At 46.5% G+C, this 57,671-nt stretch carries 45 protein-coding genes (1 of these 45 only partly in view); 7 read left to right on the top strand and 38 right to left on the bottom strand.

The genetic code is table 11. The features are described from left to right. Window positions 1–481, bottom strand: partial view of an AIPR family protein gene (locus tag M3661_RS02215; protein WP_251481967.1) — the 5' portion only. 1,322 nt of this gene lie to the left of the window's left edge; 481 of the gene's 1,803 nt are visible here — the first part of the coding sequence; it begins with the start codon at window positions 479–481; its stop codon lies off the left edge, out of view. A 220-nt stretch (window positions 482–701) separates the two neighbouring features. After that, window positions 702–1,868 (bottom strand): GMC oxidoreductase, encoded by a 1,167-nt coding sequence (locus M3661_RS02220; RefSeq protein ID WP_251481971.1) that lies wholly within the window; start codon window positions 1,866–1,868, stop codon window positions 702–704. Between M3661_RS02220 and M3661_RS02225 the strand changes: the two genes are divergently transcribed. Continuing rightward, window positions 1,839–2,756 carry a methyl-accepting chemotaxis protein gene (locus M3661_RS02225; RefSeq protein WP_251481975.1) on the top strand — a complete coding sequence of 306 codons (918 nt, stop codon included), beginning with the start codon at window positions 1,839–1,841 and terminating at the stop codon, window positions 2,754–2,756. The genes M3661_RS02220 and M3661_RS02225 overlap by 30 nt on opposite strands. Before the next feature lie 199 nt (window positions 2,757–2,955). Here M3661_RS02225 and M3661_RS02230 read toward each other — a convergent pair whose 3' ends face one another. The 3 genes from M3661_RS02230 to M3661_RS02240 all read right to left on the bottom strand — a co-directional run bounded on the left by M3661_RS02230 (window position 2,956) and on the right by M3661_RS02240 (window position 5,413). Then, window positions 2,956–4,161: a hypothetical protein gene (locus M3661_RS02230; protein ID WP_251482129.1), complete on the bottom strand. Its 1,206-nt coding sequence runs from the start codon at window positions 4,159–4,161 to the stop codon at window positions 2,956–2,958. Window positions 4,162–4,436: 275 nt separating this feature from the next. After that, complete coding sequence (locus tag M3661_RS02235; protein WP_021257498.1) at window positions 4,437–4,880, bottom strand: cell wall hydrolase; 444 nt, start codon at window positions 4,878–4,880, stop codon at window positions 4,437–4,439. 86 nt (window positions 4,881–4,966) lie between these two features. Further along, window positions 4,967–5,413 (bottom strand): methyl-accepting chemotaxis protein, encoded by a 447-nt coding sequence (locus tag M3661_RS02240; RefSeq protein ID WP_251481978.1) that lies wholly within the window; start codon window positions 5,411–5,413, stop codon window positions 4,967–4,969. A gap of 206 nt (window positions 5,414–5,619) precedes the next feature. On the opposite strand from M3661_RS02240, the gene M3661_RS02245 reads away from it, so the two are divergent. Next, the gene (locus tag M3661_RS02245) at window positions 5,620–7,065 is read left to right on the top strand and encodes an alpha/beta hydrolase family protein (protein ID WP_251481982.1); all 1,446 of its coding nucleotides are present in this window, start codon (window positions 5,620–5,622) and stop codon (window positions 7,063–7,065) included. A gap of 143 nt (window positions 7,066–7,208) precedes the next feature. On the opposite strand, the gene M3661_RS02250 is transcribed toward M3661_RS02245, so the two are convergent. The 8 genes from M3661_RS02250 to M3661_RS02285 all read right to left on the bottom strand — a co-directional run bounded on the left by M3661_RS02250 (window position 7,209) and on the right by M3661_RS02285 (window position 18,360). Beyond that, window positions 7,209–7,565: a nucleotide excision repair endonuclease gene (locus M3661_RS02250; RefSeq protein ID WP_028533249.1), complete on the bottom strand. Its 357-nt coding sequence runs from the start codon at window positions 7,563–7,565 to the stop codon at window positions 7,209–7,211. A 388-nt stretch (window positions 7,566–7,953) separates the two neighbouring features. Continuing rightward, entirely contained in the window at window positions 7,954–9,693 is a 1,740-nt protein-coding gene (locus M3661_RS02255; protein WP_251481985.1) for an ABC-F family ATP-binding cassette domain-containing protein, read from the bottom strand. Window positions 9,694–9,784: 91 nt separating this feature from the next. Next, entirely contained in the window at window positions 9,785–9,958 is a 174-nt protein-coding gene (locus tag M3661_RS02260) for a hypothetical protein (protein ID WP_251481988.1), read from the bottom strand. Window positions 9,959–9,986: 28 nt separating this feature from the next. Then, window positions 9,987–13,133 (bottom strand): hybrid sensor histidine kinase/response regulator, encoded by a 3,147-nt coding sequence (locus M3661_RS02265; protein ID WP_397376484.1) that lies wholly within the window; start codon window positions 13,131–13,133, stop codon window positions 9,987–9,989. Window positions 13,134–13,741: 608 nt separating this feature from the next. Next, complete coding sequence (locus M3661_RS02270) at window positions 13,742–14,230, bottom strand: hypothetical protein (RefSeq protein ID WP_251481993.1); 489 nt, start codon at window positions 14,228–14,230, stop codon at window positions 13,742–13,744. A gap of 365 nt (window positions 14,231–14,595) precedes the next feature. After that, on the bottom strand, window positions 14,596–15,075 hold the full coding sequence (gene rlmH / locus M3661_RS02275) for a 23S rRNA (pseudouridine(1915)-N(3))-methyltransferase RlmH (protein WP_065291065.1): 480 nt from the start codon (window positions 15,073–15,075) through the stop codon (window positions 14,596–14,598). A 192-nt stretch (window positions 15,076–15,267) separates the two neighbouring features. Then, window positions 15,268–17,628, bottom strand: coding sequence for a PEP/pyruvate-binding domain-containing protein (locus tag M3661_RS02280; protein ID WP_251481996.1), 2,361 nt, complete (start codon window positions 17,626–17,628; stop codon window positions 15,268–15,270). A 108-nt stretch (window positions 17,629–17,736) separates the two neighbouring features. Beyond that, window positions 17,737–18,360 (bottom strand): TetR/AcrR family transcriptional regulator, encoded by a 624-nt coding sequence (locus tag M3661_RS02285; RefSeq protein WP_251482000.1) that lies wholly within the window; start codon window positions 18,358–18,360, stop codon window positions 17,737–17,739. Between the two features lie 217 nt (window positions 18,361–18,577). Here M3661_RS02285 and M3661_RS02290 point away from each other — a divergent pair, with 217 nt between their 5' ends. Continuing rightward, entirely contained in the window at window positions 18,578–18,745 is a 168-nt protein-coding gene (locus M3661_RS02290; RefSeq protein WP_155987339.1) for a hypothetical protein, read from the top strand. 77 nt (window positions 18,746–18,822) lie between these two features. Here the strand turns inward: M3661_RS02290 and M3661_RS02295 are convergent, their stop codons facing one another. Together M3661_RS02295 and M3661_RS02300 are read right to left on the bottom strand one after the other, a co-directional pair. Further along, window positions 18,823–25,023, bottom strand: a complete 6,201-nt coding sequence (locus M3661_RS02295) for a phosphodiester glycosidase family protein (protein ID WP_251482005.1) — start codon at window positions 25,021–25,023, stop codon at window positions 18,823–18,825. 149 nt (window positions 25,024–25,172) lie between these two features. Next, a complete protein-coding gene (locus M3661_RS02300; RefSeq protein WP_251482132.1) occupies window positions 25,173–26,174 on the bottom strand; it encodes a helix-turn-helix domain-containing protein in 1,002 nt (333 codons plus the stop codon). 375 nt (window positions 26,175–26,549) lie between these two features. Between M3661_RS02300 and M3661_RS02305 the strand changes: the two genes are divergently transcribed. Both M3661_RS02305 and M3661_RS02310 read left to right on the top strand, forming a co-directional pair. Next, complete coding sequence (locus M3661_RS02305) at window positions 26,550–28,700, top strand: YhgE/Pip domain-containing protein (RefSeq protein WP_251482008.1); 2,151 nt, start codon at window positions 26,550–26,552, stop codon at window positions 28,698–28,700. 187 nt (window positions 28,701–28,887) lie between these two features. Then, window positions 28,888–30,213, top strand: a complete 1,326-nt coding sequence (locus tag M3661_RS02310) for an MFS transporter (protein WP_251482011.1) — start codon at window positions 28,888–28,890, stop codon at window positions 30,211–30,213. Between the two features lie 186 nt (window positions 30,214–30,399). Here M3661_RS02310 and M3661_RS02315 read toward each other — a convergent pair whose 3' ends face one another. The 3 genes from M3661_RS02315 to M3661_RS02325 all read right to left on the bottom strand — a co-directional run bounded on the left by M3661_RS02315 (window position 30,400) and on the right by M3661_RS02325 (window position 35,078). Next, entirely contained in the window at window positions 30,400–33,399 is a 3,000-nt protein-coding gene (locus M3661_RS02315) for a YhgE/Pip domain-containing protein (RefSeq protein ID WP_251482016.1), read from the bottom strand. 39 nt (window positions 33,400–33,438) lie between these two features. After that, window positions 33,439–34,032 (bottom strand): TetR/AcrR family transcriptional regulator, encoded by a 594-nt coding sequence (locus M3661_RS02320; protein ID WP_251482019.1) that lies wholly within the window; start codon window positions 34,030–34,032, stop codon window positions 33,439–33,441. A 302-nt stretch (window positions 34,033–34,334) separates the two neighbouring features. Continuing rightward, window positions 34,335–35,078: an MBL fold metallo-hydrolase gene (locus M3661_RS02325; protein WP_251482022.1), complete on the bottom strand. Its 744-nt coding sequence runs from the start codon at window positions 35,076–35,078 to the stop codon at window positions 34,335–34,337. Between the two features lie 421 nt (window positions 35,079–35,499). On the opposite strand from M3661_RS02325, the gene M3661_RS02330 reads away from it, so the two are divergent. Beyond that, window positions 35,500–35,826 carry a YxeA family protein gene (locus tag M3661_RS02330; RefSeq protein WP_251482025.1) on the top strand — a complete coding sequence of 109 codons (327 nt, stop codon included), beginning with the start codon at window positions 35,500–35,502 and terminating at the stop codon, window positions 35,824–35,826. 159 nt (window positions 35,827–35,985) lie between these two features. Here the strand turns inward: M3661_RS02330 and M3661_RS02335 are convergent, their stop codons facing one another. Both M3661_RS02335 and M3661_RS02340 read right to left on the bottom strand, forming a co-directional pair. Continuing rightward, window positions 35,986–36,156, bottom strand: coding sequence for a CxxH/CxxC protein (locus M3661_RS02335; protein ID WP_005545397.1), 171 nt, complete (start codon window positions 36,154–36,156; stop codon window positions 35,986–35,988). A gap of 111 nt (window positions 36,157–36,267) precedes the next feature. Next, window positions 36,268–37,512: a S1C family serine protease gene (locus M3661_RS02340; RefSeq protein WP_065291075.1), complete on the bottom strand. Its 1,245-nt coding sequence runs from the start codon at window positions 37,510–37,512 to the stop codon at window positions 36,268–36,270. Between the two features lie 243 nt (window positions 37,513–37,755). On the opposite strand from M3661_RS02340, the gene M3661_RS02345 reads away from it, so the two are divergent. Continuing rightward, window positions 37,756–37,980 (top strand): hypothetical protein, encoded by a 225-nt coding sequence (locus M3661_RS02345; RefSeq protein ID WP_065291076.1) that lies wholly within the window; start codon window positions 37,756–37,758, stop codon window positions 37,978–37,980. On the opposite strand, the gene M3661_RS02350 is transcribed toward M3661_RS02345, so the two are convergent. The 18 genes from M3661_RS02350 to rpsF form a co-directional block, all read right to left on the bottom strand. Next, on the bottom strand, window positions 37,934–38,755 hold the full coding sequence (locus M3661_RS02350; RefSeq protein WP_251482028.1) for an MBL fold metallo-hydrolase: 822 nt from the start codon (window positions 38,753–38,755) through the stop codon (window positions 37,934–37,936). The genes M3661_RS02345 and M3661_RS02350 overlap by 47 nt on opposite strands. Next, window positions 38,752–39,501, bottom strand: a complete 750-nt coding sequence (gene yycI / locus M3661_RS02355) for a two-component system regulatory protein YycI (RefSeq protein WP_028533239.1) — start codon at window positions 39,499–39,501, stop codon at window positions 38,752–38,754. The genes M3661_RS02350 and yycI overlap by 4 nt, the downstream gene beginning before the upstream one ends. Before the next feature lie 33 nt (window positions 39,502–39,534). Further along, window positions 39,535–40,854 carry a YycH family regulatory protein gene (locus M3661_RS02360; protein ID WP_251482031.1) on the bottom strand — a complete coding sequence of 440 codons (1,320 nt, stop codon included), beginning with the start codon at window positions 40,852–40,854 and terminating at the stop codon, window positions 39,535–39,537. Then, window positions 40,848–42,638, bottom strand: coding sequence for a cell wall metabolism sensor histidine kinase WalK (gene walK, locus M3661_RS02365; protein ID WP_397376485.1), 1,791 nt, complete (start codon window positions 42,636–42,638; stop codon window positions 40,848–40,850). The genes M3661_RS02360 and walK overlap by 7 nt, the downstream gene beginning before the upstream one ends. A gap of 80 nt (window positions 42,639–42,718) precedes the next feature. Next, on the bottom strand, window positions 42,719–43,453 hold the full coding sequence (gene yycF / locus M3661_RS02370) for a response regulator YycF (RefSeq protein ID WP_065291080.1): 735 nt from the start codon (window positions 43,451–43,453) through the stop codon (window positions 42,719–42,721). A gap of 209 nt (window positions 43,454–43,662) precedes the next feature. Then, the gene (locus M3661_RS02375; protein WP_065291081.1) at window positions 43,663–45,198 is read right to left on the bottom strand and encodes a peptidoglycan DD-metalloendopeptidase family protein; all 1,536 of its coding nucleotides are present in this window, start codon (window positions 45,196–45,198) and stop codon (window positions 43,663–43,665) included. Between the two features lie 314 nt (window positions 45,199–45,512). Next, window positions 45,513–46,307, bottom strand: a complete 795-nt coding sequence (locus tag M3661_RS02380) for a spore coat protein (protein WP_065291082.1) — start codon at window positions 46,305–46,307, stop codon at window positions 45,513–45,515. 233 nt (window positions 46,308–46,540) lie between these two features. After that, window positions 46,541–47,824 carry an adenylosuccinate synthase gene (locus tag M3661_RS02385; RefSeq protein ID WP_028533236.1) on the bottom strand — a complete coding sequence of 428 codons (1,284 nt, stop codon included), beginning with the start codon at window positions 47,822–47,824 and terminating at the stop codon, window positions 46,541–46,543. Window positions 47,825–47,998: 174 nt separating this feature from the next. Next, on the bottom strand, window positions 47,999–49,357 hold the full coding sequence (gene dnaB / locus M3661_RS02390; RefSeq protein ID WP_251482037.1) for a replicative DNA helicase: 1,359 nt from the start codon (window positions 49,355–49,357) through the stop codon (window positions 47,999–48,001). A gap of 1 nt (window position 49,358) precedes the next feature. Next, entirely contained in the window at window positions 49,359–49,802 is a 444-nt protein-coding gene (gene rplI / locus M3661_RS02395; RefSeq protein ID WP_021257532.1) for a 50S ribosomal protein L9, read from the bottom strand. Next, a complete protein-coding gene (locus M3661_RS02400) occupies window positions 49,799–51,757 on the bottom strand; it encodes a DHH family phosphoesterase (protein WP_065291083.1) in 1,959 nt (652 codons plus the stop codon). Before M3661_RS02400 ends, rplI begins: the two co-directional genes overlap by 4 nt. Window positions 51,758–51,768: 11 nt before the next feature. Then, on the bottom strand, window positions 51,769–52,722 hold the full coding sequence (locus M3661_RS02405) for a YybS family protein (protein WP_227775004.1): 954 nt from the start codon (window positions 52,720–52,722) through the stop codon (window positions 51,769–51,771). Between the two features lie 101 nt (window positions 52,723–52,823). Then, window positions 52,824–53,246 (bottom strand): CBS domain-containing protein, encoded by a 423-nt coding sequence (locus M3661_RS02410; RefSeq protein ID WP_021257535.1) that lies wholly within the window; start codon window positions 53,244–53,246, stop codon window positions 52,824–52,826. A 138-nt stretch (window positions 53,247–53,384) separates the two neighbouring features. After that, window positions 53,385–54,368, bottom strand: a complete 984-nt coding sequence (locus M3661_RS02415) for an LCP family protein (RefSeq protein ID WP_065291084.1) — start codon at window positions 54,366–54,368, stop codon at window positions 53,385–53,387. A gap of 849 nt (window positions 54,369–55,217) precedes the next feature. Then, window positions 55,218–55,709, bottom strand: coding sequence for a hypothetical protein (locus M3661_RS02420; protein ID WP_065291085.1), 492 nt, complete (start codon window positions 55,707–55,709; stop codon window positions 55,218–55,220). A gap of 622 nt (window positions 55,710–56,331) precedes the next feature. Then, window positions 56,332–56,607, bottom strand: coding sequence for a 30S ribosomal protein S18 (gene rpsR / locus M3661_RS02425; RefSeq protein ID WP_021257538.1), 276 nt, complete (start codon window positions 56,605–56,607; stop codon window positions 56,332–56,334). A gap of 20 nt (window positions 56,608–56,627) precedes the next feature. Beyond that, the gene (ssb, locus tag M3661_RS02430; protein WP_021257539.1) at window positions 56,628–57,125 is read right to left on the bottom strand and encodes a single-stranded DNA-binding protein; all 498 of its coding nucleotides are present in this window, start codon (window positions 57,123–57,125) and stop codon (window positions 56,628–56,630) included. 51 nt (window positions 57,126–57,176) lie between these two features. Further along, window positions 57,177–57,464, bottom strand: coding sequence for a 30S ribosomal protein S6 (gene rpsF / locus M3661_RS02435; RefSeq protein ID WP_021257540.1), 288 nt, complete (start codon window positions 57,462–57,464; stop codon window positions 57,177–57,179). Window positions 57,465–57,671 lie beyond the last annotated feature (207 nt).

The raw sequence follows: 57,671 nt of genomic DNA on the forward strand, positions 1-57,671 counted from the left end.
ATAATTTAGGATGCTTTTTAAATTTACCACTCATGCTATAGAGAAATTTTGTGTTTTCCCAAGCTGTCCGTAATTCCTTAATTTCACAGGCTTCTAAATTAAAAAATCTATTTACTCCCTGTAAAAAATCAGATATCTCCTGTCTATCAAATTTCTGGGACACTTTAGTCTGTGTGAAAATAAATTCTACTTCTATTTTTTTTGTACTTTGACATGCATAGTTAATATCATCTATATTAGTAACCATTTTATCGTTAACGAAAATTGCAACTCCATCAATACCGAATGCTGTACCTGTTTCCATATCTTCATAATCTGCATTTGTATCATTACCATAGATTTTTAAAATAATATCATTTGTGAATTTCTCAAAAAGATTATGTTCATCTCTAGCTAAATTATCAGAAATTTCATTTGATTTTGCGAAAGCTTTCAAATATCCAGATATGATCGGATTACTAACCTTTTTCATTTCGCTCATATTTGCCGATCCCCTTATGCTTATTTGTATCGATTATATTATAATTCCAAGGAAATACCTAGAAACATACATTGATAAATATAGAATGTTCCTATTTTCGCCCTACTTATGATACGGTTCAGCCTACCAGATCTATCGGCAAAACGAAAAAAGAGCCGGCACCGCCAGCTCTATCCGACAAAAATAAATTCCTATTTTTTCCAGCCAGACATTACACTTATTAATCTTCTAGTTCATCCTCAAAATCTTCGTCATCCAGCACGCAAGGACATCGATTATTTGGAATAAAGCGTACGGCATTTAATCCTATCATTTGAGCTGCTAGGCTAGTATTGCCGTCCGGTAAAATAGGTGCGATCGAAAGATCAGCAACTTTAAGATTGGTTGTACCGAATACATCCAGCTGTCCGTTAACAACACCATCGCAAACGCTCTTCCCCATCTTGCACTGCCCGCCATAATGGTAAAAATTTGAATATAATGCTCTTACGAAATCACTAAGCTGCCGTCTTTTTTCTGCCTCATCGGTTATTTGGAAAACTTCCTCCGGAGGGTACACCACAGCTTTTATCCCGTTATTATTTACTCTAGCCCCTTGAATAATGTTGTACATATTAATATATTGATCCACCAAGAAATCCAGATCATTTGTTGCCTGTTGCAATGGGTTAAAGGAAAAGGACGGCAGTGCTTCGGGATCGCTGTGGGAGGCCATAATCGTACCCTTACTCCGAGGATTAAGGTCTATAAGACCAAAACTCATAACATTGATTTGCTTATTTACTAAATCCAGCTCCCACCCATTGCTTGCTATATCTGAAGCTGGAATAAAGAGTGGTGCAGGGGCTCCTAGAATTTGAAGACGGCGGCCCTCTCCTACATTATTCTTATTTTCAGCTGTAAATGCGCCTAAAATAATCGGTTGATTAGGATCATCACCGACTACCGGTAGTATCTGTGATGTTTCTACCTCGACTGCAAGTCCTGCATAGGCTTGTGTTCGCAGATTATTTCCTACATTCGGATTTTCAATCAATGGTGTAATTCCCGCGTTAAGCAAATCACTGGATTTGCCAATCCCTGACCGCTGTAAGATGACGGAGGAGGAGAATCCTGCCGAGACGATCACGCCTTTTCGGGCAAACGCTTTTTGCGAAATACCATTTCTGACGTACTGAACCCCGCTGGCAATCATTTGACACTTCTTTTGCTTAAATAATATCTTGTTCGCTGTTGTTTTGGCGAAAATGGTCAACTTTCTCTTTCCAACCCCAAACTCATCAGGATGAAACTCATCGCCCTGCGTAACAATACTCTCATTTAAATACCCTGTTGCGGTAGACGATTGCATAGTACCTTGGAGCAAGTACAAGTCACTGTCGAACAAGTGGCGAGTTCCTCAGAACAATTATCAGTTAGCGCCGAAGATTCAACAAAGGCGTCTACGGAAACAGCTACTATCGTCCAGGATCTGGCGACCGGAACGGAAGTACAGGCAGGAAATATTAATCAAACGAATCGTTCTATAAACGATATATCGACAAAAGTAGGACAAATCGAATCCAATTCCCGTGCGGTCATGGATAAGGTGTTTATTGCGACTAACCTTGCAACGGAAGGAAATCAAGCGATTGATATGGTTGTTAGACAGATGAATTCTATCAGTTCTACAGTGAACCAATCTGCTGAGTCCATGAAATACTTAGTAGATAATGCCCTTCACATAGGGCGAATTGTAGAAGTCATCAATACAATCGCTAATCAGACGAATTTGTTAGCCCTGAATGCTTCCATAGAAGCTGCCCGCGCTGGAGAACATGGACGTGGCTTTGCTGTGGTTGCAGGTGAAGTGAGAAAGTTAGCTGAACAGTCTTCCAACTCGTCGCAGCAGATTACGTCCTATGTGGAGAGTATCCAAGAAGGAATAGAAAATGCTGTCCAGTCTATGGAACATGGTACAAGAGAGGTTAATGAAGGACTCCATTTGGTGAACCAAGCAGGAACATCGTTTAATGAAATTCGCGATGCGGTTGATGAAGTGTCGCTGAATATCCAAGTTGTGCCTACTGCTCTAGAACAAATGACATCTCGTATTTCCGAGGTTCTATCATCGATGAATCAAATTTTGGCCGTCACCAATGAGGCGGTAGGCGGAACACAAAATATTGCTGCCGCGACGGAGCAGCAGTTAGCTTCTATGCAGGAGGTTACATCTTCTGTAAATGTACTTTCTAGCATGGCAGAAGAACTCCAAGAGAAAAATAAGGCAGTTTAAGTTGTAACAAGAGCAGAATGCTTAATTAGCGGTCTGACTTGAACGGATAAAAGGAGGCTGTCCCAAAAGTAGATCAATCTACTTGAGGGATGGCCTCATCTTTTGATTCAATCATCTACCGAATTGGACTTATTGCCATTCATCGAAATTTTCCTCAATCATTTACTCGAATGAATCGGCTAATAACTTGATCTTTTAATCAGTAATCGCGAGCTGCATCGAACCAGCGCCCGGCCATCTCCTCCGTTATAGGCTGGCCAATCTGGTGATCGGACTGGCTGAGTTGCCATACTGCTTCGCCAAGGTCTTCTCTTTCGGTGGTTTCGATACCTTTGAGGGTATTGAAGCGCACGGTGAAAGCAGTAATGGCTGCCTCGGCATCGGCAAGGCTGCGAGCCTTCGCCAAGGATGCCTGTGCAGCGTTGTAAGCTTCGTTAGCCAGTTTGGCCAGACGTTTAGGCCAAGACGAGAATGGTCGGCCATATTCGCTCTCCCACCACTCAGGCTTTCGCAATTGGCTCACTGAAGCATAGCCGGCCCACGGGCGTGTCTTGGCGCGTGTTTTCACTTGCTGCCTTAAGCGCTTGCCCGCGGCCTCTTCCACATTGTAGGCGATAAATCCTTCAAGCAACGGCCACGTGTCCAAGGAGGGCATGTCCTCCAAATCAGGCATGAAGCGCAGCTCCAGATTCTTTAACCGGGCATGACGAGCCAACAAGTCCATGTCGCAGAAGTTCCCCCACAAACTCAGTGAGTCAAGGTTGGGGAACTTGTCTAAACAGTCCAGCGAGATGGGCTGTCCCAGCGGCTTGTTTTGCAGCGTTAGGCTCGTCACCTGGTGCAATTCACCGAGGTCGGGCAGTGTGAAAGGAGGATCATTCTTGCGTCGGCTGGTGTGCGGCGCTAGTGTCAGAGAATACGGCATATTTCCAGTGGCCGATAAACGTAATAGATCGCCGGACACGTTCAGGCGGAAAGGTTCCTTCGGAAGCTTCAAGCTCAGACGTCCTCCGCACTGGCTCAGCTCGATATGTAAGCTATGCATAACGGACTGGCTGGCGTCCACCACCGTATCCGCAGACAGGATCGGAGCCCACGTCATCTCTTCAATAGGACGTGTCTGCGCCCAGTCCAAGAAGCCCGCGTCACTGCCTGAATAGTACAAAAATCGCGGCCAGGGCGAACCCGCTGGCGTAGAAAAGGCATCGAATACGGTCCAATCGATTCTCGCGTCTGGCGCGACGTGAAGGTCTACCCTTTTTCCCAATTCCAGCGGTCCGATAGATAGGCTGCCCACGCCTGGCCGAGTAACAAGCGTGTGGCTACGAGGACCCGTCAGGTCAATGGGATAACTACCGTCTTCTCTAACAGAAGCAGAAGGGCGAGCTTGGTTATGAATTGGCATTTCCGTCATCCTTTCTTCTACCCTTGATTGCATGAAAACTATGGTCTCTTGAGCTTCATTTTACCTAGTATTTTGGGATACCCTTCGCTTAACTCTCTTAATACTTCAACTATAGTAGCCATATATAATATGTATCTTAATTTCATTATAATGATCACTTGTCCTGAATCCACCTACTTATTACCTGAGTTCTGGAAATGCGCACGATTCATTCCCTTATGAAAAAAGAGGATGTCTCTCCGTCATTTCAGGACTTCAGGACACCCTCTTGTGAACTAAAACGTGTTATATACTTCTTCACATTCTTCCGCAGTCGGTTCATAGAAACAGTGCTTCTTCCATCGTCCTGCGAGCGGCTGATTATACCAAGTGTCCGGACATGGCCCGGGATTTTCGAACGTTCCTGGACGGAAATACCATAGGGAGAATTTGGCTGGCCAACTCCGCTCCCCATTCACTGCCCGTCGCGCCAGACGGCGTTCCCTCTCTCTTGCGTTTTGATAGTACAAACCATGTTGTAACGCTTCGAACGCATGCGGCTGGTTGATCATTTGGGGAATTGTCCGGATGCCTTTAAAATCAGAGCAATTCGCTCTTACTCGGTTAATGCCAACATTTCCAACAAGGAGCATGCCCTGTTCGCCTTCGGTCTCAGCTTCAGCTCGAAGCAACCTTGCCAACATATCAATATCCTGTTGCCTGGCTTTTACGACTGCCATTTGCTCACCTCTTTAGATTTCTCTAGACTCATCATATTGTAGGCGAAGCTGAAGTGTTACTCTGGCAAAAATAAAGAGCGATAATATCAACGGCCCAGCCACTTTGCATTTAAGGCAAGCAGCTTTGTTTGCCCAGCAATCTCCATAATTGACTTTATAATTTGACCTATACGTACTGAATGTTCATCAAGCTTAGCTACAATCTGGGCAGAATCAGCCTGAGTCTTCTTAATTCTCTCCATTTGACCCACAGTTTCTATCAGTTGCTGATTCCCAATTACTGCATTTTCACTTGCACGAATGGCAACCGAAGCAACCTCAGATGCCGCTTCCGCAACTCGTGTAATCCCAATCGCCATCTCATTCATTGCAGTTGCCGCTTCCACTTTTGTGAAGCTGTCCCATCCGATACTTTCTGCACAGATTCGGCAACCTTCTTCACAGCCTATATAGATTGATCTGAGATTCCAGTTAGTTGCTGGGAGGATTGAAATGTTGTTAAGGAAATTTACATAGAAATGGATAAATTCCATGCATAGTTCTGATCATTAAACTGCAAATTATCCGTTTGTGAGATCCTTCGCCTAAAAACCTACGTTCCATTCCTCTTAATTTCGGTGCGTTTGCAATGTCTGCCCACGAAATTCATAAAAAATTTATAATATTCCCCCTTTCATCTTTATAATTTCTTTGTAAGCTGGAACAAGTTTATATTTGTGGTAAAGGGAGGAAGATCGACATGAGGTTTTGGGAAATAGGCTTGATAGTGGTTAATTTTGGCCTGTTGTACTGGGCGGTAATCGCGAACAAGAAAGGCGGACGGGGATTGTTCATCCCTTTAGGGATCGCCTTCGCTTTGGTAATTGTGCAGATTGTCGTGGAAGGTGGACGGTGGGAGATGGTTCCGGCCTACTTGACGCCACTCTTATTGATGGCTTATTTCTTCATTATCAAGCGGAAGGAAGCCGGCAGAAGCCGGATTGCTGTTACCGTTCAAGCGATGCTATTGACCGTATATTTGTTGGTCTCGGTTACGCCACCAGCGGTGCTGCCGGTATTCTCGTTTGAAGAACCAACAGGACCCTATGCGGTCGGAACGACGGTTTATCATTGGGTTGACGATGAGCGGCGAGAAACATATTCGGATAACACTGCTGATAGGCGCGAGCTGATGGCGCAAATTTGGTATCCGGCCGCCAAAGGTAGCGGGGAAGAGAGGAGCCCTTATCTATGGAACGCGTCTAAGATGACGAATGCCATTTCAAGCAAAATGATGGATCTTCCGGCTTTTGTGCTAAGCCATCTAGGGTTGATCAAAACGCATGCTTTGGTGGAGGCGAGGCTCTCGGACTCCGAGAGTCGGTATCCGGTTCTGATTTTCTCCCATGGGATGAACGGGTATCGCAATCAGAATATGTACCAGCTAGAGGAGCTGGCCAGCCACGGCTATATCGTAATAGCTATCGATTATGCCTACGAAGCTGCCGCCTCCGTTTACCCTGACGGAAGAGTCGCCGTGAGTAGAACCGACCCCAACTTGACTTCGATTGCTCAGTATGAGGGGCATATCCCGCTTTGGACCAGCGACGCTGCGTTTGTGCTCAATCAAGTGGAGAAGCTCAATCAGAAGGATACTGCAGGTCGATTTACAGGCAGAATCGATCTAAAACGAATCGGCATGCTTGGACATTCATTCGGTGGAGCCGTTACGGTGCAAATGTTAAAGAATGATTCGTGTGTGAAGGCTGCCCTTAGTATGGATGGGGGGTTTTATGGTCCGCCAGTTTCGGACAAAGGATTCGGAAAGCCTTTCTTCATGATGTATTCAGACGAGACGTACAGCAATGTAATGATTTCTTACGATGATGTCGCCAAACAGTTAGGTGGGGTAAGCCGTGAAGCGTTCGAAGCACCGAGGAAAGAATATATCCAAAAATCGGGCTATGCTCTGGCAGGCGGAGGGATATCGATCCTTATTCCAGGTTCAAAGCATGCAAGCTACACCGATCTTGCGTTATTCTCTCCCCTGCTTGGCCTCAGCGACGAAAACCCACGGCGGGATCACCGCATCGTGAACGAATTCAGTGTTGCCTTCTTCGATCGGTATTTAAAAGGGAAAGACGATTCTGCACTGCAAGATCTGGCCGCTAAGTACCCAGAAGTGAATTTCAAGGTGAACAACTAATCAATTTTTATGAGGGGTAACCAACTTACACATGTAGCTCGGCACATATATCAAAATGCCTTTAATCCACATTCAGTGGATTAAAGGCATTTTTGCGCTATCTTATCATTTTATGGCTCCTTGGGCGATAGGAGCTCTATCTATTATTTGTATAACACCTTATCTACATTGTACTTAGCCTTATATTCGTTAATAATATACGTCTCGTATATTTCTCTATGGACGGGATCCTCGACCAAACAAACCTCGATCTTGGTCACTTCCTCCCGATTCTCTTTAATGACCGACACAGTATCCTCGAAATGCTTCTTGATCCGAGGTCTTAGCTTCCGCGCCTTGCCGACGAATAGGAGTTCATCCTTATCATTGTAGAACATAAAGATCCCTGCTTTATCTCTAGGAATCAGAATGAAATCCGTAAACCCGTATATATGGCTTAATTTAGGAGCAATCTGTTTGTAAATCGTGACATCCGGTGTCGGAATCGTTATTTGTATCATGAACATTCACTCTCTCTTCTGCGTCATTGTTATTTCCGGTTCGGCTTATTCTCGAGTCTAGGTTATATTCTATCTATTATGGACATACCTGTCTATTCCATGCAGGAAGTTCGATGGTAAGATACATAGTTTCAAGGAAGAAAAGGCAATGGGCTTATCGCGCTATGTGAGCAGTTACCTCCAAATATCACACCGGAATTTGCAAGGCTGGGATCCTTCTTACGTCCCTGCCCTATGGAAGCTGAAGTAAAGACTATCCAACCGACAGTTCTATGATCATTGACGCCCCTTCCATGAATCAAATCCAGAATGTTGCATATATCATATTCTTGACCTAGTACAAAGACCCCTTTTTCGAGGGTCTCCTTTTCAATAAGAGGGGTGTATTTTAAAGCAACTTAATCAGCTCTTCCAGCTCATCAACCAATACTTTTGCCGATTCAAAATCAGCATTTTTTAAAGCCAATTCTATTTTCATTTCAACTGCTTTTTTATTTTGTTCAGCTTCTAAATAGTCTTTATTAAAATGACTAGCATAAATCATCTGTCTAAATTTACGCATACTCATTTTTCTTATCGTCTTATCGTCAATGATTAAAACATAATCCATACCATTTACAACAGAATAGAAATCATGAGAAATCATGAGAATCGCACCTTTATAGTCTTCAATGGCTTTCTCCAATGCGATTTGTGAATAGGTGTCTAAATGGCTTGTCGGTTCATCTAGAAGCAATACGTTTGCTTTACTGGCAGCAACTTTGGCCAATTGAAGCGTATTTTTTTCTCCACCAGATAGAGATTCTATCTTCTGATTAACGATTTCCCCTTCAAACCCATAGCCAGAAATAAACGATCTAATCTCATCATGAGTTTTAAATCCAGCATCGATGAATTCTTCGAGTATTGTATTAGAATCCTTTAGCATTTCGCCTTGAATCTGAGATAGATAAGCCACTTTAACATCAGCATTTATTTCAATTGAATCCTGATTATTTTTATAGATATCTCGGAGTAAAGTCGTTTTCCCGGTACCGTTTGGACCAATAATGGCTACTTTATCCGTAGATTTTATCTCAAAGTTAACATGGTCTAGCAGCAGCTCATCAAAGGCAACACGATAATTATTAACATTTACAACAACGGTATCTTCCATTTCATGATCCATATCAAAACGAATATTCGGTTGCTTCATATCAACAAATGGCGCTTTAATTCTACGTGCTTCCAATCTTTCTTGAAACTTAACTCTGGCTTTTAGTGCTCTCCCTCTAGATGCATCTGCATTAACAGTCGCGATAGCTCTAAGATTATCAATGATGTTATCGTATCTCTCAATTTCTTCTTGTTCAGCGACTGCGATTTCTTGTAACTCAATTTTAGTCTGAAGTAATGAGAAGTTATAATCAATATAACGCCCATCAAACTCTTGGATCTCTTTATTTTCAAGGTGTATAATTTTGTTGAAACAATGATTCAATAGATATCGGTTGTGCGTAACAACTAGCAGCATTCCTTTGTGAGAATTAATAAGATTTCTGAGCGCATTTAGGTTTTCAAAATCTAAAAATACATCGGGTTCGTCCATAATCATTAAGTCTGGACTACTAAGCATTTCCTTCATCACTTGAATAAGTTTGAATTCTCCACCACTCAGATCGGATACCCTAACATCTTTTAGCTTCATGAGGTTCGCTAGATTTAGTTTCTTATTAATTTTGCTTTCAAAATCATCCCCACCGATTGAATCAAATGCGTCTAAAGCTAATTGATACTTTTCTAATAATGAATCAATATCCGATGATGTTTCCATCTCTGTACAAATAGATGTTATTTCATTTTGTATCTTAATAAATTCTTCCGCTATATATTCAAAAACTGTTGTTTCTTTCGTTTTGTCTTGTTGAGGGAATTGACTTACATACCCAATTTTGCAAGTCGGGTCAACTTCTAATTTGCCCTCGAACAAATATCTTTCTGGATCCATCAGTATATCTATTAATGTACTTTTCCCATTGCCACTCGTTCCTATAAAAGCGCAATGTTGTGCCTCTTCAAGCGTAAATGAAATGTTTTTATATAGTTCTTTTTGCGGGAATGAGAAAGATAAGTTATCGACCTTTATCACAGTATTACCTTCCTTTATAACTAAAATAGTGACTATTCTTAGGTGTATTACAAAATATAGATTTTGAGTGTAACACTGTTTACAACCAACTTCAAACCATTTGAATCCCACCGCTAGGAGTATCGGTAAAAAGTTCCATACTGCCTCCTGGCGAATAGCCTAGCTGTTCCATTTCTTTCGAGTTGTACAATAAAAACTTGCCGTTACTTGTGATACGGTTCAGCTTAACGGGGCTATCGGCGAAAATTAAGAAAGGAGCAGCCAAGGAAGCTCCTCATTCAATCACTTATTTATCACCTAGCTTTATCCCCGCTATTCAACCTGTTATGTACATGAAAAGTTACCTTTGTCCCTGTACCTAACGTACTTGTGATATGAAGTCCTGTTCCGAAGTGCCGTTTTAATCGCTGATCCGTATTAATCAATCCGACGCCTGAACGACTATCCACTTTTCTTTCTAATATTCGTTGCAATTGAACCTCGTCTATTCCATCCCCATCGTCTTCAACGGTTATCTCTGCATGCGTCTCATAGACAAAAATCCGAATAAGAATCGTTCCTCCACGATTGCGCTTCATTATGCCATGTCTTATCGCATTTTCAACGAGAGGCTGGATCGTAAGAAATGGGACTTTTATGTCCCCGTAGCCATCTATCTCCCAAATAACCTGTAACCTTTCTTCAAACCGAGCCTTTTCAATATAAAGATACGAACGCACTAGACTTAACTCCTCTTCGATCGGAACAAGCCTATCCATATTTTGAAATTTAAATTTATTCCTCAAAAAATTGCTGAATTCATCGAGCAAATTACGCATTTTATCCAAATCAATATCGCTTAAAGCTGCTACAGCATTCAACGCATTAAATATAAAATGAGGCTGGATTTGCGCTTGCAGCCATGCGGCTTCTAATCGCAGTTGTTCCCGAACGGATTGTTTTATCGTAATTAACGCCTTGATCCGTGATTTTATTTCTATTGCTTCCACTGGCTTCGTCACATAATCGTTTGCCCCCGCTATAAAACCGCTCTGAATATCTTTCGGTTGGCTTCTTGCGGTAAGGAGCAGAATGGGAAGCTCTGTGAGTGTAAATCGCTCGCGGATCATGCGCGTCAGCTCATAACCGGACATCTGCGGCATCATAACGTCGGAGATGACCAGATCCCAGTCCTTGGTATCCAGCAAAGCCAACGCTTCTTTACCGCTCGTTGCCATCGTTACTTCGTATTCGTCAGGTGGCAGTATGGCTTCAAGCACTTGAAGATTGACAGGATCATCATCGACGATTAATACGAGCGGACGATTACGATTTATTTGGAATGGAGTTGTTGGTGTTGCCCCTTTCGCAGCTAGTGGAAGTTCCACTTGGTCCAAATTGACTGTGGAGGCTATTTTTTGGATCGCCATAGTTTGTGACTCGAATGGTTCCAATCGGTTCGAACCTTCCCTTTCTTCCAACGCTTTCGCTTCCTCATCCGCCAGCTTCAACGAAAATGTGAATTTCGAGCCTTCGCCTATAACAGAGGATACATCTAATGTACCTTCATGCAGCTCAACAAGCTGCTTGCTTATGCTTAAACCTAACCCAAAGCCGCCTTCTATCATCGTCACACTCGTACTACCTTGCTCATACGGACGGAATAAGCGCTTAAGCAGGTGCTCATCCATTCCGATCCCCGTATCCGTAATCACAATATACGCTCTTCCGTCCTTGGCAAAAGCTTGAATCGAGATTGTCCCTTCATTCGTATATTTCACAGCATTATGAAGTAAATTGAATACGATTTGGATCACTCGATTCTCATCCGCAATTACTGGGGGGAAATCTTCCGAAATCTGATTTGCAATTGTGATAGACTTTACTTCTGCGTTAAATTGCAGCATATCCATTACTCCAGTCACAATTGGCTGGATAAATATTACTTCCTTTTGTAAACGTGGATTGCCTTCCCGTAAACTCATCACGTCAATCAAGTCGTTTAATATCCATGACAACCGACGTCCTACAGATAAAACCGTTTCAAGCTCCTTGATACTCCGTTCCTGCAATAAATGCTGTTCCCTTTTTAAAACGGATTGTGACATGTTAAGCATGCTATGCAGCGGATTTTTAAATTCATGTGAAGTGTTTGCCAGAAATTGATCCTTATGGTCATTCATTCTTTGCAAGGTTGCAGCAAGCTCTTTGGTGTTCGCATGCATGATAAAGTAGCCCTTAAACCATTCAGAGGCTAAACAACCCATCGCAATAATCATATCGAACGGATAGTAGACAAGACTCAAACCGCTATTCAGCAAGATTAACGACCAAAGAGAATAGTTCGCCAACGCTAGAAAAGAGAAAAGCAGTAAAAGATTGCTCTTTAAATCTTTGATTACTTTTTTAAACATTGTAATTAACGTGATAACTCCAGCAACAACAACTAATAGATAATAAACCGGAAAGAGCATAATCACTTGAGGTGGATCTAAAAACAACGTGATGCCGGCAGTCCCTAGATTCATTACTTTATAGACAGGGTACATCCTACGCCAATATGGAAGCTCGCGATGATTCATACACTGGAGCAAAGCATAGGCTGCAATAACGAAAGCAATATTAGTCAGCCTAAAATCCCAATTACTTCCAATGTAAAATAATTGATGGAACAACTTCTCATCCGTACTAAAGACACTCGTGATCGTTACACATAATGCAAGCAAACTGAAATAAAGCAGCTTCTTTTCCTTATTTCCTAGTACATACAAAATAAGTGCATAGACAGCATGCATAATAAATATTATCGCTGCCAAAAACTGCATAAAAACGGAAGCATTCGTCTCTTTGGCGATAGCTTCTTCTGAACCAAATTTAATGGATCGGACAATGCCCCCGCTTCGAATATCCACATAATTTGCCACCTGAATGACGATTTCGATTACACCGTTTTCGTCTGCTGTAAAGGTTGTAGAATATGGTAGATCCTCCGAAATATATTCATCCTTTGTTGTCGCCACCTGTCCAGATTTAATAAGCAAGCGACCGTTTACATATAATTCTGATGCAGTGCGTACGCTGGGTACACGAATACTATAATTAGGATGCTTTGCAGGGTCTACATAAAGACGCAAACGATAAGAGCCATACCCGTATGGAGATGGCTTGTCAGCATGCAAAGCTTCATTCCATCCTCCCGGTACCTGAATATGCATTGGCGCATTATCGCCTAACAATTGTTGCCGACTACCATCTATCAACCATTGCGAGGGATAAAACTCCCATTCCCCATCAAGTAAGAGAATGCTGCCATCTTCTGCATTCCAAGTGCGCAAATCGAGTTGCCCATTATGAATTGACGCCTGTTTGGGAACATGAAACGTTTCCATCCATAAAATGCGCAAACCGGTTAAAACAACTAATATGAACACTAGCAATAATATAATATAGCTCTTTTTCATTTGATATTTGGATGAGTGAGTTTCCAAGAAGTATTTCTCCCCTAGTCATTTTCTTCTAAGACATTTAAATAAGTACTCACCATAATTTACCACAGTTAATATAGCAGAGAAACGGACGATAGAGACATCTTTATGCCTATTATATAGAAATACCTACTTGGAATTTCGCGAGTTTGTTGTTCAAAGGTAATTTCAAGGTGCCGTCAAGCCGAGGCCCTCGAGCACGCAAGCGAGCCTCCCGAAAACCGTACTGCACACTCCCTTTTACTACTAGTGAAGTTTCTTATCGAGTATATGTTGTGACTTCCTTGGTACAAAACCCCTCCGAGCATAGACATGAAGAGCGACAGCCTTGCAATCTCTCCTGCATCACTCACTACTGCTGTTCTGATAAGAATAACCACACACCTTGGGGGATTAGGCCAATTAATTCGCCCTATTTATGATAAGGCTCACCATATCATCCATAAGGCGGAATCGAAAGGCACCCGAGTTGGGTGCCTTTCGTGCTGCTGCACGCTCCGATCCGTTCACCTCTGAGCTTCCAATACTTCCCTCATGATTTTTGCCTTCTATATTAGGAAATTTCGTGCTTGGTATTTGTTTCATCAATTAGTTGGCTCGTTTTTGGGTTTTATGGAAGACATTTTAATTTGGGTGATGTTTTCTAAGTTGATTTCAATTTGTAATTCGGTATGCTCATTAATAGCGATTAGGATTTTATCTTTAATTTCTAAGCTTTTTATAGGGTTTGAATTTTCAAAAAATATTCCCCATACCAAACGGTCTTCAGCATCCGTACAAGCAATAAATCCTTCATTTCCCATTTGACCATCACCGCCACAGATTTTCCCGTCTTGATAATCAATACTGACCCATTCATCAACGATCGTCCAACATTCAACATTATACTTTGATATGCTTTCAATGGTTGTGTCACACAAGGGAGAGCAATAAAATTTACTTTCATTTGTGTTGGGGTTATATGCGCTGTAACAACTTAAGATTGTTACAGTGCCATTTGGAAAGATGATGCTATTAACGCCAGGCAGTTCATGCTTTTCAAGATTCCAATGTTCCGCAACAACAATATTCATAATAAATCCCCCTTTATATCTTAAGTTACTAATATATACAGCTACTTGTTGAGGACTAATAAGCTATTTAATCTAGTAATCGTTTCCTTAGAAACTTTTTCACTGTATAGGCCTTCATTTTGCTTCCAGTGTAGCAATGCCTTTTTCATAGAGATGGCGAACGGAGGATAAGCAAGATTGTATTGAACTCCAATGCACTCCATGTTCCCATACGCTCTTCATAAGGGAAAGCACGTTCTATTGGCCCATCTGGATGAAATAGTAGAGGGATTGTTTGAAGCAAGGATGAATTTTATCGGAACGGGGGAGCAGCAAAGGTTTCGGCTGCGTCCAATTGTTCCATCTCCGGCGAAAATTTTTCGCCGTCACTTATGGTACGGTTCACCTCGATTAATCTTCACTGCACGGTAAATCTGCTCCACGAGTACCAAGCGCATCAACTGGTGCGGCAGCGTCATACGGCCGAAGGACAGCTTCGAATTGGCACGGCGGAGAACAGCATCGGATAGCCCGTTGGAACCGCCGATCACAAAGGCTATATTGCTTGTCCCGTATGTCGCCAATCGATCGAGCTGCGAGGCCAAGTCCTCGCTCGACCAGAGTTGACCGTCAATCGCCAGCGCCACGACATGGGCATCCTGCTTAATGTGACCAAGAATGCGCTCGCCCTCACGATCCTTGACCTGCTCCAGCTCGGCATCGCTCATTTTCTCTGGTGCCTGCTCGTCCGGTACCTCGGACACTTGGAATTTCACGTACGGTGCGAGCCGCTTGCTGTACTCCGCAATACCCTGCATCAAGTATTTCTCCTTCAGTTTCCCTACGCATACCAATTGAATGTTCATTGTTGTCGTTTACCCCGTTTCCTGATTTTCGTGCAAAATATATAAGTATCTGTTCAAAAGCGGCCTATTGAACAACCTTAAAAAGGAGAGCAGCGCACGCTCTCCTTTGATCCAGCATGTATACCGTTAGTCTACCCGACATCTGCTTCCTTCGTCCATATCGGTGCTCACGCTGCTTGATAGCAACGTCCACTACCCCTTCAATATTTGTACGATGCCATGGCCCCCATCCACGATGACCCGATCCCCTGTCCGCAATCTCGTTGTTGCATTGCCGCAGCCTACGACAGCGGGGATGCCCAATTCCCGCGCCACGATAGCCGCGTGTGAGAGAGGTGCCCCGACATCCGTAATAATGGCAGCTGCTCTTGGGAACAATGGCGTCCAGCCAACATTTGTCGTAGATGCCACTAGAATCTCGCCCGATTGCAGTTGGTTGCCTTCCTCAGGTCGATTCAGAACTCGGACAATTCCTTCTACTCTGCCTGAAGCGCCCGCAAAACCCGTGAGCCCATTCCCCTCTTCCACAACTGGAGGCATTGATGCATCGAAGACATCGACTCTTCGCTCCGGATTGTTCGCCCACTGGAACGGATCGAATCGTCCACGAATCAACGTAGGCAGCGGCGGCAGCGTCAAATATTTCTCGTATGTCTCCTTACGGGCAGCAACATGCTTCATACCTGCGCCATCCCCCGCAAGCAGCCTCTGCACTTCTTCCATATACAGAAAGAACACGTCGCTCCTCGCCCCGCTAATCTCTCCCGCCCGCAACGCAAATGCACGAATAACGCGGTACACCCGCACAAATTCGGATCGCGTCTCCTCTCTTAGATGAGCATACTCCGAAGCCTTGGCAATCTGCTTCTTTATGTGCTTCGCTTTTTGCGGATATTTCTGCTCAAACCGTTCCCAATCAGCTTCATATTGCGACCGCTGACGGTTCAGAAGCTGCTCCACATTCGTGTCCGATCTCTCATATTCCTCGATTTGAGTCTCTAGCCACTTCGGATCCTCTCCCGGGTGAGGAAGTGACAACTCAAATTCATGCGGGCCGCGATGGCCGTATTGCTTCAAGTATTCTTCTCTACTCATCGTCCCTTGGAGCACCTGCGATATGCCGATAACCGGCCCAAGGCTGGCCAATCCGGACTTTCCTCGCAAATTCGACATTAACGCATTCGCAGTCTCCATACCAGAAAGCTTAGTAAGTTCCTTATTCAGCTTATAACTCGCATCACCGAATTTCCGTCCGCCTGCTATTAAGCCCCACCATGACTTGCATGTATAAGGCCACAGCTCATCACTCCATATTCTACACAGTTCCTCACACGAACTTGTTGCCTGAATACGCTTTGTCATCCTCGCACACCAATCGGGATTGTCAGCGAGGTACTGCTCGATATCCTCAAGCGTAGTCTTGACCTTCTTCGCAAAACGAAAAATAGACGGAGTTATTTTTGTAAACACATGCCAACGAGAATAAGGGTATACGGGAAATTCCATTCCCTCTGGAAACTTGCCAAGTGTTTGGGACAATTTATCCAGACTGATGGCTAGCGGTATTCCCAATGCCGGAAATATAGACACTGGCAAACTTATATTTGTATATGCCCTCCCACATATATTGCCCGACATAATGCGGAAGCCCGATATCATATTAGATTCCTCATCAAGAGCTCTTAATACGGACCATGTCAGCGGCGTCATGACATCTGGAGTGGCTTCACCGATATTCGTATTCGTCCATAGAAAATCGCCGGAGTTCGTTTCATTCCATTCATACGTATCCAGATTCCCCAGCACTAGCGTAGTGATCGGTCTCGTCTGGAGAATATATAGTTTACCTTCTGCTACAGCCCACTCGATATCCTGTGAACTTCCCAGTTCTTCTTCCAGCTTAGACGCTAGTCGATACAGCTTGGATGCATGCCGCTTACACTCATCTGGGCCTTCGTACCTTCCCTTTGGTCTTTGGAACGCAAATGACAAAGCATTCGCCTCACCCGATACGAGCTGTTCTCCCAATCCATGCACATAATTGCCTACCATAGCTGCATAGCTGCCTGTAATCGGATCAGCAGTGAAAAGGACACCCGATAGCTCGGGACGAACCATGATTTGAATGACGACCGCGATTTCATGCGCCTGCTCCATTCCTTTTACGGCACTATAAGCCTCTACCCGTTCTGAGCTTTTGGAGTCATATACCCTCATAATTGCCTCTCGGATTTGCTCATCCGTCGTTACGTTTAATACCGTCTCGAACTCCCCTGCATAAGATGCTTGCGCAGAATCTTCGCTAAGCGCCGAAGATCTTACCGCAAACGCCACCTCCCCATGGTGGCTGCGCATACGCTTCACATAGACTTGCACGGCTGACCAAGCCTGCACATGTAGCTCCCCATCCTGAAAAGCCGACGTCAGTACGACGATACCCTCCGGCACAGGATATTTATGCTGATACATCCAAGCCAGCATGCTTCCTTTGCCTCCGGCATCTGCTTGCAATGCTGGCGTTAACTCCTCGAAATGTACAACCATTTTTCCCATGAGCAGCTACTCCTCCCATATGCTATCCCCGAATACATACGGATGCTGATTGAACCTCATGATGGCGATTGATTGATAATCGTTATTCGAGAAATATCGCTTTCTCCCTTATTTGTAAAAACTCTGTCTAAACATGTCGATATATTCGTCCGCTTCCTTCACCATATGCACATAATCATCAGAGTTTATCTGCATTGCATTTGCACGTTTCATCTTATCCTTTAGAAATCCATGGAACGTCCAGACGATGATATTAATTGCTTTGTCGATATCCAAGCCTTCCTTGAACTTAGAACGATCGAACCCTGCAAGCACTTTGCCGAACGCTTCCTGCGTCAGTCCCTTATTTCGCTGCTCGATGTGCGGCCTAATGTCGCTTGCCGTCTCGATATATGCGGCGTTTAGAAATTCAAACAGCTCCGGATACTGCATAAGCAGCTCCCATCTCACCTGTTGAACCTGCCTAAATCGAATAAAGAAATCCTTCTCCTCTAGATCGATTCTGCCGTAAAAAAGGCTCATAACCTTCTCAACCCCATAATCATACAAAGAGAGAAACAGCTCCTGCTTGTTATTGAAATAATGGAACAATAAGCCTTTCGATATCCCAGCCCCTTTCACCATTTCATTGGTCGATGCATGCTCATATCCTTTTCGTACAAATTCCTTCATGGATGCGTTTATGATTCGATCCTGCTTTTCTGTAGATAGGGTCATAAACTTCGAATTCATCGCGACTGTCACCCTTTAGTTGTTTACTTCGAGTATTTGGTAATTATTATCATAATTGTATTGACCACTTTGGTCAATATGCAAACTGAAAAGCTTTGCCCTTCATTCACAAAAAATAAAAAACTTTTGTACCCAAACGCGTAAAAGCATGATAGAATACGTCTATGCAAATATTTACATGGTATTTATCAACAACTACTACTTGGAGGTGTTAAGAATGGCGACGATCATTCTGTACATGGCTTACCTGCTTATTCCCGTACTCAGCTTTCTGTTTCTGTTCAACCTGCTCGACAACAATAAGAAGAGAACACAATACTCCGTCACCTACGCATCCGTGATGTCGGCATTCTGCTTCATCGTGTTCTTGTCGGGCCAACTGTAACCTAGCAACCATTATTTTTTATAAAATTGACATGCAAAAGGGGCTGGATATCCAGCCCCTTTATTTGTGCTTTCCTATTAGGTTTTATTGCTTACTTCGGATACACGGTACATGATTCGCTCCAGGAAGACAGCACCCTCTGCTCTCGTTGCATATCCCTGCGGAACAAGCTTCTGCCCGTTACCTTGGATCAATCCTTCACGAAGCAGACTTGCCAAGCTTTCCTTCGCATAATCCTGAATTTCACGGTAATCTGTAAACGCCTGAAGCGCATCTGCATCCCCTGTCGCGCTCAACTTGCTGAATTGCACAAGTGCACGCGCCGTAATCGTGAACATTTCCTGCCGCGAAATCTTTTCGCTCGGGCCAAATGTCTGTGCGTCCCTACCTTGTACAATCCCATGCTCCTTCGCAGCAGCTACGGCATCTGCAAAATAGGCATTCGCAGGAACATCTTCGAATCCGCTCTTCGCCTGTGTAGATTGCAGATTCAGCATACGTGTCAGCAGGACAATGAAGTCTGCACGTGTAACTTGCGTATTCGGAGCAAAGCGATCCGCTCCAAGACCCTGAATGATACCTCTGGCAGCTAACGACTCAATAGCCGTTTTCGCCCATTCCAGCTTAGAGATGTCCTGGAACGTCACCGTAGAGAAGCCCACCGCATACGTACCAAGCTGCTTCACCGCAAATTGCACCGTTCCTGTCTTTGCATCATACTTTGCATTTGGAATAATAGCAGGACGGCCTTGCTCATCTACACTCCATACAACGATTGCATGTGGACGAGCCAACTCATCTGCGCTTGGCTGATACGGAATCGCTACCTGCACAGCTGTTCCGACTGCAATGCCCTTCAGCGCTTTTCCATCTACGCGCAGTTCCAACTGAACGGCCGGACGATTTGCAGTACGTCCAAGCAATTCTGTTCCCCAAGCACTGCGATCCGGTTGACCGACGGCGAGATCAATCGTCTTCGCTCCTTGTGGAGTTTTGCCATTCGCCACATTCGAAGGAAGCATCACACTCGCATGAGGTGTAACAACCTCATATTGCTGCTTCAGAAAAGCATCTGTCAGTGCCGAAGATGGCATGGATACGAGAATATCCCGTACCTCTTTGTCGGCCAATACTTCAATCCGAACCTTCTTCACACCATTCGAATCCGGCTTCAAGCCGACTTCAGCCTTCTTAAGCACATCAGCAGGAATGATTGCCTTCGCTGTTGTACTGCCTGCATCCCGCTTCGCTTGTACCACAATCTTGCCGTTTTCCAGCTTCGCTGCTCCTGAATCAGGCTTTGGCGGCTCTGGATGCTTGTTCTCTTCTTTGGAACTGTTCGAACTCGAATTGTCCGTTGACGGATCTGGTATATTCGGCTTATCTTCTAACTCTACCTTTAGTTGGAAGTCTGCATACTTCGTTGCATCTGCCGCACTCATCGCACGAATGACGGCTGTGCCCGGTTTCAATGCCTTTACAAGCCCATTCAGCGTTACACTTGCAACTCCTTCTGCAGAAGAACCATACACAGACCATACAACAGATTTATTGCTTGCGTTGTCCGGCAATACCGTTGCATTCAATTGCAAGGTGTCTCCGATTTTCAGCGTTCCCTCGTTACGGTCAATTCGAACTTCCTCAATACGAACCTCTGGCAAACGATCGACCGTAATAAGACTATCTGCATACACCGATTCTACGACGCTCGTCGCCCGTACGATTGCAGTCCCCAGCTTAAGTCCGGTTACCACTCCATCTGCGCTTACCTTCGCAACGCCATCCTCTGACGATCCATAGACCGACCACGTAACAGAACGATCATACGCTTGGTCTGGCAGAACCGTTGCATTCAGCTTAACGCTTTCGTTCACAGCCAAGTTTACACTCGGCTGATCAAGCACTACCGAAGTAGGAGGATTACGCTCCGGCTTCCGAATCGAGAACTCATCAATGACTACATCATTAATATTCTTCACGAGGAACTTCATCTCGTTGTCAACTATCTCGATGGCTACATAAATTTGCGCCTTCGTTCCATCTATTTTGTACTGCCAATCTTGTGGGACAACTTCATAGAACTTCGGCCCGGAAGAGCCTGCGACGATGTAAGTGGTGCCCTCTCCCTCCCCGACGGGCTTGCCACCGCGGAGTGGATACGTACGCAGGTAAACATGATCATGGCCATTCAAGGCTACGTCCACATTCAGTTCATCAAATGCGGATGTCCAAGCTTCGCGAATCCGCTTCTCATTATTCTTGCTGCCATATGGACCACGATGGAACGTGACGATTTTCCACGTTTTATCCGTTGCAGCCAAGTCACGGCGAAGCCATTCCTTTTGCTCCTCAAAGTCATACTCACTATTCAGCACTGCGATATGAGCGTTATGATAATCAAACGAATAATTGCTGCCCTTCAAGCTGTCTATCCCGTTCTGAGGATTATTGAAATGGGCAAGGAAATCATCATTTTTCCGAGTACCCGTTACCTCGTGGTTGCCGACCACCGATACGACTGTCGTCTTCAAGAACGTATCCTGTACGGCCTTGAACCACATATTCCACTCTGCCTCTTTGAATCCATTCTCTACCATATCCCCAGCCTGAAGGATAAAGTCATAATCAGGTTGATCGGTCACTGCTTTTCGTACAATATTGCTCCATAGTTTGAATCCTGCCTCATCTTCGGATTGGGAATCGCCGAAGAAGAGGAATTTCGTACGTGTACCGTCCAGCTCAGCCGTCTTGAATTCGCCCTGCTCACTCACCTTATCGCTGCCGTTGCCAACACGGTATACATATTCCGTTCCCGGCTCAAGCCCTTGAACAACCGCCTTATGCACACGAACGGTACCGATATCCCACGTATGGAGCATATTGCTCGTACCGTTCACACGAATGACATTCGCATTGTGAAAATCGACAAAGTCCTTCTTCTTCACGATCTCTACTACTGAAGCATCCACGTTAATCTTCGAATGCCATGTAAAGCCGCGAGAAGTTGCAGGATCTTCTCCCATCGACACACTGATGTTGTAAGGCAATTCGCTGCCCGCTAGCGGGGATACCTTGAACTTCACAACCGGACTGAAGCGTACTCCCTCATTCGCTTGCAGCTCGTATTCGCGTACCGTCCCCGTCAGTTTATTCGTGGTAAGCTTGCCGTCAGCGCCCGTTACACCTAACTCTATTCCATCACGTGTCACGATACGCGCTCCCTTCACGGGAGCACCAGCCTCATCTACAACCCCAAGCACAGTATCTTGCCCTTCCGCTATACCGTCTGCATTCCAATTCAAGCGTAAATGATACTGAATAGCTGCGTGAAGAGGAAGACCGAAGAAGCTAAAGTCGGTATTCCCCTTATCTGCCAATGCAATGCTTCCGGATTTAAATTCAATCTTAAATGTGCCCGACACATCCGATTTCAGGTGATATTCAATCTGCGCAAGCGCTTCGTCATCCTTCAAGTTCAACTGATTCACATCAGTAAACTTCAAGTTCACTTTCCCATCCGGGGCAATATGATGCTCGATATTAGCGGGAGCAAGTTTATCACCTGCAACTACTTCTATCTTTTCTATCAAATTCGGGTCAACCTTAAATCCGATTTCAGCACGTTTAATATTGGAAGGCTTATATCCTTTGACCTCCACCTTATAAACATTGCCTGCATATGCATTGTCTGCTCCCGTATATACCAGCCTCGATGCCCCAGTATCGACTGTGAACATCCATTCTTTTTCTGCACGATTCCCGTTTAGGTCACGAATTTTGACCATCACGACATGAACCCCGTCTGCCAAAGGTACACTTGGTGTGTAGTGAATTTCGCCCTTAGGTGGATAAAATCCATGCTGCACCAGCTGTCCGTCCACATACATGCGTACCTTATCAGGATCAATTAATGTTGTTCCCGGATGCTTAATCGGATCATATCCGAAATCTTCACCGTACACATGAATTTTTGGAGTCGAGGTATGAATCGTGCTGCCGTCAGCTGGAGAGAAGTCCTTTAGCACTGGAGGATCCATGTCATCCGTGTTCGGGCCATACAACGCTCGGATTTGATCGATATAGAGAGTCCCATCGTTCTTATTTGTATTTTTCGTCTCCATATATCGAATCGGCATGGAAATTTGAAGCGGAAGAGGTCTTCCCTTTGGAACCGCTGCCTCGATATACTTCCATCCTTTGAAATCAAGACCCGTCTTCTCATCTGTATAATCAATATCTACTGCAGCCCCATTGCCGTCTCGCAGCTGGCCCCGCAGCCAGTGCTTCTGGCCGTCGCCATACACCCATACGCTGATTTTTTCCGGATAGCCAGGAATATCAATATACTGATCCTTGCCTTTTGTATTGATGTATGCGCCTGATATCCCCACTGTATCCGTGAAGTCATACTTCAGCTTTGCTGCTTTGCTGCCGAATCGAACATATTCCTCATCCGTCGTCTCGCTGAGCTCCACGAACTTGTATCTTGCACCACTTTCTACAAAGTAACGATCCAGACCATTCTCGAAATCTTCCAACACGACAGGCTTCAGCCCTATATTTACTTCCATTGATGCCTCGACATTACCGTACTTAACGATAATCCTACCGTTCTTATCCGTTTCCGACGTCGCGGTAAATACACCGTTAGCGTCAATAGAACCGATCGGGCCCTCGACCTTCCACTCAAACTGGCGATTATCAGAGACAACGACTTGCCCATCTCGAACTGCCGTAACTTGTATGTTCACTTGTTCACCGGAAGAGAAAGCCTTTACCTTGTCAGGCAGTATGAGGTCTGTCAAATCCTTCACAACCTCGACTTGACCTTGCCCCTTTACACCACCTACAGTCACTTCAACATTTGCGATTCCTGCAGCAGTACCAGCCGTGAACTTGCCATCCCCTTCTATCACCCCAAGCGAAGGATCAACTGTCCACTGCAATGCACCTGCATATGGAGCAGGATGTCCATTTGCATCTACCCCAGCTGCTGCGAATTTGAACGTTGAACCAACGAGCACTCGCTCCATATTCGGCTGTACGACCAGCTTCGATGCAGTACCTTGCTCTGGTGCCTTATTTACGAGCAGCAATCCGTTTGCCGTCTTGCGCTCACTGCCGTCAGATGGACGATTCAGCACCTTGCGAGTCGGTTCACCCGGCAGCTTCGCCACGAACGTGGACGAGCCGCCACCATCTAGGCATAGCGCATTGACGACACCCATGTCCTTCAGCACCTTGCCGAAATCATCATAGGATACACCTTCGCTAAATCCAGGTGCACGACCGTCGATCACCATCATAATAATGGAGCCGTCAGCTTTCGTTCCGATTGCTACTCGTGGATAGAGCGCCTTATCTGTATGCTCTTGTGCCACGCCATCCTTGACCAGCATGAACACACCGCCGACTGCCATTTTAACGTCTTTCCACTCATCCTCCATCTCGAAACTTGCGGAGATTTCATCTCCTACCTTCAGTTGACCGAGGATTTTGCGGTTCTCTGTTCCAGAAGCAGACAACACAACCTTGCCCGGGGCAAGCGGGGAGTCCCCTTTGTCTTTGCGTATTTCCGCGACCTTGAGTTTTAAAGTGCTGCCACTCTTCACTTCTCCAGACAACACATCGAGAATAACTTCGTCGCCTATATCATTTGTTTTGGTCGAAGTATGGAATGCAGATGTAAATAAGGACAGCTTGTCCGCATTTTCCCGCATCCGATTAATTTCTGATATTTCGTAGTCTTTGCCGCCAATGTGGAGGGTACGCTTCAACTCAGGACTCAGTCCATATATGGACGTTCCATCCTTCTTCAAACCATAAGCATACCAATCCCATTTAGGCGGTGGGCTCACCAATATTTCACCGTCTCCCATGAATAATCCAAGAGGCACGCCTGTCGTCATTTCATAGAAGTCGCCGTTAATGGCTGCGATGACCCGATTACCTGCCTTGTCGGCATTATCGGCCATCTTCGTAACACCCGTCATACCGTACACTTTTCCGTCCGTCATTCCAGGCTGCAAATCCAAGGAAGGATTCTTCGGATCGAACTCCACGTAATGAACCTTCTCTTGCCCTTGTGGAAGCTCCATATTGTTCCACGTGTAGTTCGCCCCTGGCGCAAGTTCCATCTTGCGCTCATCCGTAACTTTGGCGAAGCTCCCAGGAGCAGCACTTGATGCCATCGCCATACTAGTCCCTGTCGATGCAATCGTGGACCAGATCATACACAGTGATAGAACAACCGCCAATCGTTGTCGAATTTGTTTCATCTGAAATGCGTTCCCCCTACCATTGGAATGTTCGAGAGGCCTTGTCCTCTCTATAACATGACCTAGTATAGTCGGCTGTCTCTGCAAAGTAATGAAACACATTTATCATTTCTTCGCCGATTCTACTCTTTACGGAATATCAAAAATTGCTAGATACCGAACTGCTTCCGATACTCAAGCGGCGTCATATTCACGATCTGCTTAAATACCCGATTAAAATACTGCAGTGTTGTATATCCAGCAGCATGTGCAACCTCATAGACCTTGAGATGTGGGTTCAATAGAAGTTCCTTCGACTTCTGTATACGAACCCGATTCACATAATCAACGAAGGAATAGCCATATCCGCGCTTGAACTGAGCACTGAAATAAGAGATGCTCATCCCGTACCGCTCACTCAGTTCAGATAGTGTCAGTTCCTTATAGTAATAGCTTTGAATATATTCGCCTGCCCGTTGGATAAGCAGCCCCGCATTGTTTCTCCGCAACATATTCGAACGAGCCGCCCAATACTCAGCCATACGCTGAAAATGGGGGCCAATATCCGCTATCCGCTCTGGCAGCAGATCCGAGTAAGTGATTTCATGCTTGCGGAACAAGCACCGCCACTGGGCATCCAGCTCGCGTAAACATTGGAATCCGGCCTCATCTGCGGTACGAGCATTTCGCAATAAACCCTGTACCAGTAGTTGCTGCTCCTGCAGCATGTCGACAGCTGTGAGGCTTCCGAGTCGGTGGAAGAACCGATAGATGTGCCCATATTGGGTGTGATATGCACGATAATATCCTGCCAGCTTGCTGGCTCTTTTGAGCGCATCACTAACCTCATCACGCTTCCAAGGCTTCGGCAAGAACGCAATGGCGCCATATCGCATCGCTTGAAGCAAGAGCTGGTGATCCGACGAGCGCCCTGTGAGCACCACCACAATCGGATGCTCCCTCTCAGATAACCCTCTAGCAAGAGTCAGACCGTCTATCCCGTTTCCTGACGTATCCGCGATTACGACTTCAGGCCATAATTTCTCAACCTGGTCCCACGCTTCCGGCTGGCTCCCCGCTTGTCCGACGACTGTATATCCTCCCTCTTCCACCATCTGCACGGCTTGCCTGCGCTCAATAACATCTTGATCCGCCAGCATGACCCGCAACATCAATATCAATGTCCCTCCTTCGCTACTTCTACTTGGTAATCAACGTTAGCATAGTCCGTTGCAATCTGGTCATGTTCACCCCAATCTTATCCAAATCTTAATAGTTAGGCGCAAACCCGACCCCTTTCATTCCCCCCTCTCTCAATTGGCTCACGAAAATTTAACGATATCCTTCACTCCTCGTTTGCAAGCGCTTACTAATTTGTCTAAACATAATTCCTCTGCTCGTTTTGGTCTTGATACATCAACGCATCATCAGTTCATCCTGTCCTTAATTTTGGGGCATCACCTCCTTTATCGCATGTTTCCTGCCCGAACTACGCACAATGATAGCAATGCTGTCAATTTTAGAAATGAACGGGAGAACAGCCTTCTATGAAATCCATCATCAACCTGTATGTAACTGATTTGAAACGCATTACGAGCAACTGGGCTGCCGCCATTGTCATCACTGGCCTTATCGCCCTGCCATCCCTATATGCATGGTTCAATATCCTGGCATCCTGGGATCCGTACAGCAACACCAAGGGGATATCCATTGCTGTCGCCAATAACGATACCGGCGATACACTCCTCGATAAGCCTATTAACATTGGCAAACAAATCATCGAATCGTTAAAGACAAACGAGGCCATCGGCTGGACATTCATGGATGAAAAAGAAGCACTGCGCCGTGCCGAGCGCGGACAGGTGTATGCCGCCATCATCATTCCATCGGATTTCTCTGCGCGTATCGGTACCGTACTGACTGACAATCCTCAGAAGGCCGAGATCGTCTATTATGTAAATGAGAAAATTAATGCCATCTCGCCCAAAATTACGGGCAAGGGAGCCTCGGGCGTCATCCAGCAAGTCAGCTCCAACTTCGTTCGTGAAGCGAACCGCACCATTTTCAAAATATTTAACGAGGTAGGCATAGAGCTAAAGAATGAGCTGCCCACTATTGAGAAGGTCAAGAACCTTGTCTTCAAGTTGGAAAAAGGATTCCCCGAACTCGTACATGTGGTCGATGTGGCACTGCGCGATACGGCGAAAGCAAATGACATTGTCGCTTCAGCCCAGCGCAATCTTCCACTGGTGTCCCAAGTTGCCGAGGAAGGCGTCCGCTTCTCTCGCAGCGTTGGCGATCTGCTAAATTACAGCGAGCAAGGGATTGATACGATCTCTCCCTTTATCAAGCAGGATCTTAACTCCATCCATCAGACTGCACTGGCTATCCAAGACCTGACCTCCATTCTCCAGAATCCGGGCAGTGACCCTTCTCTCGTGAAGGAAGCACTTGGCCGTGCGGAAGGACGGCTGGATACGGCCGTCACCCTTGTGAATGGTCTGAACGACTGGTTCAAGCGACTCAATGGGCTTGTCCCAGGCGATCGTTTCGGCAGCACCATAGGCCGTCTGCAATCCATACGTGACAAGCTGGAGCGACAGTTAGCGATTGTTCGACAGATCTCAGGCGCGGTGGAGCGCGGTGAAGAGGTATCGGCAGATCTGATCAATCAATTGAATCGAATTGCTAAGGAAACAACAGATGCCACAGGCAGCATTCTGAATCGATATGACGATGAGATCAAGCCCAATATCGTTCAGGGCATTCAGACTGCCAAACGTACCGTAGGCAATGCCCAAACCGTCCTTCAGGATGCGTTGAAACATATGCCTGACGTGAAGACGATCCTGAACGATGCAGCCAAGCTGGTTACGGTCGGCAGTGAAGAGATTAAGAAGATACAGCAAAGTCTGCCTGAAGCGCAGTCCAAGCTAACTAACATTGCAGATCGAATTCGCGCACTGGAGGCACGTGGCGATATCAACGAGATTATTGATTTGCTGAGAAATAACTTCGAGAAAGAGAGTGAGTTTTTCGCCGAGCCCGTCGTGTTGAAAGAACATAAACTGTTTCCAATACCAAATTATGGTTCGGCTATGTCACCATTCTTCACTACATTATCTTTATGGGTCGGCGCCCTGCTCCTGGTGTCGCTTCTGACGGTGGAGGTACATGAGGAAGGCGCAGCATATAAGGATTATCAAGTATACTTCGGCCGCTATCTCACCTTCGTAACGATCGCCCTGCTGCAGTCTTTACTTGTGACCTTAGGCGATTGTTACCTGCTGCAGGCATATGTGTTGAATCCATTCTGGTTCGTCATCTTCGGTATGCTGCTTAGCGGCGTATTTATGCTAATAGTATATACACTCGTATCTGTTTTCGGCAACGTGGGCAAGGCGCTGGCCATCGTGCTGCTTGTCCTCCAGCTGGCGGGATCTGGGGGTACCTTCCCGATTCAAGTAACGCCGCCGTTTTTCCAAGCGATTCATCCGTATTTGCCTTTTACCTACGGCATTAGCATGATGCGTGAGGCAGTTGGTGGGATTCTGTGGGATGTGGTGCAGCGCGACCTGCTCATGATGTGTGTCTATATTGTGATCACGCTCGTCATTGGTTTGTTGTTAAAAACACCACTTAATCGCTCTAGTGCCAAGTTCGTGCGCAAGGCGAAAGAGAGCAAGCTGATCCACTAGTGCATATCCAACTGCAATCCAACGATCAGTACAATCAGAATGGTCGCCAATAACCCTTTAACCATATTAGCGGTAGCAGTACAATTAAGCTCCCCGTGAGTCCTAAATCGAACATTTCACCCCCTTCCTTGTTCATCGAACCATGATACAATGGAAGATGCTAACATGGACAATCGGGGGAACGCTCATGCGCTTATATCAACAAGTATGGACAGACGTGAAGCAATGGGATCGGAACATTAAGCTGTTTTTTATCGCCAACTTATGCTTTCAAGTGGGCGGCGGCATGTTCATGGTGCTTTATAACTTGTATATTCAATCACTCGGATATAATGATGATATGAACGGGACGCTCATCAGCCTGCAATCTCTAGCAACGGCTTTGATGTTTGTTCCGATCGGCTTATTAGGGGATCGCACGAGCCGGAAGAAGGTTCTCATTTTCGGCGCACTGCTAACAGGAATAGGATTCATTGGACGCGCCTATGTCGAATCTGTGATGAGCTTGAACATGCTCGCGATCTTCTCAGGGCTCGTCGCTTCAGCATTCCAAGTCATCGCAGTTCCCTTCCTTGCAGAAAATGCACGAAAAGAACAGCGATTGCAGCTCTTCAGCTACCACTTTGCTCTAGGCTTAGCCGCTCAGGTGCTCGGCAGCATGGGTGGGGGCGCATTGGCCGACATACTCCAATCCGTCGGATGGAGCAAGGTTGCAAGCTTGCAGACGGTATTGATGTTAGGGGGAGCGGCAACATTAGCCGCCTTTCTGCCGTTGCTCGCAGTTAAGGAGATTCGCAAGCAGGACGTCCTTAGGAGAAAAATAGAGGCTGAAGATAATAAGCCAGCACAGGCAGCGGCTTCAGCAGCAGTTCCTGCGCAAGCTGAGACATCCCCGATGCCTCAACCGGGTGCAGAATGGCGCGATATCCGCCGCCTCACCTTCTGTCAGCTGCTTGTAGGCTTAGGCTCAGGACTCGTTGTCCCTTACTTGAATTTATATTTCACGAATCGATTTAACGCTTCTATTACCGCTGTCGGCTTCCTGATCTCACTTGGGCAGATCATGACGATTATCTCCATGCTCATTGGGCCAACGCTGGTGAAGCGGATCGGACAGGTGCCTGCAATCGTCGTGTTCCAGATGCTGTCCCTCCCCTTCTTGCTGCTTACTGGATTTACAAATGCAATCTCCATTGCCATCGTGAGCTTCCTGTTCCGGCAAGCGCTTATGAATGCGGCGAATCCGATTCAATCAGCAGTCATGGTTGATCGTATCTCGGATTCACGTCGGGGAATTGCCAACTCCTTAACACAGACAGCCTTCATGCTTGGCTGGGCGAGTATGGGAACCGTACAATCGTATCTGGTCACCACATACGGTTACTATTGGGGCTATGCGCTAACCTTCAGCATTACCGGTGTTCTGTACGTAACCTCATCCATTTGTTACTTCACGATGTTCCGAGAGAAACGGATTCCAAAGGGACTTCAGGCAGAGGGAGTCACTACATAAAGCAGGGTCAACAACCTCCTAGCTCTGGACACCATCCGATACAATAACAAAATCGCTGCCTGATAACCCAGGCAGCGATTTTTATATAATCCATATAATGATTGCATAATACGACTATTTACCCTAATAAAACCTCTTACTGTTCCACTACAAGACTATTCGCCTGCAAATCTACAATCTACAAGCCTACAACAGCTTACTTTCCTTCGCTTTCTTCAAGAACTTATCGCTGTTCTTATTAATTGTCTTCTTCAAGCCTATACCAAGTACAAAGGCAATTCCGATATAGATCAATAGGATAAGTACATGCTTCGTTACAACATCCCATAGAATCCCCCCGACTGCCTCACGCATAATGCCTATTGCATGTGTGAACGGCAGGAACGGATTCAGCTTCTGGAAGAACTTCGGCGTCATTTGAATCGGGAATGTACCACCTGAGGCCGCCAATTGGAACACAAGCAATACAATGGACAACGCCTTACCTACATTACCGAATACCGATACCAACGTATAGACGATGCTGACGAATATAATACTGATGAAAATCCCGAACGCAAAGAACCAGAACTTGTGCACGACATAGGTTTTGAGCAGGAACATGTCGCCCAGTGTCACGATCATACTCTGACATATACCGATCGTCACAAAGGTCAGCCAGCGTCCGAAGTACACTTGGTAGCTCTTATAGTCATGCTTGTTCTCGATGTCTACAATCAGCATGGAGATGAGCAGCAAGCCGCCGACCCACAATGCCAATGTCGAGAAGAACGGTGACATCGCTGAACCGTAATTCGGTACAGGGAACAGTTCATGCTGATTAAGCAATACCGGCTCCGCGAAGAACTGGCTTTCCTTAGCCGCGTCCTTACGAAGCAAGTCAATGACTTGATCCAGATCACCTTTTTCTTCGAATTCACGGATTTTGGATGCAATATCTTTTACTTTCTTTTTGATTTCTGGGAATTTGTCACTGAATTCATCCAGTCCATCTTCCCCCGTGTGAATCTTGCCCTTCATATCAGCCAGTTGGGTCTCGACCTCTGGAATCATTGAGAACATTTCTTTTTTCACGTTCTTGATGAAATCCAAGCCTTTGCGAGAATCTTTGACACCCTTGTCGAAGGCAGGTACAACATCCGAATCGATCTTCCCGATTACTTTATCAATGGACGCGCTCGTATCCTTCGAGGAATCATATATCTTCTGCAGCGCATCTTTCGTCGGTTGATTCGCTTTGCCAGCCGCTTCACTCGCACGCTTCAGCATATCCGACAAATCTGCCAGTTTCCCTTTTACCTTATACATACTATCGGCGATGTCCGTAATGGCACCATCATCCACCGTTTGCTTCATTTTCTCAGTAGAGGTGATAAGCTTATCCGCAATATTCTGACCGTTGCTGATGTGCTTTTGTGCATTATTGATTTGATCGATTACCTTGTCCGCCGTATTGCGGTTCATGATCTTATCTGTCATTTCGATAACATTGCGAGTGCTGTCCTGCATCTTATCGATCATCTTCGAAGCATCACGATTCAATGCTTGCATATCCCCGCGGATCGTTTGGAATCGCGGCTTAATTCCATTATCATAATCGCTAATGAGCTGAGCAACGACCTCACTTGCTCTTGCTGCCGCTTCTGCTCCAATCTGTCTGCCACCAGCCAATCGCTCCTGCAGCAGTGTGAGCTTCGTCTCCATGCCCTTCAATTGAGCAATCAGCAGATCAGTGTCTATGCCTGTCACTTGAGCCAGCTTATTCAGCTGATCCTTGTACTTCTCTAAGGAGCCTAATGTGAGCTTCAACTGATTCGTCATATCCTCGACAGCTGCATTCAGCTTGTCGGTTAATGAAGCATCCGTCGCACTGCCCTGAATAAGCTTGTTGACGCGATCAACTTTCTCCTGCAGCTGACCGAGATGCTCTCGATACGTCTTGCCTAATCGTTCTGCATCATCGAATGCCTTCGATACCGTCGGCGCAACCTGTGAATTCAAGCTTGTTCTGGCTTTATCCAGAATCGAGTTGACTTCGATTGCCTTATTGCGAATATCCCTCAGCTTATCATCTGCAATCGACTTCGCAGACTCTACGGTTTTTTGTGCTTCATCCAGACGCGTCTTCAGATCCTCCGCGCCCTGCTTCGCGTCAGTCAAGGACGTGAGCACATTATCAAACAGACCATTATTCTTCAAATTCCGATCTACATCTTCAACCGTCGTAATGAGGCGCTGCAAGGAATTCATCCCAGACTCCACTTCGACACTCTTCTTGGCCAGCTCTGTCTCTACCTTGCCAAGATCGAAGTCAGAGTTCATGATATTCTCCACGACCTTCGATGTATCTGTTGCGACACCCTGAAGCTTCCGCAGATTGTCTTTGACAACCGGCACTTCCTTATGGAAGGAATCACTGCCCTTATCGAGCATATTCTCCGCATCTGTAATTACCGAATCCGGTCGGTTCTCGTAGCGCTTGATGACACGAATGGCAGACTCTGCCTTGCTAATGAAGTCCTTCGCCTTGATGATATCAACTTGGCCTGTCTTCATCAGCTTCTCGATCTCCGGCAGCTTCTCCTCCAATTTGAAGATGTTATCTCTAAGCTTCTTAATGTCCGGCTCATTCGTTTCAAGCTTAAGGCCGACATCATTGAAAATATCGAATATCGCTTTGTTCGCCGTCTCTACGAAGTTGCTGCTAATGTTCGACACCAGCGTCGAGGCTCCTGCCCCCGCAACCTTCGGCGAGATCGCGTTAATCTTTTCATTAATATAATAATCAAGCTGTGCCTTCTCTGGATGATCCGAGATGACGGATGAGATCTTCTCAGAGAAATCCTCTGGGATAACAATGGCTGCATAATAATCGCCATGATTGACCCCATTGATTGCCTCATCCTTCGTAACAAATCTCCAACCTAACTTCTCATTTTCCTTTAACTGTTCAATAACCTTTGCTCCAACATCAAGATCCTTGCCTTCTACCTTGGCGCCCTTATCCAAGTTCGCAACCGCAACCGATACATCCTTCGTATTGGAGTACGGATCCCATGACGGGAGAATGTTGAACCATGCATATAGGGAGGGCAGGATCACTACTGCTAAAATAACAATAATTGCAGCAGGATTTGTAATAATGTTGCGAAGATCCGTTTTATAAATGTGTAAGATGTTCTTCATCCCACTGCCACCACCGTTCTACTTATAATATGTAATGCGTTATCCAATTCTAGCAATCCCCTTCTGAGCTGCCCCATTCAGCAAATAGAATTCAAGCAAATGAGGAATTTGATCCTGATGAATAGCCTTCGCACGCTTCGGCCATTCCACTACAAGCGCTGCGTAAGTCTTAATAAATAGGAAAGCAGTCAGCTCAGCATCACAACTCTGCAGCTCGCCTGAATCAATAGCCAGCTCTACCTGCTCTTTCACAAAGTGCTGAAGCGCATCTTCCACCTTGCTCATCTCAGACATCACAATCTCGGTTCCCATCTCCCGCATCTCATGTGAGAGAATAACCATCATCTCATGCTTGGATCGGAATTCCAACACATTGTGCAGAGTACGGTGCAAATTCTCCGTGAAGGTTCTCTCTGTCTGAACGGATGACTGTGCAACTTCCAGTATGTCTTGAATGAATCTATTCATAATGGCTTCCAGCAGCTCCTCTTTTGTTGGGAAAAAACGATAAATCGTCCCCTTGCCCACATGTGCAAGTCTCGCTATCTGATCCATTGTACTGCCTTTATAACCATATAATGAAAATGACTGTGTTGCTGCCTCTATAATCCTCGTTCTTCGATCTACGATCATACGGATTCCTCCTTTCTGCAAAGAGGCGATTACGAACAGGTTCTAGAACTACAGAACTAAATGTGAATTTCGGTCACTCATTCTTGCTATTATACTTCCAGTAAAATGAATTTGCAAGAAACGACACCTTTTAGACACAAAAAAGCGCCCTATCTCATTGACAGAACGCTTGTAACCGTTTTCCTATGGGTAACTTGCATCCGTTTGTAAGTAGTTCGATAAAACACTACTACAAATCGAAATTTCTTTTTTCATCTATATTTATCTCCACATCGCTCATTGGCCACTCCACTTCGTCCATTCTATTTCACAGCGTTGCCGTTCATAGGTACCGCTCCCCACTTCCGTTCTGCTTCCTGAATGGCACGATCCATTTGAGATGTCGGCTTCATAAGCATCACTCCATGTCCTACTGCGAGTAGAGTAGGCTGTAACGCCCTCAACTTGATTGCGCTTGCCAGCGCAGCCTCGTTATTCCAAGTCGCCATAGCTGGGAATGGGAACAGCGGCTTAAGCATCCCCGATACTGCGATTCCTCCTCGAATTTGAAAAGCATCGCCAGCAATCAGCGCACCATCTCTCGTATCATAGAAGGCCATCATGCCTGGCGTGTGACCTGGTGCAAGCACGGTACGCAGAGATCCCACCATCTGACCGTCTTGAAGCAGAACATCCGGCTTCGTACGAATTGCCCCTTTCTTCGGCACATCTCCACGAATAGGCGTTGCTGCCTCACCATCTTCCAATGAGCAGTTCCCCTGCAGCAGCTTGGCATCACGCGCTGAAATCATCACCTTCGCATGAGGAAGCTCCTGCTTCAAGGCATCCAATGCTCCGATATGATCACCATGTGCATGAGTAAGCAAGATACGTGTAATTGGCTTTCCAATTTGCTTAGCCGCCTTCAAGATACGAGCAGCACTATAAGGAAGAGCAGCATCGACTAATGTCAGCTCATTCTCCTCTTCAACGAGATAACAATTCACAGGAAACAAGCGTGGCAGGAAAGACAGTTGGACAATATGACCTTGCTTACGCATACGCATGGATGACCATCCCTCTCTAACTAATGTTAATTACATAATAACTAATGATATTAGTTTTTGCAAGAAGGAATTTCCTCATCGTGTTAAAAATCATACCTGATTATGTATAAAGCTTACCGTGCATATTCAATTTACGATAGACGAATCTGTCGGTATCCCGATTATTTATCGTTTTCCACTATCCACATGTGGATAATTGTATTTTGCTACCCAAACGCCCCTTATCCACATATTCATCCACGTTATCACCAACCCTGCGCAGCATGTTCATAAGTTGTTCAATGCTCCCCTATTCACTCGCTTTTCCTTCACTTGCCACATGACAGAACTGTAAGGCTGTGTTGGGTAAATCGATTTGTCCTGTTCTTTGTTGCTGTTATGATAAATGCTAGAACTACGTAAACTCGGAGGTATCTGCATCATGAAGAGACTAATTGCTTTATTCGCAGTCATCACATTGTTTGCAAGCATTCTTGTCGGCTGTGACTACAATCGAAACGGCAAGCAGCAATATTATGTTCAAACCGTTGGCGATCCTAATGACAATGGGGAATATACCCTACCCGCATTCGATGAGAAAGGCAATGAGCTGAAGCTCACCTTTATGAAAACAGGGGAAAACCGCAAATTTAAAGAGCATGCGTTTTTACGCATATATGTAAAAGATACGGATCGTGTCACCGCCTACGAAGAAGTAAGCAAGGATGAGCTTCCTACTAAGGTGAAGGATAAGCTGAATATCAAATAATAACGAGCTTCATTTGATTCCATATGGAACAACGCAAAAAAACAAGGGCGCATCCCCACCTCGGGGGTGTGCCCTTGTTCTATACACGCAATTGAAGTGTATGAACGATTGTGCCCGAACCTTCATGAAACGGACAGGATCATTCATCCTACGACAAGATTACACGACTAGAAACTTCGCCTCTTGCTCGCAATCCATACAGCACTTGATTGGCCGTTCCCAATCACTGAATTCAACGCCATCCAGATCGACAACGTCGGGGGCATCTTCGAACTCATCTACAAAATTGTCAATTGCCAATTCTACATGCTCTTTACAGACTACGTACATGTCGTTCCCTCTTTCTCGCTTATCTTGCTGTCTTATTACGTCCATCATAACATAAATAGGCCCGGTACGGGTGAAGACATTTGATTTTCCCATCTTTGGATATCACTTAGTTTATCCGGCCTGCTGCGGCTTATCCTCAAGCTGCACAGTCGTCATCATCAGCTTGCCCTCGCGATAGAAGTGAACTTCCATCGTCTCGCCGACCTTCTTCTTCTCATATAAATATTTGCGCAGATCCCGGGTCTGACCGATCGTTTCATTATCGAAGCGGACAATCACATCATTCAGCTTCAGTCCTGCCTTCTTCGCCGGCCCCGTCGCCTCCAGTACAATAACTCCGTTCTTCACGTCTTGCGGAAGCTTCAGATCATTGCGCTGCTCCTCGGTAATCGGAGCATAAGGATTCGTCAGATCGACCGTATATACACCTAGGTAAGGCCGAATAACCTTGCCAGTCTTCATAATCTCGTCTACTACCGTCATCACTTCATTCGTAGGAATCGCAAATCCAAGGCCCTCAACGCCAGTCGTCGCGATCTTCATCGTATTGATGCCAATAACCTGCCCCTGCAAGTTCACGAGTGCGCCGCCGCTGTTGCCCTCATTAATTGCCGCATCCGTCTGAATGACCCTCTGCTCCCAGTCATATACACCATCCTGGTTCAAGGATACCGGGATAAGTCGATTCGTATAACTAACGATGCCAGCTGTCAGTGAACCGCCTAAGCCAAGTGGATTGCCGATTGCGACGACGGTTTCCCCGAGACGCAGACGGCGTGAATCGCCAATCTCCGCCACCGTGGATACACCTGCATCATCAATAAGAAGAACGGCAATATCCATTACCCGATCCTTGCCAATGAGTTCTGCATTTTTGCGCTGCCCGTTCGAGAGCACCACCTCTAGCTTATCCGCCCCCTGTACGACATGCTCATTCGTCAGGATGAACGCCTTGCCGTCATCGCGCTTAATGATGACCCCTGATCCTAGATTCGTGTCCTTCTCTTCATCAGCCTCTGCTGCCACTCGCTTCTGCTCATTGACAATGCTGACCACCGCAGGGCCAACCTTATCGGCTACAGTCACAATACGATCATAGGGATCAACCGTACCTGTGCGATTAATGGCCACAGGCTGTGTGACTGAACCTGTTCCCACAATCCAGCTATATAAAATAACGGCTGACAAGGCACTAATCACCGAGCTTACGATAGCCACTTGGACGGTGGACCACCTGCGGCCGGATTGAGTTGTCTTGCCCAGTGTCCATCCCGTTCCTGTCTCTCGCTCCTGCCATCTGCGCTTTACCTTGCCAGATACCTTTGTCGAGAAAAAATCATCATCAAACAAGCTCATCCGAACAACTCCCCTCAACCCTCCAACCGGGATCGATCCACGGGTTGAACCACTGCCTTCGCAGCATCATTACACCACGGAATGATATGGCTGAAAATCGTCAACACTATATATTAATGCACACTATGAGCTTGTCATGTAAAAGAATTGTACTAGATTTGCAAGCTTGTACATATTCTATCATACAAACAGGGAGTTGAGAGAAACAATCTCCCTCCCCTAAAAGAAAGGAGAACTAGATTTATGACGACTTCAAGCACAATCTGGTCAGACATCGACCTAGTCGGACAATTAGCTGATATGAAGGAAGATCAATACCGTCTCACCTTGGCTTTATCCACCCTCATGGAGCTTCTCGTGGAGAAAGGCTTGATTACGCAGGAAGATATCTCCCAGAAGGCCAACGATCTGGATAGATGGCTTACAGACGAACCACAGACTTCGCATGAACCGTATCCCATGCCGTAGGCTTGTCATAATACGTATCTCTTAATTGCAGTTCACTCTCTTTGTAAAAATGACCGTTGTCTTCCATGACTCCCTTCACAGTCATGCGGGCGAGATCCATCATATTATGATCCCGGCTTAAATGCGCCAAGTATACGCGGCGGGTATTACCCGTAGCAATCTCGCACAGCGCCTCGCCTGCCGCATCATTGGACAAGTGCCCCATATCTCCTAGAATCCGTCGCTTAATATTCCATGGATACCGCCCCATACGAAGCATCTCCGTATCATGGTTCGATTCCAGCACAAGTACATCCGAATCGATAATCTCATCTCGAACCTTATCGCTCATATAACCTAAATCCGTTGTCACACTCAGCTTTGTCTCGCCTTCATAGAACTTATAACCCACCGGCTCGGCAGCATCATGAGAGATACCGTATGATTCTATGCGCAGATCCCCGAAATCGCGCGCTTCCCCCGTTTGCATGACAATCCGATTTTCGTCTGCAATTTCACCTACATGCTTCTCTAGTGCTTCCCAGGTGTTCTCGTTGGCATAGATCGGCACGTTGTGCTTGCGTGAGAAGGCTCCAAGACCTTTGATGTGATCAGAATGCTCATGCGTGACGAATATGGCGTCAATCTGCTTGCCCGAGAGCCCCTGTTCCTCCAGGAGCTGCTCTGTCCGCTTGCAGCTTAGACCAACATCGATCATCACAGTTGCGTCTTCATTCTGAATGACCGTTGCATTGCCTGTTGATCCACTCGACAGTACTGAAAATCGCATACTCATCTATCGTTCTCCTTCTTTCCTTCTTGCGGAGTATCAATTGCTCCACTTATCGCATTCACATAATACACTTCATCATTTTCCAAGAGGATGCGCCAAGACGGCGCTGCCACCTGTGTATTGGCCGCATCGAATATTTGACCGTGGTAGCCAAGCTGCACATCCTTAACGACGGCCCCTGACATTAAGGCGCTCAATATCACATGCTCCAATGCTTGAGAAGCCGGCAAGATCTTCTGCTCCTTGCTCTCCTTAGCTTCAATCAACTCAACATACTGCTGCCGGAACCCCTTAATCTTCTGCTGGCTGTGTGCCAGCTCCAATGTCACTTCGAATATTGGCAGGCCATTAGGCAGCCGCTGATACAAGACGAATGTTCCATTTCTACCCGTCAACGGGTCATACCGGTACATCTCAATATGAGGAATATCCCCTTGCAGGGACTTGATCAAATCATTCTCCATAAATACGATCTTCGTATCCTGCGGCTGCTTGAGCGGTTCCATCTGATCGCCCCGCTTCACGAATCGGTACGTGATTTCACGTAAGGCGGGTGTCTCTGAAGGAATCTTGGCTGTAACTTGAATCTTTTTTACTTCCATCATCTTCTTCGCCGCATCAGACAGGGAGGTCCAATCCAGCTCGGAATGCATTTGGTCGCGTACCTCTTGCCAGAGCTGATAGCCCAGCACAATATTGAGCAGCAGAAAAGCATAGATCAATATATTCTTCGCCCGACCCCAATCCATTTGACTCCTCCCTTCTGAGATACGATCTTACGTTCATTTCTTAACAGATCCATCGAGCAATGCGGTCGTCCCATCCTTGTACTTTACCTGCCAAGCAGGCAGCAGCCGAACCGTCTCCTTCCCTAGCTCAGGGATATATACCGGGTCAACTCCTACGATTGGCTTCTCCTGACTGAGTGCATTCAATTTTTGAAGTAAGGCATCTCCAACCACCAGTTGTCGCATTTCCTTCTTCTCTGCACGCTGATGAAGTTGTACAAGAGAACGCTCATAACTCGTAACCGTACCCTCTTGCATCGTAACCTGCATATATCCGAACCGGAAGCGACTTGTATTGACAATCGGGTAAGAGCCCCAATATTGCTGGAATCGGAAGGCTGTCCCTAATCCACTGGTTGCTCCATTCAGCACATCCCTCTTCTCATTGTCCAGCAAGGTGACACGATATCTGCCATTCCAGCCTCCATGCTGGTTGATGAAGCGGACTGCTGCCGTGACATCAGAAGCAATATCCTGCTGCCCTTCCGTCTGCACGACAGGATCGGAGTAGATAAGCCATTGCAGGCCCCGATTCACTTCCAAGCCGCGCTTAACGTCGGTATAAATTTCGGAATTCCCAGTCTCTATATTTTTCGTAACGGTAGGATCATTGAACAGGCTGCGCTGCATCTGCTCTGCCGTAATTCGATCATAAGGAAGCGTAACCTCAAGCAGTTCAATCGGCTGTTCTGGAACATAATATGACCCGTTAACCAACTTATAAGGCGTCCAAGACCGTCCGAATTCGACCTGTTGCTTCACATCCTGCTCGGTCAAGTCTGCCCGGGTCGACTCATAGACAGCGTCCCCCTTCGCATTGAAGAAGAAGACGCGGACTTCCTTCGTATCCTTCGTCGTATACAGCCATATTCGACGAATACTCTCATTCATAAGCGAAGAATCATCACCGATCGGAAACACCTTCTGCAGCAGTTTCACTGGGATAGGCGCGTGGAAAAGCAGTTCCACTCCCTCATTCTCCTCGCGTATTCGATTCCAATCCACCGCAGAAAGCGAGCGGTATTGGAACCCATCATACGAGCGTCCCTGCAGACGTTTCACAATAATGTTATAGAACGTCATGCCTGGATATAGAATGGTATGCTTATTTCCTCCGAGATGAAGAACCAGCTGTTCCGGGAAGATTAGATTCTCTACCTTCTCCTCAGGCCCGAGCGGATCGGTCGTAATGTAGTCGCTGGTCGACTTTTTGCGTACATCGAAGTTCGGCATGCTATAGGCAAGGAAGAAGCTCTGCAGCAAGCTTAACAGCACAAGAAATGTTAGCAGCATCGTCTTAAATCGCTCTACCATTCGTCAGCCTCACTCCCTTCCGCCTTCATCGATGTCAACGGAAGCGAGAAGGTAATTTGCGTACCTGCGCCCCATTCCGACTCAATCCATATATCCCCACCATGCGTTCTCACAATTTCCCGGGCAATGGACAAGCCTAGTCCCGTACCGCCCATATTGCGCGAACGAGCCTTATCTACCCGATAGAATCGTTCAAATATTCGTTCCAAATCCTTCTGTGGAATGCCCAGCCCATTATCCTGCACTGATACATGAAGCATGCTGCGAGAAGAATCCAGAACCGCAACCAGCTTCACCTCGCCGCCGTCTGGCGTATACTTCACCGCATTGGACACAAGGTTATCCAGCAATTGATCGATCTGATCCCGATCGATCATCACTAAGCCTTCCATGCCAATGTCCGGATCAATGACAACTGACGCAGCAATTCCCTTATTGCGGAACTGGAAGGAGAATCGGTCGATGACATCCTCCAGCATCTCCGTCATATCCGTCACCTGCTTGCGCAGCTTCGCCTGCTTCGAATCAAGGCGCGACAGATGCAGCAAATCCGTAACGAGACGAATCATGCGCTCCGTCTCGTTCTGTATAACCCCAACGAAGCGCCCTGCAAGCTGCGGCTCTTCCAGCGCGCCGTCGCCTAATGCCTCAACATAGCTCTTAATCGTCGTCAGCGGCGTCCGCAGCTCATGTGACACGTTGGCTACGAACTCGCGGCGAGACTGCTCCAGCTTCTCCTGCTCCGTCACATCCTGCAGCACGACAATCGATCCTGTCATACCTTCCCCACGGCGATGAACCGGGGTGAAGGATATGCGCAGGATTGTCTCGCTATCTTCATCACCCTCATGTTCTTCTGTTCGAGGAAGCAGCATCCAGTTCAGCTTGCCGTCCACCATCTCATCGATCTGATCCTGCGGCACACGAAGCACCTCGGACATTGGACTGCCCTCAACCTCGCCTTGCTTGATATTGAGCAGCTTGCAAGCCCGTCTGTTGACGAGAATGACTTGACCCTGTTCATCAGTCGCGACAACGCCGTCACTCATATTCGTCAGAATGGATGCCAGCTTCTCCTTCTCTTCCTCATTCGCATTCAGCGCTTCCTGCAAGCGCCTCGTCATATAATTGAATGCCTCACTCAACTGGCCAATCTCATCGGTGCCCATCACAGGAACTTGTCCTGCGAAGTTCCCTTCCGCCACCTTCGTCGCCTGCTTGGTTATCTCTTTGATTGGCTGTGTAATGGTATGGGCTAGAATGACACCCAGTACGGCCGTCAACCCAAGTGCAATCGCCATCCCCGAGAGGAAGATCCGATTGATCCCCTCAATTGTTGCGTACAGCTCCTTCATTGATGCGACAATGTATAGGGCCCCGACAAGCTTCCCATTGGAGTAGACGGGCTTCGCCAGCACCTGCTTGCGCACATTGTCCTCATCAATGATAACTTCCTGGTTATCACGCATGCCCTGCAGGGCCCGATTCACTACTGTCTCTGTATTTTTGCGTCCTACATATTCCATATGGGTAGGCACAGATGTCGTCAATACCTTCCCGGTTACGTCCAATACCTGTATTTCCACGCCATTCATATTGATGAAGCTGCGCACGAACTTATTGAGCGTCTCCAGCGTCTGCTCATCGTCCAGCGTCTCATCGCCCTTCAGCGTCTGACCCGCGTAAATAGACATGAGCTCTGCTGTGTTCTGCAGCTCCTTCGTGAAGTTGGTCGTCTGCGTATGCTTCATCGAACTGACGAAGTAGACACCGATGAGCTGCATCGCAATTAGGATAAGCAGCACATAGATAATAATCAGCTTCGCCTGAATGGTGCGAAAAAATCGACCCAGCCCCCGCTTCACTAGAATCCTCCACTCCGCGGATTGCGCATCATATATCCCAATCCGCGCCGTGTAATGATATATTCCGGCTTGCTCGGATCATCCTCAATCTTCTCGCGCAGGCGGCGTATCGTTACATCCACCGTGCGCACATCTCCGAAATACTCATATCCCCACACTGCCTGCAGCAGGTGTTCGCGTGTCATGACCTTGCCAGCATTGCGCACCAAGTAGAACAGCAGTTCATACTCCCGATGCGTCAAATCCAGCATAGCTCCATTCTTATAGACTACATACATGTCCGTATCTATGAGCAGCTCATGCAGCTTCATGCCCTGCTTCTCTGCGGCAGATGTCTCGGCATCCTCTTCTGGATCCGGAGTAGAGACTTTGTTTTGGCGCCGCAAATGAGCCTTAACCCGGGCCAGCAGCTCTCTCGTGCTGAACGGCTTCGTCACATAGTCATCAGCTCCCATTTCCAAGCCTAATACCTTATCAAGCTCTGTGTCCTTCGCCGTCAGCATAATAATAGGCATATGCAAATGCTGACGCACCTCACGACACACATCCATCCCGTCCTTCACGGGCAGCATCAAGTCAAGAAGCATAAGATCCGGCTTCTCCGATATTGCCAAATCAACGGCAGCTCCCCCATCGAAGGCGCAGATGACCTCGTAGCCTTCCTTCTCCAAATTAAACTTTAAAATATCTGCAATCGGTTGTTCATCATCTACAACGAGAATTTTGCCGTACACGAATCCGCACCTCTCCCTCTACCTTCACATTTCCTGTCACGTACTAATACAGTCACAAATTCCGTTCTGCATGCAGCCAGTCCTTATGTCACTCTATTTTACCATAATTGTCTCTACATCCCGAACCCAAACGTTGGAGAAGACGGCATAACGCGGCAATCTAAATATAAAAAAGACGGGACATCCGATTCGTCCCGTCTAGCTTGCGTTTATAAGTATTTAAGAGGATTCTGCACTTCGTCATTTTTAATAATTTCGAAATGCAAATGTGTACCTGTGGAATCGCCCGTATTGCCCATTACGCCAATATCTTGACCCTTCTCCACAATATCGCCGGCATTAATATTAATTTTGCTCAGGTGGCCGTACAAGGTTTTGTACCCATTGCGATGGTTAACGATAATGCAATTGCCATACCCGTTCTTCACGCCCGCAAACAGTACGACGCCTTCATCAGCAGCCATAATCGAACGATCCGGGGATACCATGTCGATCCCTTTGTGCATGCGGCCCCAGCGCTTGCCGAATCCGCTTGTCAAGGTTGCACTGTTCACAGGCCAATCGAAGGAGCCTGTCCCTTCGCCGCGCACGACCTTCGTACCGCGAATGACAATCTCCGGAATGGCAGGCTCGACAACCTCTTGCTCAATCCATTCCTCGTGGGATAGCTTGCCGTTGTCCTTCACCAGGCGATAAGACATGCGCTTTAATCCTTGTTTGCCCTTGCGGACAACCTTGGACTCCCCAGAGCGCATATTCGGATCTTCCTTGATCATCTTCTGCGGTTCAGTCACCAAATACTCGCTATAAGCTTCAACCGTCTTCACGGTAATAAGCGGCTTCGTATCCGTCAAATTAAGAATTTGTCCATCCTGCAGACGTTCCTCCCCGACAGTCGGGTTGTTATGGTAGATCGCATCCATAGAGACATTCATCTTATTTGCAATTGAAGAAACGGTATCTCCTGCCCTCACAATATATTGGAGCTTATTCGTGAGGCCTGTCGTCAGCTTGCTAATCGCCTCATCCTGCGTCATCAGTTGGTCTGGGCTAATATTGGCATTTTCCGTGCTGACACGCTCGCGGAAACTAACAGATTCCAAGCGTGATACGGCTTTCGTGGCCTTTGCAGAGCGCATAGGCGCAGCTAATACGCGCACTTCCTTCGCATTCCCTTTGTTCGATGCAGATGGAGTGTACTTCGCCTTTACCTGCTTCAATATTTTCTCGGCCGTAGCCTCGTCATTCACATATCCGACTGTCACGCCGTTGATCTTCAGCTCTACACCCTCTGCATAAGCAGGTGTCAATTGATCGAGCTTCGCTAACGTTGCTTCCGTTGTCGGCTTCGCCTTGAATCCGGAATCCTCAATCGTTCGAATTCCCTCTCGATTTATCTTCATATGGGCATTCGGATACTTAGCCTGTTCCTTCTGGAGCCGAGCTGCATAATATTGCTCGACATCTTCTAGAGCAGACACCGTGCCCACCAGTTCATTCTGATGGTATACGTGATAAAAAGGTATCGTATTGGCTTGTACATAGGTAATGCCTCCCCATACTGCAGATGCAGCCAATGCCATGCCACTCATTGCGAATACAATCGTTCTTTTCCTCTTTGTCATCCATCGGGTTGCAGGATTCCTCGTCAACCGTTCCCGCCATGCAGCCGTCCATTGTTGCCATCGGTTGCGATCATTCATTTGTTCCTTTTCCTCCCGACGATTTCCGTTGAAACGTTCCATGATGGTCTCCTTTGCGAATACAATGCCTATATTCTCATACGTAATGTGATCTTTTTCTATGAAAATTTACAAAAGTTAACGTTTTGTCATCTTTTTTTAATGTACCATAGGTCGAAAGTACATTGCAACTTGACCGAATTCGTCATTCTTTGGACGTTGTTCATCCTTACACCCCTTACTTTCCCAAAACAAAAACGCGAAAATGTGATCTCCTTAGGAGATGGCCACTTTCGCGTTTATTATGCAATCCTTTTAATCGGTTTATTCAGCATATGTTCTCACAAAGATGTTCTTCGTGAAGCCTATGAATCAGACTACGGTGTTCCCGGGCTTTCTGTCTTGCTTTCCTTCGCATTTGATCCGTCTGTAGTGCTGGCAGTATCCTTCGCCTTCGTTTCTCCCACCATCCACTCCCTCATCTCCTTAAATTCCTCGTCATTCAGATGCTTCGCGAGAATCTGTTCGACTTCCATAACCTCACTGGAAGTTAGTCCCCCCTCCATTAAGGTAGAAATACGCTGCCAATCCTCTTGCGGGAGCTTCTTCATCAAGGTTGCGAAGATTTGATCCTTCTTCTCCTTCGACAACTCTTCCTTGCTCTTCGCTATCGCGTCAGGCGGCACTATAATCGCCTCCCGACCCTTCGATTCCTGACCGGATATTATGCCCCCCATCACCGGCAAAGCGCCATCAGGCGTTGGAGTTGATCCCCTTTCACTTTCATTTCCTCCAGCAGATGGGGATCCTGTCGTTCCGCCGCCATTCGTCTCAGTTGTTCCCTGCCCATTCCGATTCAATCCCGATTCCTGACTATTAGTAGTGATTCGCTCTGTATGGTTCCCGCTATTTCCCGTTATCCCATTCTGACTCGTACCTGTAGACTTATTATTTGATTGACTAGCCGTTTGTACATCAGAGCCAAGCAGAACACCCCACATGGAGGTCAGTGTCAGCGGCTTCCGTTCTATCGGGATATGGAAATTATTCAAGGCAGTCTGAATATATCGATCGACTACGATCGCTGTCGTTCCAACCGTTAATAAGCTAGATAATATACCTACGACCAATATCGTCATTGCTAACCGCATCACACGCCACACTAAGCGCATCTATACTACCTCCCAGCCAGCTCATGCTGTCACGCGAGGGCAATATGCCCTCCCTCGTGCCCGATTGCGTATAATAGAGTACTAGCAGCCTCTAATATGACTCTTCTTCCTCTATCTTGTATTCGGGATCCTTGCCGGCTCACAGTCATTTACTGCTTAGTATGCCCAATTATGTACAAAAAAAACGACTCTTCCCGAAGGAAAAGCCGTTTCGTTTCTATATCATGCTGCAATTAGCGGTAGATAGAACGCACTTGGTTCGTCTGCTCGCGGTTGCGGCCAACGGAGAAGATCGAGATCGGAATACCTGTCAGCTCCGATACGCGCTTCACATAGTTGCGTGTTGATTCAGGCAGTTCATCAAGCGTCTTGCAGCCTGTGATGTCTTCCGACCAGCCTGGCATTTCTTCATAAATTGCTTCGCACTTCGCAAGCATATCCAAGCTTGCTGGGTAGTGCTCGATAATCTCATCGCCGCACTTGTAAGCCGTACAGATCTTAACTGTCTCCAGTCCAGTCAATACATCAAGCGAGTTCAGGGACAAGCCTGTAATCCCGCTCACGCGACGGGCATGGCGTACGACGACACTGTCGAACCAGCCTACGCGACGTGCGCGGCCTGTTACTGTACCGTACTCATGGCCAGCTTCACGGATGAAGTCGCCTGTCTCATTGTTCAGCTCTGTTGGGAACGGACCATCACCTACGCGAGTCGTATAAGCCTTCGCTACGCCGATAACCTCTTCAATCTTGGATGGGCCAACACCAGAACCGATGCAGACACCGCCAGCTGTTGGGTTCGAAGAAGTAACGAACGGATACGTACCTTGGTCGATATCGAGCATAACGCCCTGCGCACCTTCGAACAATACCTTCTTGCCGTCATCGATTGCATCATTAAGTACAACCGAGGTATCAACCACATACTTGCGAATGAATTCTGCATATTCGAAGTATTCCTGCAACGTAGCTTCGATATCCAGCTCTTCGCCGCCGTACATTCTGATTAACTCGTTCTTCTCATTTGCCAAGTGGCGGAATTTCTTCTCGAATACATCCTTGTCGAGCAAGTCGACAATACGAATGCCGTTGCGAGCTGCTTTATCCATATAACAAGGTCCGATCCCTTTGCGGGTCGTTCCAATCTTGTTCGGGCCTTTGCGCTCTTCCTCCAGACCGTCCAGCACCATGTGATACGGCATGATGACATGCGCACGATCACTAATGCGAAGATTATCGGTAGAGAAACCATTTTCGTGAATATATTCAATCTCTTGGATTAGTGCCTTTGGATTGATGACCATACCATTACCGATTACACAAATTTTGTTTGTGTAGAAAATACCGGATGGAATCAGGCTCAGCTTATATTTCTTGTTATCAATCAAGATCGTGTGTCCCGCATTGTTACCACCTTGATAACGCGCAACCACGTCGGCGCTTTCGGCGAGGAAGTCAGTGATTTTCCCTTTCCCCTCGTCTCCCCATTGGGTTCCTACGACGACTACTGTAGACATATTCATACCCCCGTCGGGTGTTTACACACCGTTATTCACTGCTTTTTCAAGCATTCGCTCCAAGCAGCATACCTAGTTTATCAGTCAAATAGTGCAAAGTCAACGAAAAGCGAACGTTGATATCCGACCTTAACCAAATGTTCGGAAAACAACGTTCGCTTTCTTTTACGCTTATTATCCCGCAGAGGCGTCCTGATGATTCCTTTCGTAGCTGACGAATTTGTTGAAGTTCTTCAAGAACACCAACTCCACCGTACCTACTGGACCATTACGCTGCTTAGCGATAATAATTTCGATAATATTCTTTTTCTCCGTATCCTGATTGTAGTAATCATCACGGTACAAAAATGCAACAATATCAGCATCCTGCTCGATGGAACCCGATTCCCGAAGGTCGGACATCATCGGACGCTTATCCTGCCGCTGCTCTACGCCCCGGCTTAACTGGGACAAGGCAATAACAGGTACCTCAAGCTCACGCGCAATCTGCTTCAGTGTACGTGAAATCTCGGATACTTCCTGCTGGCGGTTCTCGCCTGGCTTGCCGCGTCCTTGAATCAGCTGCAAGTAATCGATCAGAATCATGCCAAGACCATGTTCCTTCTTAAGACGTCTGCACTTGGCACGGATATCCGCCACCGTTATCCCTGGTGTATCATCAATGTAGACCTCTGCCTCGGACAAGGCTGCGATGGACATCGTCAGCTTCTCCCAGTCATCATCCTCAAGCGCTCCTGTACGGAGTCGTCCTGCATCAACATTGGACTCAGCACAGACCATACGCTGTACAAGCTGTGCCGCGGACATCTCGAGACTAAATATCGCTACCGTCTCCTTCGCACGAACGCCAACATTCTGGGCTACGTTCAAGGCGAAGGCTGTCTTGCCGACAGACGGACGAGCAGCCACAATGACAAGGTCACTGCGCTGGAAACCCGATGTCATCTTATCCAAATCAGGGAAGCCTGATGGAATTCCGGTCGTCCCTCCGCCAGTCTGCTGGCTTAATGTCTCAACCTTATCATAGACTTCCATCAACACATCTTTAATCGCGATAAAGCCGCTCGAAGAGCGGCGATTCGAAATTTCTAAGATACGTCGTTCCGCATCGCTAAGCAATCCAGAGACATCCTCGCCGCCTGTATAGCCTTCACTTGCGATTTGCGTGGCAGTCCGAATGAGACGTCGCATCATTGACTTTTCTTCAATAATTTGCGCGTAATAATCGACGTTGGCTGCGGTTGGCACCGCATTGGCCAGTTTCGTCAAATAAGACACGCTGCCGACGTCTTCCAACTGCTGCTTATCCTTCAGCTTCGCTGTAAGCGTTACAAGGTCAATCGGCTGGTTGTCTTCGCCCAGCTCGATCATCGCCTCATAGATCATTTGATGGGCCGGATTGTAGAAGTCCTCGGACTGAATCCGCTCCATCGCCGTGATCATCGCTTCGGAGTGGAGCAATATTGCACCGAGAACGGCTTGCTCAGCCTCCAGGTTCTGCGGCGGAACACGATCGGCATACATCTCGTTCATTCTATTCCTCCGTTACGTGCACCTTCATCGTCGCCTTGACTTCAGGATGCAGCTTCACGGCTACATTCGTAAATCCTAGCGTACGAATCGGGTCATGCAGTTCGATTTTACGCTTATCTATTTTGATCTTCATGCCTGCAAGAGCTTCTGCAATCTGCTTTGATGTGATGGCACCGAACAGACGGCCGCCTTCACCAGCCTTCGCCTTCAACTCAACTGTTGTTTCTCCCAGCTTCGCTGCAAGCATTTCCGCATCTATCTTTTCTTGTTCCTTACGCTTATCTTCTGACTTCTTCTGTTGATCCAGGGTCTTAAGATTGCCGTCCGTCGCTGGACGAGCCAGTCCCTGCTTGATGAGGAAATTTTGAGCGTACCCTTCGGAAACCTCTTTGACTTGTCCTTTCTTGCCTTGTCCTTTTACATCCTGCAACAAGATGACTTTCATTCGAACAACCCCTCTTCTGCGTCGATTTCTTCCAGCACGCGCTTCAGCTTCGCTTCTGCCTCAACAAGCGTACCTTGCAATTGAGCTGCGGCATTCGTTAGATGTCCACCGCCGCCCAGCCGTTCCATAACGACCTGTACATTCATCTGGCCCAGCGAACGCGCGCTAATCCCGATGAGTCCGTCATTTCGCTCGCTGATAACGAACGAAGCGAGAACATCGGTCATATTTAATAGCGTATCAGCTACCTGTGCAATGAGCAACTGAGAAAATTTTCGTCCTGGCTCTGTAACCGCAATCGCAATATGTCCATACAGCATCTGTGCGTGGCGGATGACTTCCGCCTTCTGAATGTACTCATCCAGATCTTCTTTTAAGATACGCTGGATAAGCAGTGGGTCTGCACCTTGTCTGCGAAGGAAGCTTGCCGCATCGAATGTGCGCGAGCCTGTTCGCAGCGTGAAATACTTCGTATCTACCGTGATGCCTGCCAGCAATGCCGTTGCCTCCAGCATGCTGAGATTAATCCGATTATGGATATATTGCAGCAGTTCCGTAACGAGCTCAGCCGTAGAAGATGCATAGGGCTCCAAATAAACGAGAACCGCGTCATTAATGAACTCTTCGCCTCGGCGATGATGATCGATAATGACGATCCGATCCGATTGGAGCAGGCGCGGCTCTTCTACCATAGAAGCTTTGTGCGTGTCACATACAACCAAAAGGCTTGCTTCCGTAATCATTTCGATAGCTTCCGCTCGAGAGATGAACCTTGACCATAGAATTTCATCCTTCTTCAAATAGTCCACTAGACGATCGATCGAAGGATTGCTCTCTTCCAGCACGATATAGGCTTCAATTCCAAGCATACGGCATGCGTTCAGCACGCCAATCGACGATCCAATCGAATCCGTATCTGGATTCTTGTGCCCCATAATGAACACAGCGTCACTCTGCTTAATGAAGTCTCGAAGCGCGTGCGCGATAACCCGTGCGCGAACCCGAGTCCGTTTCTCTACCGCGTTCGATTTACCGCCATAGAACGATAATCGTTGTCCCATGCGAACCGCTACCTGATCTCCGCCACGGCCAAGTGCAATATCCAAGCTTGACTGTGCCAGCTGACCCAGTTCTGGGATACTGTCCGCGCCAGCTGCAATGCCCATACTGAGTGTTACTGGAAGCTTATTATCAAGCGTCGTCTCCCGAACCTCGTCAAGAATGACGAATCTCGTCTGCTCCAGTGCCTTCAGTGTCTGCACATCCATAATCATGAAGTGTCGATCAGAGGACAGCCGCTTCATCAATACACCATGCTCGCCTGCCCAGGACGTAATCTGTCCATTTACACGCGCGAGCAGGGCAGCCCGCTGCTGGTCGTCCAGCCCTTGGGTCGATTCCTCCAAGTTATCCATAATGACGACTCCGACTGCTATCCGTTCTTCGTCATAACGTTTGCGCAAGCTCCACAGGTCAGTAATGTCCGTAAAGTAGACAACCCGCTCCTCCGGCACAATATCCGCATGTACGATGCGCCCACCGATGAACAGTTCAGCGGAGCGATCCTTTTCTTTTCCCATATGAAGCTGTGGGAAGATATCCGTCAATTCCTCTCCAACTAACCCATCCTGTCCGGTTAGCTGAGATACATAAGGATTATGCCATTCTATGACACGATCCTCACGATACAAAAGGATGCCATACGGCAAGTCGACGATGGCCTCTTCCCCAGCCCGCTTTACTCGCAATCCAAGCGTTGATAAATACGACTCCGTCTCTTCCCGGAATTTACGTTCTGCCGTGAACGATGCCATAGCGAGCGCTGCAATACTGATCCATGCCAATACCCCGACTCCCCAGTTATACCAGGTCAGCACTAAGCTCATGGCGATCAATACAACGAATGTCCAGCTTGTATGCTTCGTATACCAACGTTGAAACAATAGTTTAGGCATGCCTTCTCACCCTATACTTTTGGTTTGGATAGGTACTTCCGCATCGGAAGGACGAGATCCACCAATCCTACAATTCGAAGTAGTGAATAGAGCAGCGGAATGAACAATGCAGCTACTGTAATGACGATCGGCAGCACCTTGCCCCATTTCTTCATGTGCGCAAAGAAGAAGAGAAAGGCAATCCCCTGCACTACGAATGCCAACTGCAAGAGCGGCGCCAAGTTCAATACAATCATCGTTAAGAAGCTGTCCGTTGACTTCGGGCCAACAAGGTCAAGAATCACAACGATGAAATAGTACACGACAAGAGACTTCGGAAGCATCCATTGGTGTACAGGTTTCATCTTCTGCACATCATGTCCTTGCGCGGTTAATAGACGGCGGCTGATAGCGTACGTAATCGTACCCATATACAGCGCACTCACAATCATCATAAATGGAACCATCTTGCTCATGAGAAGCGCAAATTGCTGTTTCATTTCTGCTGTCACTTGCGTCGGGAATAGTGCAGACTGCTCAACACCGACCATCCCGTAGTTCAGCATCTCAATCACAAATTCATACACATTGAAGTCTAGTACCCACTTCGCCACGACGAAGAGGACAAGGGACTCAACGAGAAATGTTACAGTTCCAGCAACGAACACGTTGAGTGCAGGCTTCCTGCTTTTAAACATGTGGCCAATGACAATGCCCGGAATAATAAAGTACAAGGCGGTTACAGCAACAATCATGCCTGCCTTCCCCATTAACAAGTAGACGACGGCAAGCACGGCAGCAGTGATGAGAGCGAATCTCTGCTTTGATTGCGTTGCATACAGCATCACAAATGGAACCGCCATAAAACTCATCGTCAACACCTGTATCGGCTGCAATATGGATAATAACAATACGAGCGCTACAATCGCCCATAATAAAGACGATGACCAGCGGTTTTTCAATACGTTCACCTCTTGCGCATTCAATCTTTTTCCCCCGGAAAGAAACCCAGAGACCGCTTATTCCGCGGGTATATCCCTATATCTTCCATATTTCTGAAAAGGGCGTCATTTTCATTATACCATAATTACTTCACATCCATAGCTTTGGTGACGAACTGCTCGCAATATTCGATAATTTGACTACGCCTCACGATGCCAATAAAACGGTTCATATCATCAACCACTGGGACAAAGTTCTGCACCTTGGCCAAATTAATAAGATCCTCCATATTGGAGTCAATTCGTACTGATTTATTATGCATATTCAGCGAAACTTCTTTCAGCAAGGATTTTGAAGCGTTCTCAAACGTAATCGCGCCATTGGAATTTTTCATGTGCCATAACAGGTCTCCTTCGGTAACAGTCCCTACATATTCCCCTTCATCATTCAAAATCGGAACAGCCGTGTACCGATGATATTCCATTCGTTCGAGTGTTTGTCTCAATGTTGTATTCAATGTAAGACTAACAACCTCATGTTTCGGTGTTAAGAAAAAAGCAATGTTCATCCGTTAGGTCTCCTCCTCAAACGACTCCAGCGACGAGATGATCGCTGTAACTCCCTAACAATAAATTAACACATTTAGGCATACAAAAACAAAAAGCCAGTCGTAAAAAATACGACTGACTTTCCGGTTTTTATTCCATTAATCTTCTTTCACTTGGCGTGGTTCCATTAGATTTTCTTTGCTCGTCTTCGGATCCAGCCAGTTGTCTAGCAGAGTCTTAATATAATCCAGATCCTCATCCTTCACCATGTAGTACCAGCCGTTGCCAATCATCTTGCCGTCACCATGCAGCATATAGCTGCTAATGCTTGGCATTCCGTCATTCATGAATATTGTCTTGGCCAAATCAATCATATACTTCGGTCGCATATCCGTTGTAAAATTCTCACCCATAATTTCAATAAGCTCTGGAATGCGTCCGATTTTGTCCATTTCAATGGTACGCTGCATAACCGCGTTCAAGAATATGCGGTGACGCATCGTACGGTTCATATCCGAATCCTCACGGTAACGTACGAAGTACAATGCTTCTTGACCATCATAGATCGGCTTGTTCGGCTCTATGCGGAACTTCTCATGATCGGGATCCTTGTTGACGATCGCCTTCGTAATTGGGAGTTTAACGCCATCTAATGCATTGACGACATCCTTCAATCCCTCGAAGTTAATTGTCGCATAATGGTCAACTTTATGCTTGAGCAGATTATCTACCGACTCCATGCTCATCTTCGCACCGCCATAGGCATAAGCGTGATTGAGCTTCGTTTCAAATCCCTTGCCGATGATTTCCGTATACGTATCACGTGGAATCGACAGCAGCAATACTTTGTTATCTTGTGGTCGAACTACAGAATATATAATCGTATCAGAACGTCCAATTTCCTTGCCTCGCTGGTCAACCCCCAGCAGTAGTACCGAGAATGGCTCCGTCACTTTGCGAATAATTTCTTCTTTGCCTTCAATTGGCTTATATGACTTATCAAACGACTCTTCAACATGTCCGGATAAGAACATATCGAAGGCCAGAACCGCTAGCTGCTTTCGGAATATAAATCCGCTAAGACCAACAATCGCGATGATTGCCAGGGCGATTCCCCATTTTTTATATTTATTTTTTTTCATTCGTAATCCTCTTCTTCCTTTATGTGATGCAATCATATCCAAAATCCATTTACTAACCGATAGTTCTTATTTCATACATATAAGAAGCATTTTTGTTGCCTTCCATACTGTTTCAGTATAGCTCTTAGGCATTTTCCGCATTGACCAGATGAAAAACATTATGCTGCGCATGGCTATCTGCGTCAATCTGATTTCCCTTACGCATATGGTGTTTCAATTTTCCTCATGTGTGTAAGCTTCGGTTCGCTCTAATTCGAAATTGGCAGCACATCACACCTGCTTCACTTCTCAAAGATACCTGCCCCGGTGCGAACGGCACGAATTTCCTATACTAGCAGTACCTATTCCCCTAGAAAGATTCGCATGGTGATTTTTCAAAAAAGACCAGCCATGCTAGCTGCTCATCGTTTTACTTCTCATTTATTCGAATCGTAATAATTGCGGCTTTTGATCATGCGATCGTGCACTTACTCTATTCGTTGAACATGAGCTTCACACCGCTTAGTACCTGCCTAGAACAGTATGTGACGATGAATGTAAAAGACATGCTCACATTCAACACTGAACAGCTTCACAACCCATATTGGAATATCCACGTTCCCTTATGGTTAAGCTGTATCAGATATAGGATGAGCATGCTCGGTCGATTTTATCTGTTTGTAACGACCGGTAATCAGAACCCTCTTTGACATATTTCTTTGATGATTATGCATGAAACAATATTTTTATTTTACATGCAAACGATCAAAAAGGAAAATACAGATTTCATGATCCGGATCACTATTTTGACAGAAGTACCAAAAAACCGCCCATTTTTGGGCGGTTTTCACACAGGATATGGAATAATGATCATCCGAACCAGCTCTTTACCCATCGTACAACATCTAACGTTAATGGAATGAGTCCAAACCCATGATTGCCTATAGCGACGACACCATACGCATATTGACCGATAGCGACGACTCCTAATGCCACGTTGCTAATTACAACAACACCGATGGATAAGACACTACTCACGGCCACAGCGCCAATGGACAGCCAATCACTAACCGCAATCGCCCCTACCGAAAATAAATCACTGAATGCAATGGCACCCACTGCTGCCAGCAGTCCTAAGGATATGGCACCAAATGCAAACAGACCAACACTTATCATTCCTCCAGCGATGAGACCAATTGCGATATCCCCAATCGCGATAAGGCCAATTGCGACCTTACTGTGTCGGCCTACTCGGCTAGCGCCACTGCTCCGGATGCTAATGATCGGAAGCTGTGGGGATGGCCATTGATAGTCGATTTCTTGTCCCTGCCAACGTTTACTGAATCGTTCGTGCCATCTCATGATCTAAACCTCCGTACCGAATCCATTTTCATCCTTCTCCTGCTATCCATTGTATCACTGCAGCCATATGAAGGAATCCGCCTCGAGACGGAACCCCCCATCCAACTGCAGCAGCATTTATTCATTTGCGAACCACAGATTGAATGGGATACAGGCATGGTAAATTAGAAGAAAGGATGGGTTACTGTATTAGCCGGTACAAGTAAAGAAATGATATGTTCTATACTTGTACATGATGAATCCTATGCAACAGGAGGAGGTAGCATGAACAAATGGTTGAAGATATCGTTGTATTTTCTTAGGGGAATCGTGCTATTGGCAGATGCGGGGAAAGTAAGAGTTAACAGGCTCGATTGTAGCCCCTGCTTCCCTTCAATCCGTAGAGGAGCTTCATCCCTCTCTAGGCCATGTCAACCGCACGGGTATCATTCCACTGTATTGGAAAGCCATGTGGCAGAAGGAATTATTCCAGTTATGATTACATATTTGATCAGAAATCCATAAGATCAGCAATTCAAAAATCGAACACGATGTGAGATAACGAAAACGCCCTCTGTCGATAAATTAAAAAAGACAATAAAAAAGACAGCTGATATCATATCAGCTGTCTTCTGCACCATCATTACTCCGTAGTGTACGGAAGCAATGCTACTTGGCGAGCGCGTTTTACAGCGATCGTCAAAGCACGTTGGTACTTCGCGCTTGTACCTGTTACACGGCGTGGCAAGATTTTGCCGCGCTCGCTGATGAATTTCTTCAACAGGTCGATGTCTTTATAATCAATGTGAGTGATTTTGTTCACTGTGAAGAAGCACACTTTACGGCGCTTGTTACGACCTCTACGGCCACCGAATTTACGGCCTTCGCGTTCGCCGCCTTCATTTTGCTTAAAGCTCATTCATGTCAGTCCTTTCCGTTCTAGAATGGCAAATCATCATCGGAAATGTCGATAGGTCTACCGTCATCAGAGAAAGGATCTGCTGCTGCTTGTCCGCGAGAATTGGAATTCCCACCACGTGCTGGAGCATTGTTGTATTGCGGTGCTGGTGCACCGTAATTGCCGCCGCCCATATCATCACGTGTTCCCCCGTTATCACGGTTCGATTCCAAGAAACGCACATTATCAGCAATAATTTCAGTCACGTATACACGTTTACCTTCGTTATTGTCATAGTTGCGCACTTGAATGCGTCCTTCTACTGCTGTAAGCCGACCCTTGCGCAAATAATTTGCACATGTCTCAGCTAGCTGCCGCCAAGTAACGACTGGAATAAAGTCCGCTTCACGCTCCCCACCCTGACTCGAGAACGGTCGATCAACCGCTAACGTGAACTGCGTTACTGCCACTCCAGATGAAGTGTAGCGCAATTCTGGGTCCCGTGTAAGACGTCCTATCAATATCACGCGATTCAACATGCTATCCCCTCCTTCGACGTATCCTTTACGAACTTACGATAGTTTTGGCTATTAAGCCACGTCGCTAACGACAAGATGACGGATGATTTCGTCAGAAATCTTAAGTTGACGATCCAACTCCGCTACTACTGCAGGTTCTGCAGTAAAGTTCACGAGAACGTACACGCCATCGCGGAACTTCTTGATTTCGTAAGCAAGACGACGCTTACCCATCACATCGTGCTTCGTAATTTCTCCACCGCCGTTAGAGATAACGCCTTGGAATTTGTCGACTGTTGTTTGAACAGCTTCTTGCTCTACGTCAGGACGAATGATGTACATCAATTCGTATTTGCGCATTTCACGTTCACCTCCTTATGGACTTCAGGCCTCTGATCTTGTCAGAAGCAAGGAGCGAGAAAACTCGCACTAAACTAGTGTACCAAAATGAAGGATGACATGCAAGTGCATCTTCGTGTCCGCATACAAGCACTTTTCTCCATTCATTAAGGGATACCCCTGCGCACACACTACATAGGCAAGCGATCTCGTTACGCTTCTGCATCT

Source organism: Paenibacillus sp. MER 180 (assembly GCF_023713665.1).
Classification (GTDB): Bacteria; Bacillota; Bacilli; order Paenibacillales; family Paenibacillaceae; genus Paenibacillus_B; species Paenibacillus_B suaedae.

Coding starts and splice junctions, on each gene's coding strand:
- M3661_RS02230 (WP_251482129.1), bottom strand. CDS start 4,161: ATGCCAATTCATAACCAAGCTCGCCCTTCTGCTTCTGTTAGAGAAGAC.
- M3661_RS02235 (WP_021257498.1), bottom strand. CDS start 4,880: ATGGCAGTCGTAAAAGCCAGGCAACAGGATATTGATATGTTGGCAAGG.
- M3661_RS02240 (WP_251481978.1), bottom strand. CDS start 5,413: ATGGAATTTATCCATTTCTATGTAAATTTCCTTAACAACATTTCAATC.
- M3661_RS02245 (WP_251481982.1), top strand. CDS start 5,620: ATGAGGTTTTGGGAAATAGGCTTGATAGTGGTTAATTTTGGCCTGTTG.
- M3661_RS02250 (WP_028533249.1), bottom strand. CDS start 7,565: ATGATACAAATAACGATTCCGACACCGGATGTCACGATTTACAAACAG.
- M3661_RS02265 (WP_397376484.1), bottom strand. CDS start 13,133: ATGAAAAAGAGCTATATTATATTATTGCTAGTGTTCATATTAGTTGTT.
- M3661_RS02270 (WP_251481993.1), bottom strand. CDS start 14,230: ATGAATATTGTTGTTGCGGAACATTGGAATCTTGAAAAGCATGAACTG.
- rlmH (WP_065291065.1), bottom strand. CDS start 15,075: ATGAACATTCAATTGGTATGCGTAGGGAAACTGAAGGAGAAATACTTG.
- M3661_RS02280 (WP_251481996.1), bottom strand. CDS start 17,628: ATGGGAAAAATGGTTGTACATTTCGAGGAGTTAACGCCAGCATTGCAA.
- M3661_RS02285 (WP_251482000.1), bottom strand. CDS start 18,360: ATGAATTCGAAGTTTATGACCCTATCTACAGAAAAGCAGGATCGAATC.
- M3661_RS02290 (WP_155987339.1), top strand. CDS start 18,578: ATGGCGACGATCATTCTGTACATGGCTTACCTGCTTATTCCCGTACTC.
- M3661_RS02295 (WP_251482005.1), bottom strand. CDS start 25,023: ATGAAACAAATTCGACAACGATTGGCGGTTGTTCTATCACTGTGTATG.
- M3661_RS02300 (WP_251482132.1), bottom strand. CDS start 26,174: ATGTTGCGGGTCATGCTGGCGGATCAAGATGTTATTGAGCGCAGGCAA.
- M3661_RS02305 (WP_251482008.1), top strand. CDS start 26,550: ATGAAATCCATCATCAACCTGTATGTAACTGATTTGAAACGCATTACG.
- M3661_RS02310 (WP_251482011.1), top strand. CDS start 28,888: ATGCGCTTATATCAACAAGTATGGACAGACGTGAAGCAATGGGATCGG.
- M3661_RS02315 (WP_251482016.1), bottom strand. CDS start 33,399: ATGAAGAACATCTTACACATTTATAAAACGGATCTTCGCAACATTATT.
- M3661_RS02320 (WP_251482019.1), bottom strand. CDS start 34,032: ATGATCGTAGATCGAAGAACGAGGATTATAGAGGCAGCAACACAGTCA.
- M3661_RS02325 (WP_251482022.1), bottom strand. CDS start 35,078: ATGCGTATGCGTAAGCAAGGTCATATTGTCCAACTGTCTTTCCTGCCA.
- M3661_RS02330 (WP_251482025.1), top strand. CDS start 35,500: ATGAAGAGACTAATTGCTTTATTCGCAGTCATCACATTGTTTGCAAGC.
- M3661_RS02335 (WP_005545397.1), bottom strand. CDS start 36,156: ATGTACGTAGTCTGTAAAGAGCATGTAGAATTGGCAATTGACAATTTT.
- M3661_RS02340 (WP_065291075.1), bottom strand. CDS start 37,512: ATGAGCTTGTTTGATGATGATTTTTTCTCGACAAAGGTATCTGGCAAG.
- M3661_RS02345 (WP_065291076.1), top strand. CDS start 37,756: ATGACGACTTCAAGCACAATCTGGTCAGACATCGACCTAGTCGGACAA.
- M3661_RS02350 (WP_251482028.1), bottom strand. CDS start 38,755: ATGAGTATGCGATTTTCAGTACTGTCGAGTGGATCAACAGGCAATGCA.
- yycI (WP_028533239.1), bottom strand. CDS start 39,501: ATGGATTGGGGTCGGGCGAAGAATATATTGATCTATGCTTTTCTGCTG.
- M3661_RS02360 (WP_251482031.1), bottom strand. CDS start 40,854: ATGGTAGAGCGATTTAAGACGATGCTGCTAACATTTCTTGTGCTGTTA.
- walK (WP_397376485.1), bottom strand. CDS start 42,638: ATGCAGCTCATCGGTGTCTACTTCGTCAGTTCGATGAAGCATACGCAG.
- M3661_RS02375 (WP_065291081.1), bottom strand. CDS start 45,198: ATGGAACGTTTCAACGGAAATCGTCGGGAGGAAAAGGAACAAATGAAT.
- M3661_RS02380 (WP_065291082.1), bottom strand. CDS start 46,307: ATGCGCTTAGTGTGGCGTGTGATGCGGTTAGCAATGACGATATTGGTC.
- M3661_RS02385 (WP_028533236.1), bottom strand. CDS start 47,824: ATGTCTACAGTAGTCGTCGTAGGAACCCAATGGGGAGACGAGGGGAAA.
- dnaB (WP_251482037.1), bottom strand. CDS start 49,357: ATGAACGAGATGTATGCCGATCGTGTTCCGCCGCAGAACCTGGAGGCT.
- rplI (WP_021257532.1), bottom strand. CDS start 49,802: ATGAAAGTCATCTTGTTGCAGGATGTAAAAGGACAAGGCAAGAAAGGA.
- M3661_RS02400 (WP_065291083.1), bottom strand. CDS start 51,757: ATGCCTAAACTATTGTTTCAACGTTGGTATACGAAGCATACAAGCTGG.
- M3661_RS02410 (WP_021257535.1), bottom strand. CDS start 53,246: ATGAACATTGCTTTTTTCTTAACACCGAAACATGAGGTTGTTAGTCTT.
- M3661_RS02415 (WP_065291084.1), bottom strand. CDS start 54,368: ATGAAAAAAAATAAATATAAAAAATGGGGAATCGCCCTGGCAATCATC.
- M3661_RS02420 (WP_065291085.1), bottom strand. CDS start 55,709: ATGAGATGGCACGAACGATTCAGTAAACGTTGGCAGGGACAAGAAATC.
- rpsR (WP_021257538.1), bottom strand. CDS start 56,607: ATGAGCTTTAAGCAAAATGAAGGCGGCGAACGCGAAGGCCGTAAATTC.
- ssb (WP_021257539.1), bottom strand. CDS start 57,125: ATGTTGAATCGCGTGATATTGATAGGACGTCTTACACGGGACCCAGAA.
- rpsF (WP_021257540.1), bottom strand. CDS start 57,464: ATGCGCAAATACGAATTGATGTACATCATTCGTCCTGACGTAGAGCAA.